Source organism: Fulvimarina fulva, assembly GCF_039652615.1.
Lineage (GTDB): Bacteria > Pseudomonadota > Alphaproteobacteria > Rhizobiales > Rhizobiaceae > Fulvimarina.
Map to the genome: position 1 here is coordinate 172,073 of NZ_JBDJAC010000004.1, position 56,437 is coordinate 228,509.

A 56,437-nucleotide genomic window follows, 5' to 3' on the forward strand; every position below is an offset into this window, starting at 1 on the left:
TTGAAGACCCTGATCCGCACCACCGCAATCGCATCGCTCGTCATTGGCGGAGCCGCATTCGCGCAGGACGCCAATTCCGGTTCTTCGTCGAGCGGGTCCAGCTCGATGTCCAGTGACACCGGTTCGAATGACATGCCGATGGTCGGCGGCGCTCCGATGGATCCGCAGAAGACCATCGTGGAGAACGCGTCTGAGGCATCGAATCTGACGACGCTCGTCGCAGCGGTCAAAGAGGCCGGCCTTGTAGACGCGCTGTCCGGCGAAGGCCCGCTTACGGTGTTCGCGCCGACGAACGAAGCCTTTGAGAAGCTTCCGGAGGGCACCGTCGAGGAACTCCTGAAGCCGGAGAACAAGCAGCGCCTCACGAAGATCCTCACCTATCACGTGGTGCCGGCCGAAGCGACGTCCGAGGCCGCAATGCAGATGATCCAGGACGATGGCGGAGAGCATCCGGCCAAGACCCTCGAAGGCACCGACATCACGCTTTCGATGGACGGTGATACGATCGTTGTGACCGACGCCGAGGGCAACAAGGCCAACGTCGTTCAGGCCGATGTCATGCAGTCGAATGGCGTCGTACACGTCATCGACACGGTTCTGATGCCGAGCGAATAACTCTCTTAAGGAACCGTTATTATTCGGTTCTCTGTCGCCCGCGCGGGTCAACCGCGCGGGCGAATCTGTGTCCGTGCAGGGATTTGGTGTCGACGCCGCGTCTCAGCGGCTTTCCTCGGAGCGTCGCTGCTGTCGCCTTTCGAAAAGGGCGGCGGGTGCGACTGCGTGAAACTTTTCGCTCGCTCCGCGCGAACCTATCTTAGACGCAACAAGGATTTTCGTCGCCGCCGGACCACCGCGGTGGCAACCTTTCAGGAGACGAACGATGCCCATGCCACGACGCAGCTTTCTTGCCTCTGCCACAGCCCTTGCCGGGGCGGCCGCAGTCGGCCTCTTCACGCGAAACGGGGCGAATGCCGCCGAGGAGACATTCCCCGTCCAGATGTCGGAGAAGCAATGGCGTGAACGCCTGACGCCCGGCCAGTTCGCTGTCTTGCGCGAAGAGGCGACCGAACCGCCGTTCTCCAGCCCTCTCAACGACAACAAGAAGCAGGGTATCTATGCCTGCGCGGGATGCGACAACCCGATCTATTCTTCCGAGACGAAGTTCGATTCGGGCACGGGCTGGCCGAGCTTCTGGGCACCGCTGAGCGAACAGGCCGTTGGTACGCAGACCGACTACAAGCTGATCTATCCGCGCACCGAGGTTCATTGCGCCCGCTGCGGCGGTCATCTGGGCCACATCTTCAACGATGGTCCCAAGCCGACCGGCAAGCGTCACTGCCTCAACGGCGTCGCGCTGAATTTCAAGCCGGGACCGACCAGCGTCGGCTGATGGGCCGAGAGGCCCGATAGAGCGAGACGTTTCGCCGCGTTCTTCTATGAACGCGGCGTTTTTGTTGGAAATCGCGACAGACGTGCCGATTGAAGGTGCGATGGAAGAACCCCATATTCGTGAAGACGGCGGCGGTGCCTCAATGGGCCGAAGCCATCAAGGTCGCTTCACGAAGGATCTGAACTCGAACATCATGAGCCGAACCACCCTATTTTCCAGCCCGTTGCTTCTCGGATTCGACGGCATCGAGCGGACCCTGGAGCGGTTCGCGAAAGGCGGCGACGGTTATCCGCCCTATAATATCGAACGTATCCAGTCCGAAGTGGCTTCAGGATATGTTCAGATGATCCGGATTACACTCGCGGTCGCCGGGTTCCGGCCCGAAGATCTCGAAGTGCTGACGGAGGAAAACCAGCTGATCATTCGCGGCCGTCAGGCCGAGGAAGGCGAGCGGGTCTACCTTCATCGAGGGATCGCCGCGCGACAGTTTCAGAAAGGCTTCTTGCTTGCCGATGGCATGGAAATCATCGGCGCCCAGTTGAAGAACGGCCTCTTGTCCATCGATCTGGCGAAGCCTGAACCGGAACGGATCGTCAGACGAATTGAAATCGCGGTCGAGGAATGATTTTCGATTTCGCGCGTTTGCCTTCCGAGGAGACGAACATGACTGATATGAACATCAACGACGTTACAGAATACGATCTCGCTTCGATCGGTGAGGGCAACATCGCCTATATGCGGCGCATGTCTTCCGACGAGATGATCAAGCGCTTTCCGGTCGGCAACCAGATCGAGCCGGGCCTTGAACTCTGGGCGCTGTTTGGCGCCGACGGTACGCCGCTCGCCGTTTCGGACGATGCGGGATCGATCCTGCAGAGCGCGAGCCAGAACGAGCTTGAGACCGTCAGCATTCACTGACGGTGCTGACGGCGGCATCCGTACCCGAACCAATGAAACAGAACGAAGCGCTTCCGCCTAGCTGGGGGCGCTTTTTTCTTGGGCGATCGAGCGGTGGAAGCATCGCTCAGCGCGCCGTCCAGGCATTCGGGATATGGACCGGCCATCGCCGCGGCACGACGGCGACGATATCGAAGCGCGAAGAAAGCCGTGCGTGGTCGGCCTGATGGCGAAGCCAGTGATCGGCCGCGTTCTCGATGCGGCGCTGAGCATGCGGGCCGACCGCCTCCATCGCCGCCTGGACACTGCTTCGCGCCTTGACCTCGACGAATGCGACGAGATCGCCCTTGCGAGCGATGAGATCGATTTCGCCGCCCTTGACCTTGTAGCGACGGGCGGAAATGCGAAAGCCCTTGAGCATGAGCGCGAGAGCGGCCCTGAATTCCGCAATGTGACCGCGGCGAAACCGCGATCGGCGCTCGGCTTTGCCCGGTCGCTGGCCGCTCCGCCCCGGTCCGCTCATCCCTTGTCCTTCAGAGACAGTGCGCGCTGGTAGAGCTCGCGCCGGGGAAGGCCGGTCAATCGGGCCGCTTCCTGGGAAGCCTTGGCGGGCTTCATTTCGGACAAAAGCCCTGAAAGAATCCCGTCGATGTCCGCTTCGTCTGGGCGCTCCTCCTCGACGGGCGGCCCAACACAGACGACGATTTCGCCCTTGACCGTCTCCATCGCGGCAAATTCGTCGGCAAGCGTCGAAAGTGGGCCGCGATAGATCGTTTCATGCATTTTCGTCAGCTCACGGCAGACGGCCGCCGGGCGATCGCCCAGGGCCGAATGCATCGCCGCGAGGCTGGTGGCGATTCGGTGCGGTGCCTCGTAGAAGACGAGCGTGCCGGGAATGCGGATGAGAGCTTCGAGCCTGTCGGCCCGCGCTTTTTCCTTGGACGGCAGAAATCCTGCGAAAAAGAAGGAATCCGACGGCAGGCCCGAGACCGCCAGAGCCGTGAGCATCGCTGAGGCGCCGGGGATTGCGAAGACCGGAACATCTGCCTCGATTGCGATCCGCACGAGTTCGTAACCTGGATCGGATACCAGCGGCGTTCCGGCATCGGAGACGAGGGCCAGCGATCCGCCGTTTCGCACGGTCTCGATCAGCGCGTCGCCGGCCTTCTCGCCGGAATGCTCATGATAGGCGGTCATCCGCCGCTCGATGCCGTAGCGCTTCAGCAGTTTGCCCGTGACACGTGTATCCTCGCAGGCCAGAAGATCGGCCCCCGCGAGGGTATCGAGTGCACGCAGGCTGGTGTCGTCGAGATGCCCGATCGGCGTTGCGACGAGGTAGAGGCCGGGCTCGGGCCGCCGCGCTTCGTGGGTGGCGTCCCTGATCCTGTAGGTCCGGCTGGTATTCGATTGGGTCATGGGCGCAAGGATTATACGGGCCGGGCAAAGACCGCCAGCGGTCAGTCTTCGCGAATTTCACGACCGTCTTGGAAGGCTTTCCCCGGCTGCTAGAACATGATGCCGAAAAGTTGCATGACTTTTCGGATCACATCATGCGACAAAACAAAAGCTTGGAGCGAAGTGCCGAGCCAGAGTTATCGCATTTCGCTCTATCGCAGCCAGCCTGCAGTCAGGGTCATTTCCGCACGGAAGACATAGGCGCCGGCTTCGTCGCGAACAAGAATCGCGATCGTGTGCGCACTGGCCTCTAGGACTCTCTCCGATGCGATGGTTGGCAGGGCCTCGATCGCAAATTTCTGAATGGCATCGCTGCTGTCGCACTCGATGCCTGTTTCATCGCGGTGTAGCGTCCTGTCGTCCTCTACATCGAAATAGAAGGTCGGCATCGTGCGTGTCGATTGCGAAGTGCGAGCTGTTGTAGCCATTACTCTTCAACAACTTAGCGAGAAAAGATTTCCGCAGGCGTCGCGCTTTATCTCCGTAGCCGGGTGTCGACCAAAGGCTATTCACAACGTCGTTCACGAATTTCTTGGTGCCGCGCCGCGCGGCTCAGGCGAGATCGGCGACCACCGCGTCGAGAACCATCATGCCGGCCGGCGTGCAGCGGAGGCGATCAGGGCCGAGCCGCTCGATCATGCCGTTGTCGATCAGGTCGCGTTCGGCGCGCGGATCGATGGCGCGACCGGACAGTTTTCGCCACCGGGCGAGGTCGACGCCCTCGGTGAGCCGAAGGCCCATGAGAAGAAGCTCATCCGCCTGCTCGGCGGTGTTGAGGGCTTCTTCCACGATCATGCCGTGGTCCCAGTCCTCGACCATCTGCAGCCAGGTTTCCGGCAGGGGCTCGTTGGCCGTGGCGTAGCGGTAGCCATCCCATGACAGGCGCCCATGGGCGCCGGGCCCGACGCCGGCATAGTGGCCGTAGCGCCAATAGGTGAGGTTGTGGCGGCTTTCAGCCCCCGGCACGGCATGGTTTGAGATCTCGTAGGCCGGCAGACCCCTGGCAGCGGTGAGCGTCTGGGTCGCCTCGTAGAGGTCCGCCGAAAGATCGCCGTCCGGGACGATCAGCTTGCCGGCCTTGTGGAGGGCGTGGAAGGCCGTGCCTTCCTCGATCGTCAGCTGGTAGAGCGAGAGATGATCGGCCGCGAGATCGATGGCGCGGGAGAGTTCTGCCTCCCACGCGGTAACCGTCTGGTCCGGCCGGGCATAGATGAGATCGAAGGAGAGGCGGGGGAAGATGTCGCGGGCAAGCCCGATGGCGCGAAGCGCCTCCTCGACGTTGTGCAGGCGGCCGAGGCGCTTCAGATCACGATCGTTGAGCGCCTGCACGCCGAGGGACACCCGGTTGACGCCGGCCGAGCGATAGCCCCGGAACCGGCTCGCCTCGACGCTCGACGGATTGGCTTCGAGGGTGATCTCGGCATCCGGCGCGATGGTCCAGATATTGGCGATCGCGTTGAGGATGATGCCGACCGTCGCCGGCTCCATGAGCGAGGGCGTTCCGCCACCGAGGAAAATGGAGGTGACGCGTTCGCCTTTGGACCGCCGGCCCATCTCCGCCAGCTCGCGCTCGAAGGCCGCCGCATAGCGCGCCTGATCGATCGGCTTCATCCGAACATGGCTGTTGAAGTCGCAATAGGGGCATTTGGCGGCGCAGAAAGGCCAATGGACATAGACGCCGAAGCCGGGGTCCGTGGGGACCGGCTTGAAAGGAAGGACATTCGTCCTCGGCGCTTCGAGAAGGCTCGTGCTCATCGGCCTGAAACTATCCGCTCAATCTGTCCCGAGGGCTTCCCGGGCGAATTTCTGAAAAGCGCGGGCGCGATGGGAGAGGGCATCGGGCTGGCCCGGCTTCCAGGCATGCTTTTCCGCCGACATCATCTCGCCGAAGGTCTTTTCGAGGCCGTCCGGCAGAAAGATCGGGTCGTAGCCGAAGCCGAGCTCTCCGCGCGGCGGCCAGACGATCTGGCCGTGAACCTCGCCGCGATAAAGATGGGTTTCGCCCGACGGCATGGCGAGGCAAAGAACGGCGACGAAGGTCGCACGGCGCTTTTCGGGCGTCGTCGCTCCGGCGGCCTGCATCTTTTCCTCGACATTGCGCATCGCCATGGCGAAATCGCGGTCCGGCCCCGCCCAGCGGGCCGAATAGATGCCCGGATCGCCATTCAGCGCGTCGATCGAGAGACCGGAATCGTCCGACAGGCAGGCAAGGCCGGTCGCCTTGTGCGAGGCGAGGGCCTTGATCTCGGCATTCGCCTCGTAGGTGGTGCCGGTTTCCTCGGGGTCTTCGAGATTCTTCTCCTTGGCGGAGGTGATCTCGAAGCCGAAGGGCTCCATCAGCTCGCGGATTTCCCAGATCTTGCCGCGGTTGTGGCTGGCAACGAGAAGGGGGCCGTCTTCGGGTTTGAGAAGGGGCATGGTCTTTACGCGTCTCCGAGCGCCGTGGTCTGAGCGTCCACCAGTTCGCCGATGCCTTTGCGGGCAAGCGCCATCAGCTGCATGAACTCGTCTTCGGAGAAGGGCGCGCCTTCGGCGGTGCCCTGGATCTCGACGATGCCGCCAGCGCCGGTCATCACGAAATTGGCGTCGGTTTCGGCGACCGAATCCTCCGCATAGTCGAGATCGAGAACCGGCTCGTTCTTGTAGATGCCGCAGGAAACGGCCGCGACATGGCCTTTCAGCACGTCCTTGCGTTGGCACATGCCGCGCGTTTCCATCCACTTCAGACATTCGGCGAGCGCCACGAAGCCGCCGGTGATGGAGGCGGTGCGGGTGCCGCCATCGGCCTGGATCACGTCGCAGTCCACCGTGATCTGACGTTCGCCAAGGGCGCCGAGATCGACGACGGCGCGCAAACTGCGGCCGATGAGACGCTGGATTTCCACCGTACGGCCGCCCTGCTTGCCGGCGGATGCCTCGCGGCGCATGCGGTCTCCCGTCGCGCGGGGCAGCATGCCGTATTCGGCGGTGACCCAGCCCTTGCCGGAGTTCTTCAGCCAGGGCGGAATGCGTTCCTCGAGGCTCGCGGTGCACAGGACATGGGTTTCGCCGAACTTGACGAGGCATGAGCCTTCCGCGTGGCGGTTGACGCCGGTTGTGAGCGAAACCTCGCGCATGGCGTCGGCGGGGCGTTTGGATGGGCGCATGATGGCTCCCGAATAGAAGTGGTTAATGGATCGTTGCCGGCTTCTAACGGGGATGGGCGGCTGAGGGAAGGCGTTGCCGTTCGCGATCAGAGCGGCCCGGCGAAGATGAAGTATGCGCCGAGCGCGATGAAGGCGAAGCCGACCAGATGATTGAGGGTCGGCAGCTCGTTCAGATAGAGCCAGGAGAAGATCACGAAGACCGTCAGCGTGATGACCTCCTGGATCGCCTTGAGGGATGCCGGCGAATAGACCGTGTAGCCGATGCGATTGGCGGGTACGGCGAGACAATATTCGAAAAAGGCGATCGACCAGCTGACGACGATGACGAGGAAGAGGTTCCGGTTCTCGAACTTGAGATGGCCATACCAGGCGAACGTCATGAAAACGTTGGAGGCCATGAGCATCACGATCGGCAGGACATAGGTGGTTGTCGGGTTCATGCGTCAAGTATTCCCACAAGTGACGATGGCCGGGATTTTATCGTGCCGCGTCAAGCCTTTCGGAGGCCGGACGATCTCCCCATATGGCGGAGTGAAAGGATCTCAGCCATGTCCATACCTTATTCCGTTCTCGATCTTTCGCCGATTCCCGACGGTTTCGAGGCGCGCGACGCGCTTGCCAACTCCGCCGACCTCGCAGCCCATGCCGAGACGCTGGGCTATACGCGCTTCTGGATGGCCGAGCACCACAATATGGTGGGCATCGCCAGCGCCGCGACGGCCGTCGCGCTGGGCCATGTGGGCGCGAACACGACGACGATCCGCATCGGCTCCGGCGGCATCATGCTGCCGAACCACTCGCCGCTGATGGTGGCGGAGGCCTTCGGCACGCTGGCAACGCTTTATCCCGGACGTGTCGATCTGGGCCTCGGGCGCGCGCCGGGCACCGACCAGAAGACGGCGATGGCGCTGCGCCGCGCGATGAACGGCGGGGACAGTTTCCCGCAGGACGTGATCGAGCTGATGGGTTATCTCGCGAAGGACGACGACGCGCCCGGCAAGGTTCGTGCGGTGCCGGGCGTCGGCACGGAAGTTCCGATCTTCATTCTGGGTTCGAGCCTTTATGGCGCGCAGCTGGCGGCCTATCTCGGCCTGCCTTATGCCTTTGCCTCCCATTTCGCGCCGGGCGCTCTAGCCGAGGCGGTGACGGCCTATCGGGGGAGCTATCGCCCGTCCGAGCGGCATCCCGACCCGCACTTCATCCTCGCCGCGAACGTCTTCGGCGCGGAAACGGACGAGGAGGGCGCGTTTCTTAAAAGCTCCATGCAGCAGGCCTTCGCCAATCTGCGCTCGGGCAATCCCGGCAAGCTTCCCCGTCCCATCGAGAATTTCGACGAGACCGTCCATCCGGCGATCAAGGCCGGGGTGGACGAGGCCTTGCGGATTTCCGCGGTCGGCTCGCCTGCAAGCGTCAGGGCCACGATCGAGGGCTGGATCGAGCGCTACCGGCCCGACGAAATCATCTTTGCGAGCCAGATCCACGACCATGCGAAGCGCAAGGAAAGCCATCGTATTGCCGCCGAGGCCATGCGGTCGATCGGCGCGGTCCGTCAGGCGGCTTGAGGAGACCTGCTCCGCTCTCTCGTCATGCTCGGGCGCCATACGGGGCTCCTGGGGGATGTGCTCCGCACCTCCTCCTTCGTCATCCCGGCTCGGAGGCCGGGATGACGAGAGTCCAGGAGGACTGGCTGGGATGACGGGTGTTCGAAGCAAGAGAAAGCGCTTGCGAGAGCTCTGAGACAGACACTCTCTTGCCTTGTCCCTCCGAAACGCATCCGGTAGAGCGACCGGGAACGTGCGGCGTGCACATATGCGCGCCTCGATGCACGAACTGAACACGACAAGACAGGACCCTCGCGAGAATGGCCAAGGACAAGAAGCCGAAGCGTGTCACTCCACGTCTGCCGCGCGGCTTTGTCGATCGCGAGGCGCAGGATCTGCGCGCGCAGGAGCAGATGCTCGCGACCATACGCCGGGTGTATGAATCCTATGGATTCGAGCCGGTGGAAACCCCGGTGTTCGAATTCACCGATGCGCTGGGCAAGTTCCTGCCCGATAGCGACCGGCCGAACGAGGGCGTCTTTTCGCTTCAGGACGACGACGAGCAGTGGATGAGCCTGCGCTACGATCTCACTGCGCCGCTCGCCCGCTTCGTCGCCGAGAACTACGAGAGTCTGCCGAAACCCTATCGCAGCTACCGCGCGGGCTACGTCTTCCGAAACGAGAAGCCGGGGCCGGGCCGCTTCCGCCAGTTCATGCAGTTCGACGCCGACATCGTCGGCGCGCCGAATGTCTCGGCCGATGCCGAGATGGCGATGATGATGGCGGACACGATGGAGGCGCTGGGCATTCCGCGCGGCCAGTATGTCATCCGGGTGAACAATCGGAAGGTGCTGGACGGGGTGCTGGAGGCGATCGGCCTCGGCGGTGTGGAGAATGCGGGCCGGCGCCTGACGGTGCTTCGGGCTTTGGATAAATACGACAAGTTCGGTCGTGAAGGAGTTTTGGCGCTTCTAATGAGCGGTCGTACCGATGAGAGCGGAGACCGTACCGACGGCGCACATCTGAACGAGGAGACTGCGCGACAACTGGTCCGCGTCCTCACGCTAAGAACCAATAAATGGGCGCAGGAACAGGGTACACTCTACGACCCGAATCCAAAGATTAATTTCCTGCCCGACAGCGGCGGAGAGCCATACATCACCGACATGCTTTCGGCGATGAGCAAGGTGTACGGAGATTTCAAAAATTTCGAAGAGGGGATTGCGGAATTACGAGTGATCGGAGAGATGGCTGCAGCGGCTGGTTACGGCGATGGTAGAATTCAGATCGACCCCTCCGTCGTCCGCGGCCTCGAATACTACACCGGCCCGGTCTTCGAAGCCGAGCTTCTCTTCGATGTCGTCAACGAGAAGGGCCAGAAGGTGCAGTTCGGCTCGGTCGGCGGCGGCGGGCGCTATGACGGGCTGGTCTCGCGCTTCATGAGCCAGCCGGTCCCGGCAACCGGGTTTTCCATCGGCGTCTCGCGCCTGATGACCGCGCTGAAAAACCTCGGCCGGCTGGAAACCACCGAGCGTACCGGTCCCGTGGTCGTGACCGTGATGGATCGCGACCGCATGGCCGATTATCAGGCGATGGCGACGAAGCTGCGCACTGCGCTCAACGCCGATCCCTCCAAGCCGCCGGTGCCGGTCGAGGTCTTCCAGGGCAATCCGAAGAAGTTCGGCAATCAGCTGCAATATGCCGACCGGCGCAATTCCCCCTGCGTCGTCATTCAGGGCGGCGACGAGAAGGCGGCCGGCAAGGTGCAGGTGAAGGATCTGGCGCTCGGCAAGGAGATGTCGGCGGACATCACCGACAATGCCGAATGGCGCGAGGCGCGGGCCGGACAGGAAATGGTGGACGAGAGCGAACTGGTCTCAGCCGTCACCGCGATCCTCGACCGGCAGGCAAAGAGCCCGTCTGCATGAGTGCGCAGCCTGCGAACGCCGAGTCGCTGGCCGCGCTCTTCGAGTTGCGCGGGGCGAGCGCCATCACGATGGACCTCCTCCAGCCGGCCGAGCCCTATCTCGACACGGCGGGCGAAGCGCTGCGCCGGCGCATCTATCTGACGCGCGGCGAGGCGAGCGTTAATCTGTGCCTGAGGCCGGATTTCACGATCCCCGTCTGCCTGCATCATATCGAGCGGCGCGAGCCGCTGCCCTGCCGCTATTCCTATCGTGGTCTCGTCTTTCGCCAGCCGCGCGAGGCGGAGGGCGAACGCGAACTGGAACAGGCGGGCATCGAGGATCTGGGCGAGCCGAACCTTGCGACGGCCGATGCGCGGGCGGTGGCCGATGCGCTTGCCTCCTGCGAGACGCTCGGCGTGGGCATCAGCGGTGTCGATGTGGTGCTCGGCGATCAGGGACTGTTCGAGGCCTTTCTTTCGGCGCTCGGCCTGCCGGACGGCTGGCAGCGCCGGCTGATCCGCACCTTCGGCGAGGACAAGCAGCTCGTGCAGGTGATGGAGGCTCTCGCCAATCCCGGCGCGGCCTCCCTCGACAATGTGCCGGAAGCGCTGCTGGAGCTTGCCCGCGAGCGGGAAGAGGGCGCGCTGATCCGCGCGATCCGCGATCGCATGGAGGAGGCGGGTCTGCCGCCCCATTCCGGCCGGACGCCCCAGGAAGTGGCCCAGCGGCTGATTGAAAAGGTGGCAACGGCCGAAGGTCGGCTGAGCCATGCCTCGATCGATCTCTTGAAACGGTTTCTTGCCATCGACTGCCCGTTGGACGAGGCGGGACAAGCTGTCCGCGCGCTCGCCGATGGGGCGGGGCTCGTGCTCGACCGGGCGATCGGCTTTTTCGAAACGCGCAATCTCGCGCTGCAGGCGGCGGGCGTCGATCTGTCGTCCATCACCTATCGCGCGGCCTTCGGGCGGCCGATCGATTATTACACCGGCATGGTCTTCGAGGTGATGCCGAAGGGCGGCGGCATGACGCTGGCTGGCGGCGGTCGCTATGACCGGCTTATGACCCTGCTTGGCGCCGAGGAGCGGATACCGGCCGTTGGCTTTTCGCTCTGGCTTGCCCGGCTGGAAGAGCATGGCCGCTTCATCAGCGAGAAAGTGGCCCCATGACGATCACGCTCGGCATTCCCTCCAAGGGCAGGCTCAAGGACAAGACGGTCGAGACGCTGGCCGGTGCCGGCATCACGGTGGAATCGGCCGCCAACGAGCGCTCCTATCGCACCAGCGTGACGGGCTTCGACGGGCTGGAAGTGCTGCTTCTGTCGGCCTCCGAGATTGCGCGGGAGCTGCGCGACGGAGCAATCGATTTCGGCGTGACCGGCGAGGATCTGATCCGCGAGACGATCCCCGAACCGGAGAGTGTGGTGGAGATCGTTGCTCGTCTCGGCTTCGGCCATGCCGATGTCGTGGTCGCGGTGCCCGAAAGCTGGATCGATGTGGAGACGATGGACGATCTCGGCGATGTGGCCGGCGCGTTCCGCGCGCGCCACGGCCGCCGTCTGAGGATCGCGACGAAATACTGGCGCCTGACCCAGAGCCACTTTACTCGGCTGCACGGCATCCAGAGCTACCGGATCGTCGAAAGCCTCGGTGCGACCGAGGGCGCGCCTGCTGCGGGGTCCGCCGACGTGATAGTCGACATCACTTCCACCGGCTCGACCCTGACGGCGAACCATCTGAAGGTTCTCGCCGACGAGCCGATTCTGAAATCGGAAGCCTGTCTCGTGAAGTCGAAGACCCGGCGCCGCTCCGAGAGTGACGAGGCCGAGGCCGCCGAATTTGCCGCACGGTTTGGCAGCGGAGCTTCGGGCACGTAAGCTTTCGACCTTATCTGGACCGATGCGCGTGGGCGCGCGTCGGATGTCAGGCGAAACGGAAACCGCAAGTCTATGCTCGACCGGGAGAGACTGAACGAGGCGCTGACTTTGCTGGGGCGGGATCTTGCCCGGCGCGGCCTGCTCGTCGAGCTCGCGGTCTATGGCGGCAGCGCCCTTATCCTGCAATTTGATTGGCGGCGCGTCACGCAGGATGTGGATGCGGTGGTTCGCGATGGCCATGACCAGGAGAAGCTGGCACCGTCGCTCGCTCATGTCGCGCGCGAAATGGGCCTTCAGGCCGATTGGCTGAACAATGCCGTCGGCATGTTCACGCCGCTGGAGGAGCCCGACGAGTTTTTCGAGTTTTCCGGAAATTATCCGCCGGACGATCAGCCGGGCCTCAGGGTCGTCGTCGCCAATCCGCGCTACATGCTGGCCATGAAGCTTCTGGCGCTGAAGAGCCTCGACAGGGGCGACCGCGATCTCGAAGATGCAAGGAGACTGGCGGCGCATCTCAACATTCGCGACGAGGACGAGCTTCGGACGATCTACGTTTCGATCCACGACGAGGAACCGCCCTTTGAGATTGTGTTGCGGTTCTCCCAAGTGCTCGGAGGCTGACGCGATGCGGCCACAAAGCCTGCGGGAGGTTGCGGAGCGCACGCGCGGTGATCCCGATTGGGACCATCATCTGAGGGAGTTTCTCGATCAGTTCTATGGAGCAGACGGAGAGATCAAGCGGCAATACGAGATGATCGCGGAGGATCCGGGTTTCGTGGAGAATACCCGCTGCGATGCCTTTCTGGGCGGCGTCGGCGAGCATCTGGCCCGGCGCTGGCGGTTGCCGGGGATTCCCCGTTGGGTGCGCCACGAGCGGCGTTATCTCGATATCCCGATGTTTTATCCCGACGATCCGACCGTGCGGCGGTTTCTAATCGCCGTCGCCCCCGCCGCCTTCCGGGTACGGCTGATTTTTACAGGGCCCGATCCCTTGCAGCGGGCGCGCTTTCCCTACCATCGCGGCGTGATCGAGTTTCCGGTCCGATAGTGGTCCGGTCCGCTGGCATTCGCGTTGAGCTTTCGTTGAACGAGACGTGAACGCAAACCGCGCGTTTCATCGAAAAACCCGAATTTCGCGGCCGTTCTTTAGCCTTCGCTCAACGCTTCGCTGCCATGCTTGCCGAAAGAACTCTCGTCTCCAACGGGTTCGAAGGGCAAGGCCATGCATCTTCTCGCGATCGTCTCCATCCTGCCGGACGGCAATGCGTCGACCGGCTACGAGATTGCCAATCAGGCGATTCTGGACGCCTATCGGCGTCAGGGCGTGAAGCTGACCCTGATGGGATATCGGCGACCGGGTGCGGCATTGCCGGAGGATGCGATCTGCCTCGGCGAGGTCGGTATCGAAAACGCGACCGCCTCCGGTTTCCAGAAAGCGGCATGGGTCGCGACCGCCGTCCGGCGCAAGCTGCCGATCACGGCCGCGAAGGTTGCACGATATTCGAGCGCCGAGCTCCTGACCCGGATCAAGAGCGCAGGGAAAATTGACGGCATCGTCTTCTCCTCGATCGCGATGGCGGCGGCCTATCCCTTTCTCTTTGCGGAATATCCGACGATCTTCGTCGCCCATAACGTCGAGAATCGTTCGGCCATCGAGAACGCCGCCAATGCCCAGAGCGCGATCGACCGGGTGCTCTACAAGCGCGAGGCCCAGCTTCTGGAGCGGGCCGAAATGCATGCCTGCGCACGGGCCCGCGTGATCCACACGCTGGCCGAGGAGGACAAGGTCGGCCTCGATCTGGCGCGCGACGAGCGCGCGATCAACCTGCCGCTGGTCGTCGGTCGCGCGCCGGTCGTCGATACGGGACGACGCACGCAGGATATCGGCATGATCGGCACCTGGAGCTGGGCGCCAAATCGTGTCGGTCTCGACTGGTTCCTGAACGATGTCGTGCCTCTTCTGCCGCTCGACTTCGAGATCGCCATCGCCGGTCGCTTCGATGGCGAGCCGCCGAAGACAGCGAGGAATGTCCGTTTTCCGGGCCGTGTCGACAGCGCGCAAGCCTTCGTCCACGGATCACGCGTTCTGGCGCTTGCCACAAAGGCGGGGACGGGGGTCCAGCTGAAGACGCTTGAGACCTTCGAGGAGGGGATGCCGGCGGTTGCGACGAGCCTGGCGCTGCGGGGCGTCTCTCATATTCCGGGCAATGTGCGGCGAGCCGATCGAGCCGCCGACTTCGCCCGTGCCCTGATCGATCTCGTCGAAAAGGAGCGGGCCGGAACAATCGGCCGCGTGGATGGCGGTGCGTTCGCGAAAGCCCAGAAATCGCAGCTCGACGCTGCGATCGCGTCGGGTCTTGAACGGCTCGGCGCCACGAACGGCACCTTCCGCCCGAAGATCGTGGCGGGGACCTCTCACGCAGCCAGTTTGAAGGCGAGCGCATGATGAGGGCCGGTTACGACGATATTGAAGGCGGCGGCCCGGTTTTCGGCGAGCCGACCACTGCTGCGACCGGCACGATGATGCTGGCCGGTGTGCAGATCGAAGACAGAAGCGGCGAGGATATCATCGCGCGTCTCGTTCAATGCCTTAGCGGCGAGGGCTTTCTGCGTATCGCCTTTCTGAACGCCCATTGCGTCAATCTCGCGCGGCGCAACGACGCCTATCGCCAGGCGCTTCAGGAATGCGTCGTGCTGCCTGACGGGATCGGTGTCGATCTCGGTGCGCGGCTGCTCTACGGGCGCAAGTTCACGGAAAATCTCAACGGCACGGATTTCGTGCCGCGCTTCTTCAGGCAGGCCAAGACCCCGCTGAAGGTTGGTCTGGTGGGCGGTGCTCCGGGCGTTGCCGAAAAGGCCGCCGAGACGCTGCGCCGGTTGACGCCGGTCCATCGGTTCGTCGCCGTCTCCGATGGCTTCTTCGGCGATGCCGGGCGCGGCCCGGTGCTTTCGCAGCTGCAAGAGGGGCGTTTCGATGTCGTGCTCGTGGCGATGGGCGTTCCCGCGCAGGAGCGTTTCATGGTGGAGCATCTGGGCGCCGCTCACGGCCGCATCCTGATTGGCGTCGGGGCGCTTTTCGATTTTCTGGCCGGAGAGGTCGTCAGGGCGCCGCGTGCTGTGCGCAAACTTCGGCTGGAATGGGCATGGCGGCTGGGTCTGGAGCCGTCGCGGCTCTGGCGGCGCTATGTGATCGGCAATCCGCTCTTCATCGCCGAGATTCTGCGTGATCGTCTGGCGCCGCGCGCGATCCGGTAGCGCTTGACAGGGACGCCGGGAACAATCCTTAACCCGTGCATGTCGTTTCAGCGGGAAAGCCAATATCCGTGTCCCAAGCCATCGTCACGTCGAGCTACCGCGGAGATTTCGAGCGTTGCCGCCTTCTCTGCGATTCCATCGATGCGCGGGTCAGTGGGCATACGCGGCATATCCTGGCGGTCGAAGCCCGCGACGTCCCGCTGTTCAGGGCGCTTGAGGGCCCGAAGCGCGAGGTCGTCGACGAGCGCGATCTCTTCCCCTGGTGGTTGCGAGCATTTCCCGATCCGACGCATTTCGGCAAGCGGCGGATCTGGCTGACGCCGAAGGGCCCGCCATTGCGCGGCTGGCACACCCAGCAGCTTCGCCGAATCATGCTTGCTGCCAAACTGGAAGAATCCGCAATGATCACCGTCGATTCCGACGTGGTGTTCTTGCGGGACTTCGATACCGGTCACTTCGAGGACGAGGCGGGCCGGATCGCGTTCTACCGCAAGCCCGGCGGCGTTCGTGCTGCCATGGAGAAATACCAGAAGGAGCATTACGACTGGTCGCGAAAGGCCGGCGAGTTTCTGGGTATCGCCGAACCCGAAACCACCGATACCGGCTATATCGCGACGCTGATCGCCTGGAATACCGACAGCGTTCGGGACATGAGTGCGCGGATCGAAAGCGTCACCGGGCAGTCTGCGATCAGCGCGCTTTCGCGCACGCGGGCGCTCTCGGAATGCACGATCTACGGCCGCTATGTGGACGAGGTCGAGAACCGGCCGGACCGGCATTTCACCACCAACGACCAGCTCTGTACCATGTACTGGGACGGCGAGGCGATGAGCGAAAAGGCGCTGGAACAATTCTTCCAGTCCCTTGAGCCGCAGCATGTCGCGGTCGGCATCCAGTCCTTCACGGGAACGGACAGCGCGCTGGTGCGCAAGGTTGCGGGCCTCGCCTGAGCTGCGCCCGGCGATACGAGGCTCAGGAGACGGCGTGAACGCCGCGGCCGCTTCGATCCCGCTGCATGACCGGCCAGCCGCGCCAGTCGAGGGCCGTGTAGCTGGCAAAGGCCGACATGAGCCAGAGAAGGGCGAAGACCCCGTTCAGCATCACGATCCAGGTTGCCTCATCCGCGAAAGACAGGAGGAGGACGGCGAGAAGGCCAGCCTTGAGAAGCGCGGCGGTTGCGAGGATCGCGACGCGGATGGTCGTCTTGCCGCGCGCATAGAGAAGATCGGCCTGATATTCGACGAGGTTGCGGAAGGCCGGCACCATCAGGGGCAGAAGCACGAGGGGCGCGGCGTCGGCGACGTTCTGGCCGAGAGCGGTCGGGAAGAGCCATAGAAAACCGCCAAGCGCCACGAGCCCGCCCGTCGATACGAAAGCGATGGCGGCTTCGATGCCGACCCGCCGCTTCCAGCTGTCGAGGAAGGAAGGCGCCTTCATGATCTTCTGGACGATCAGCGTGTTGAAGGAGCGCATGGGAATGGCCGTCAGATCCACGAGCCGCATGATGATGGCATAGATACCGGCAGCGGCCGGACCGCCGACGGCGAGCACCAGGAGCTTGTCGAGATCGGACTGGAGGTAGAAGACCATGTCGGCGCCCGAAACCGAGATGCTGTCGCGCCAGCGCGCCAGATAGAGCTCCGGTCGAAAGCGCAGGCGCTGACGTGGATAGGTGACGGCGATCGCGATGACGGCGGCCAGGGTGTTGGCGGTGAAGTAGCACACCGCCCAGGTGAAGAGGTCGCCGCCGGCCAGGAACCAGAAGCCGACCGCCGCCACCGCTTTGACCGCCGATCCGAAGATCGTGAAGATGGCGCCGCGTCCGAACCGGCCGATGCCGTTGTTGACGATGATGACGATCTCGAGCGAGCGCCAGCCGATGACTTCCGCCGCAAGAACGAGTGCAAAGGCGGCGATGCCCATCTCGCCGGCGAAGGCGACGAGATAGAAGATCGCCGCGATGATCGCGACCAGTGGCAGTGACAGAACGGAAGCGGCGATATAGCCGGCGGTATAGGTCCCGATGAGGTTCGGCTTGACGGTCGCAGCCCTGTAGAGCGGAGAATAAAAGCCGAGGCCGCAGACCCGTGAAAGCATGACGCCGGTGGCCGAGGCGGTTGCGAACAGGCCGAAATCGCCGATCGAAAGCGCATTGGCGATACAGACGAAATAGCCGAGCGACAGGACGAGGCGGCCCATCGATCCCGAGATCAGGGAGACGTAATCGCGAAAAACGCTTAGGTTCCCTTTAAGGGTTTGACGCAACACTGCGATCGGGCTCATGGGGCGTTTCGCTCCGGCGTTTTCGGGAGACTGATCGTTGTCAGCGGATGCAGGAAGTCTCAAGCGATCCGGCGCGACCAGCCACATGCGTTGCGCGCAGTCTAGCGCTCAGCCGTTAACGCGTCGTTCCGTTCTGAAGGCCGGGGCGGGCATGGCTGCGGCCGCCAGCCTGTGGCATCCCTCGAAAGCCGGCGCGCAAGCGATCCAGACACCGCTGGGTGGGGCGATCCAGACCGAATATCTCGACAGCGATCCGAACTACGTTCCTGCCTTCCTTGAACATTATGACCTCGTCATGCCGATGAACGAGCTGAAATTCGACCTGATCCATCCCGGACCCGATCAATGGAATTTCGAGCCGGCCGACCGGATCGTCGATCTGGCGCTCTCAAATGGCAAGTTGACCCGTGGAACCTGCCATGTCTGGTGGGGCGCGACGCCGGGCTGGGTCGAGCAAATCGACAGCCGCCGCGAGGCCGAGCGGGTGCTGATCGAGCATATCGAGAGGGTGAGCGATCGCTATCGCGGCAAGCTGACGGGCTGGGACGTCGTCAACGAGGTGATCGCCTACGATCCGCGCGAAGACGGGCCGCTGCGCGATACCTACTGGCTGAGAATGCTTGGGCCCCGGCATATTCCGCTTGCCTTTCAGGCAGTAGCGCGGACCGATCCGGCCGCGCGGCTCGTCATCAACGACTTCGATCTCGAATGGAAGGGCGAACTCTACGCTGCCCGCCGCGGGGTGATGCTGGATCTGGTGCGTCAGATGCAGGACGGCGGCATCGATGTCGGCGGCGTCGGCATTCAGGGGCACCTCTATGTGGGTCGCGAGATCGACAAGGAGGGGCTGGAGCGATTTCACCGGGATCTCGACCGGCTGGGCGTCTCGCTCCTCGTCACGGAACTCGACGTGATCGACTTCGAAAGCCCGGCTGAACCGGAGGTCATGGACCGGGCTGCCTATGCCATTGTGAGGGATTTTCTCGACGGTATCTTTGCCTGGAAGCGGCCGGAGATGATCGTCGTCTGGGGTATTACCGACAGCTACAGCTGGATTCCGGATGTGATGCCCCGCGACGATGGAGCGCCGCACCGGCCGCTGCCGCTGACGCGCGATTATCGGGAAAAGGAATGGATGAGGCTTCTCAAGCAGCGTGTCTCGACACAAAGCTAATCGGCGTCGAAACAATGTCCGGTCCGGATTTGCCGCGCCTGCTTTCCGCGCGGCACCGAACAAGGCGCATCACGGTCCGTTCGATGCGCATCGTTCTGGTTGTCCGACGCTGTCCGTGTCGAGAGACGACGCAATTCGACGCGAACGAGCGAAACGATCGCCGCGTGGAGGTTTCGCGCGTCATGGGCGATCTCACGATCCGCGACGCGATCGGCTTTTTCAGCCAGCTCTCTCGCCTGGGCTTCGATCAACTGAAGCATGCCGCACTCCTCCCGTAAGTACATCACGACACAGTAACGGTTCCGTGATGTGGGCGCAAGGTGCAACGGTGTCGCAGCCGATGGACGAACGCTTCAAGGTCCGAGCCTATCGCGTTTCGCACGGGCCGATGATAGGGCGCCACCATGCTGCGTAATGTGTCGGAACCTCGGTGGTCGCCGCAACCTTCATGGAGATCGAAGCCTTATGAGAGCCGTGCTGTTCGAACAGTTCGCGAAGCCGCCGAAGGTTGTCGAGGTCGATGATCCCGCCCCGACTGCAAACGGTTGCGTCATCAAGGTCGAAGCGACCGGGATTTGCAGAAGCGACTGGCATGGCTGGATGGGGCACGACACCGATGTCGTGCTTCCCCATGTGCCCGGTCACGAACTCGCGGGCCTCGTCTCGGCTGTCGGCAGGAATGTCCGGCGCTGGAAGGTCGGCGACCGCGTCACGGTGCCGTTCGTCGGCGGATGCGGATCCTGCCCGGAATGCCATGCCGGCCAACAGCAGGTCTGCCACAACCAGTTTCAGCCAGGCTTCACCCATTGGGGCTCCTTTGCCGAATATGTCGCCATCGAAAACGCCGATCTCAATCTCATCAGCCTTCCTGACGAGATGGATTTTGCGACATCCGCAAGCCTCGGTTGTCGCTTCGCGACATCATTTCGCGCGGTCGTCGATCAGGGGCGCGTATCGGCGGGACAATGGGTCGCTGTCCATGGATGCGGCGGCGTCGGGCTGTCGGCGATCATGATCGCCAGTGCAATCGGCGCGAATGTGGTCGCCATCGACATCTCCGAGGACAAACTGGCGCTTGCGCGTGACCTGGGGGCGGCGGTGACCATTAATGGCGCCGGCGAGCCCAATATCGTGGAAGCCGTGATGGACGCCACGGGCGGCGGCGCTCATGTCTCCCTCGACGCGCTTGGGCATTCCAGTACCTGCGTCAATTCGATCCAGAACCTGCGCCGACGGGGCAGGCATGTGCAGGTCGGCCTAATGCTCGGGGCTCATGCAAGGCCGGAAATCCCGATGGGCAAGATCATCGCGCAGGAACTGGAAATCTATGGCAGCCACGGGATGCAGGCTTATCGCTATGACGCCATGCTGGAGATGGTCCGTTCGGGAAAGCTGAGCCCGCAGCGACTGGTCGGTGAAACCATCACTCTTGATCGAGCACCTGCCGTCCTCATGGAAATGGATCGCTTTCAAACCGTCGGTGCGACGGTCATCACGGATTTCGCGGCCTGACGTCGACAGGCATAGAGCCGAATGCCTTGGAACGCGACGGCACCCGTACGAAGATCGGTTAACCCTTTCCGGCACCGCAGGAATTCCGGCATTTCATAAATTGTTTTCCAACGTCGCATGACGCCCCGGGCGGCGCAGCGATTCCGATAATTTTAATTCGCCCTTGTTACCATCGGGAAGCATCGCCAATGTTCGGATTTCACAATGCCAGACGCAATGACCCGACTTGCCGGAGACGATCCGCGATCGGCCAAATGCCGGGACACGCGCGACAAGGTTCGTCTCGACCAGATCGATCTCGCGATGCGTCTTGCGCCTTTCACGCTGGCGACCGGTGTGAGCGTGTCCGAGATCGTCTGCCTCTATTTCTGGCAGGATGCGCCGTTTTCCTACATCCTCGCGCTGCAGGCGACGATCGTCACTCTGGCTTATATAGGGTTCAACGCCTGCCTCGACTGGCAAAAAAAGCATGGCGATGCTTCGGCCGCAGCAATCGGATCGATGCAGCAACGCTTGATCCTCGTTTCCGGCATCGGAGGCCTTACCCTGGCTACCATTCCGGTAACGCTGTTCGTCGATGCTGATCCGAATGGAAGGCTGCTCATCGCTTCGACATGCGCGGGGCTGATCGCGACAGGGATCTGCATCGGCTTTGTCCCGGCGGCTGGCCTTCTCTTCTCCGGGTGCATCATTGCCGGATCGTTCATCACTCTCATGTCGGTGGGCGAGAGCTTTTATGCGGTGATCGCGATCCTTCTTGCGATCTATTCCTGCTTCATCTTCGCGACCATCGTCCAAATCAGCAGACTGGCCAGCCTGCGCGCAACGGCGCAGATCGATCTCGATCACCAAAGGGAGGTCAGCAGCCTTCTGTTGAAGGAGTTCGAACAGAACTCGAGCGACTGGCTCTGGGAAATCGATGCCAAAGGCCTGATCAGGTCGCCTTCGAAGCGCTTCGCGGAGGTTCTGAGAACCGATCGAGATGCACTCGCTTCGTCCTCCTTCGAAGCGATCATCGCGCCGGAAGCGGGTGATCTGTCCGCAAACGAGGCTGGCCAGATCATTGCGGCCATCAAGGCGCGCAGGGCATTCAATCAGGTGAGGATCCCCATGCGGATCGGTGCGCAGACCCGTTGGTGGTCTCTGACCGGCAAGCCAATTTTCAACAGAGAAGACCGCTTTCTCGGTTTTCGCGGGATGGGGTCCGACATCACGCTCCAGACCGAATATGTGACCGCGCTCGACAAGCTTGCAAACCACGACGCATTGACGAAACTTCCCAACCGGCATCGCTTCGAGGCGCTGGTTTCCAAAGCGCGGCTCGGCTCTCTCGAAGGGAGCAATCGGTCTGGATACGCGGTTTTTCTCCTTGATCTCGACCGTTTCAAGCAGATCAACGACACCTTCGGCCACGCGGTCGGCGACGAGCTCCTGAAGGAGATTGGCGCTCGTCTCGATAAGCTCTCAGGGCCCGACCTGATCGTATCACGGTTTGCGGGGGATGAGTTCGCCCTTCTCAGCATGACCACGGATCGCGCCAGAAACAGTGAGATCGCCAAGGATATCCTCGATCGGCTCCAGGAGCCGTTTGCATGCAACGGTCTCTATCTCGATGTCGGCGTCAGCATCGGGATCGCGACGGCTCAGAATGAAAACACATCGGATGAAATTCTGCGAAAGGCCGATGTCGCGCTTTACAAAGTCAAGGACGAGGGTGGCAGACATTTCCTTTTCTACGCGCCGTCGATGGATGCGCAGAGGGAAGAGCGGGCTGTCCTGATCGGCGAGCTGAAAGTCGCACTCGAACGGGACGAATTCTGGCTGACCTACCAACCCCTCGTCGCGGCGACGGGCACCCTTTGCGGCTTCGAAGCCCTGATGCGCTGGAAGCACCCGCAACATGGAAATATTCCGCCCTCGACCTTCATCCCGCTGGCGGAGGAAACGGGAACCATCCTCGCTCTCGGCGAATGGGGACTGCGCAAGGCATGCGCGTTCGCCGCGACCTGGCCCGATCCGAACCTGTTGATCGCGGTGAACATATCCACGGTCCAGATCCTGCATTCCGACCTTGTTTCCATCGTATCGAAAGCGTTGTCCGATTTCGATCTCGAGCCCAGCCGGCTGGAACTCGAAATCACCGAAACCGCCTTCCTCGAAACGACAAGCGATACGATGGACATTCTCGCAAAGCTCCGGGATCTGGGCGTGAAGCTCGCGCTCGACGATTTCGGCACTGGTTATTCGAGCCTGTCCTATCTGAAGAAGTTGCCGGTCGATAAGATTAAGATCGACCGGAGCTTCATCTGCGATCTGCCGGGCGTCGAAAGCGATGTGAGCATCGTCAGAACCATCGTCGAACTCGGTCGCACACTCGGCATGGTGACGATCGCGGAGGGCGTGGAGACTGCCGAGCAATATGAGTGCCTCAAACGGATCGGCTGCTCACAGATTCAGGGCTATTTCTTCGGCAAGCCCGCGAGCGAGACGGCAACGCTCGAGCTTATCGAAAACAGGCAGCAGCTACCCCCGAAACGCGCCGTCGCCTGATTGCCCGAGCGTTTTGTGCCTCAGCCTGCCTTCAGGACGGCTTCGCGTTCCTCCGCCGGCTCCTGATCCGGTCTGTTGGAAGGCCAGAACGGCAGGAAGCCGCGAACGATATCCGCCGGTATGTTGAGCGGCTTGTAGGTGTTTCGATCGACGAACATCAGATCCTGTTCGCCGCGACCGATCAGATCGCCGTTCGCGCCCCGGATTTCGTGGCCAAGGGTCACGAATTTGCGATTGTGCCTCGCGATCCTGATCGACACCGTTGCCGGCTCGAATTCGGCGATCTCGCGCCGGAAATCGTGATCGAAGGATTTCGTCAGAACGAAATAGGGCGTGGTTTCGAGGTCGAACTTCGGCATGCAGGCGTTGAAGAAGAGTTCTCGCGCCTTCCCGACCCATCGCACGTAATTGGCGAAATAGACGTTCCCGACCGAATTCGTGTCGTCGTAGGTCGGAGTGACCCGCATAACGAAGCTCTGACCGTCGAACACATGCTGGGGCCAGATGTCGTTGCTCGCCATGGGAAGGGGGCGCCCGGCGACGGAAGCGCGATCTGTGTCCTCGCGCGTCTCGCCTGACAGGCTTGCATCATTCGCGGGGTAGGGGGCGGTGGCTGACGTCCGCATGCCGGAACTCAGGCTCGCACCCTTTCCTGAGAGAAGGCCGTAAAGAAGCGGCGCAGCGCCGAGACATGCGATGAGGGTGGACGAGGCGACGAGGCTTGGCGCGTCCATGCGGAAGCCGACGAAAAAGACGAGCGCGGCCACCAGACCCCAAAGATAGCCCGAAAGAGTGTCGAAGGGCGCCGACCGCCGGACCGACCAGACGACGAGGCATAGGGTGGGCCCTACGAGAAGCGTCGCGTAGGGCATCATGTAGGTGGTCTGGGAGAACCCCATCGTCGTCATCACCCCGGCAGCGGCCATGGCCGTTGCGAGCACCCAGAGTGGAGAGGCCGCCGCAGCCGCCGGCACGAAGGCGAGCGCCGGGTGGAGGCTCTTTGCGAGGAGGGACGACAGATACCAGCGGGTCGCGCAATAGAAGCTGTCGATCGTCGAGACGGCCGCGATCGCAGCCCAGAGCGCGAAGGCGGCGGCGCCGAGGCCTAAGCTTTCGGCGCCGAACCGGGCCGCGACCGAGGTCTGCGTGACGAGGGTTCCGTCCGCCGCGACCATGAAGGAAGCGCCCGCGGCCCGCGACAGACCCGCATTGGCAACAAGCAGTGCAAGAAAGATCAGGCCGCCACCGGCATAGGCGAGACCGGCCGACAGGCCGCTCCGCTTTATCTCGATAACCCGCTGCCACTGCTGGAGGTCAGCCCAGGGGCCGAGCGCAAATCCGACGAGGGTCGGAAGCAGGAGGGCCCAGACGCTTTGCGCCGGAGCAACCGGCACGGCGAGCCCGTCCTGTCCGCCTGTCGGCATCAGGAGCCATGCAACAGCGATGGCGATCGCTGAAATTGCGAGATATCCGGCATGAAGAAAGCGCAGCTTTCCGAGGGTAGCGGAATGGGCGATCGCGCAGGCAAGGGCGGTCACGAGGAGGGACAATGCGAGTGAGACAGTCTGACTGGCCCCGGGAAAGATGAAGGGCCAGAGATAGGACCCGAGCGAGAACAGCGTGATGGCGATCGCCCCGAACTGGCAGAGCAGGAAAAGCCCGACGAAACGCGGACCAATCCGGGCAAAGAGGCTTTCCGGATCGCGGCCTCCGGCGTTCAGAACCATGCCGAAACTCGCCAGGCCGGCGGCGTTGGCCAGGGCGAACACCCAGAATCCAAGCCAGCCCTGCGTCCAGACCACGTGCATCGAGTAGAAGAATCCGAGCCCCCACATCCAGGATAACGATATCGTCGGCGCCCAGCTCAGCGAGCGGTAAAGTTGTGATCGCGTCATATGTCAGCCATTCCCCAAAGGCGTAAAAGACAATTTCAGGTGATTCATATCGTAACAGATTTTAGGAATGTCATAGACGAAATCTTAGGATTTGAACGCGGCGTATCGATCGAACGCACACTCTTCCCCGCGCCATGGTTAATATGTCCGCTCCATCCAGAGCGATCGGATCGGTCATGAGGTGAGGGCGAGATGGCCCGTTTGAGGCACTGGCTCGATCCGAGCAACTCCTCGATGCCGTGCCCAGGACGTTCAGTCCCCATCGGACGATGATCAACACACCTTTTCAAGCAAGCGGCGGCCGCATCCCGTGCACGTGCAGTGGTTTTAACGATTTATTGACCATGTCGGTTCAGGCTCAGGATCCTGGAAAGCCTTCCGTTCGGGATGGCCGAGCAAATTCGACGGTCGTGCTATAAACCATGTTCACAACTCATTCTGATCATCATGAGGACGCGGCGGTGAGCCGTGAACGGTCGGCCGGCAACGAGGCGGACGTGTTTCGTGGTCCATCCCTGATCGACCCGATCTATGTGATCGGTAAGATCTGGAGGGCGAAGTGGTTCGTTCTCTTCTGTGCATTGGCAGGTGCAGGCCTCGCGGCCGGCTATTCGATGCTGACGCCCAAGCTCTATACAGCAACGACGCAGGTGCTGGTCGATCCGCGCGACATCAAGGTCGTGCAGAACGAGGTGACGCCGAACGGCCTACCGAGCGATGCGACACTCGCCCTCATCGAGAGCCAGACGGCCGTCATCGATTCCAACGAAGTTCTCATCGATGTGGTCGAGAAAGCCGATCTCCTCAACGATTCCTATTTCAACGGCAAAGGGTTCTCGATCCTCGGAACGATCAAGGACTATCTCGGGCTGACGGAGAAAGTGATGCCGTCTCCCGAAGGCGCACCGCTTTCACGGATTGAACTGGTCACGCTCGACAATCTTCGCCGCAACATGTCGGTAAGCCGCGAGCCGAAGAGCTTCGTGCTTCATCTCAGCGTTGAGACGCCTTCGCCGCAGAAATCGGCGGAGCTCGCCAATCTGATCGCCGATACCTTCATCGACGAACTCGGCCGGGTGCAGTCGTCCACCGCAAGACGGGCGAGCGACTCGCTTTCGAGCCGGCTGGAAGAGCTGCGCGCGAGTGTCAGCCAGGCCGAACGTGCAGTTGAGGAATACAAAAGGGAAAACCGCCTCGTCGGCGTGGGCGGACGGCTGGTCGACGACGATTACATCCTGCGCATCAATGATCAGCTCGCCCGCTCGCGCGGCGACGTCACGGCCTTGCGCAACAAGGCCGAGCAGATGCGCAATGCGAGCGTCGACGATGTGGTCGAAGGCTCGTTCCCGGAAGAGCTGACCTCGACTGCGCTGAACCAGCTGAGGGATTCCTACCAGAAGCTCAGTCAGCAGGAGGCGATCCTGTCTGCCTCGCTGGGGCCGCGCCATCCGCGCCGAATTGCCAACGCCCAGGCGCTCGAGGCAGCACGTTCCGGAATCCGTTCCGAGGTGAACCGGATCGTCGCGGCCGCCGAGACCGAACTCGACCGGGCCGAGAGCACGGATCAGGATCTCACCGCACAGATCGACACTTTGAAGACCAAGCAGCTCGCGACAAGCGAATCCTTCGTCCGGCTGCGCGAACTGGAGCGTGAGGTCGAAGCCTCGCGTGCCGTGTACGAAGCCTTTCTTCTGAGGGCGCGCGAGATTTCCGAGCAGGAACGCCTCAATACGGCGAATGTGCGTATCATCTCCTCTGCGACGCCGCCGCTTCTTCCATCGAGCATGTCGCGTCGTGTGGTCGTCCTGGCCGGCTTCCTCATGGGCTTTATCCTCGGTTTCGGGATTGCGACGGTCTGGGCACTCTGGCGCCCCGTGAAGACGATATTCGCCGAGAACAAGGCCGGTTACGCCCGTGGATCGGATGGCTTCTCGAACGGGCATGGTGCAGCTCGGCCGGTTTATGCGCAGCAGCCCGCAGAGCCACTTCCGGGATTGCGTGAGAGCGACACGACATTGCCGGAACGCGCCGGTACGAACGACGCCGCCTGGGCCTTGAGGGGAAGCGACACCGTGCCTGCGATTGCCCGGCCCGAGCCATCCAGGCCTGAGCTGGAGAGCACCGTTTCGGCGCGCGCCATGGACGAGGCAGGCTCCACTCACCCCGAGTCCGAAACCGTGACGCCGATTATGGCTGGATCGCAGGTGGCCGAAAAATCGGCGGACGAGGTGGGCATCGCGTCCACCTCGGAGCAGCGCACCAGCCGGCGCAAATGGAACTTTCCGAAACGGGCAGCGATGGAGCCGGAAACCGAATCGCGGCCTGCAGCGGAGCAGGTGGAGCCAGCACGCCGAAAGACCCTGTCGGAAACTGTGACGGCCCTGCGCTCGGCACAGGGTCCTGAGGCGGCTCGCTACAGCGAGCGTGTCAGGGCAGCGGCTCGGTCTCCGGAAGAGGCCGAACATATGCAAAAGGAAATCGAGACGATCCGCGAGCGCCTGTTGAAGCTGCGATCGCCGGCAGGCGGAAAGGTTTCGGGTGCGACGATGCCAGGGCCTCGCACCAGCAATGTCGTCTGAAGATCCTGGGAAGGACACCCCCCGCTGGCGGGAAATGCGTCCGGATGACCTCGCCGGGGTTTTGGGGATTGCCGATCGCATCCATCCGGACCTTAGGGAACCGGTGGAAGTGTTCGCCGATCGGATGCACCTCTGGCCCACCGGGGCTCTCGTCTGCAAGGGGAACGAAACGCTCTGCGGTTATGCGATCGGCCATCCGGTGCGCCTGCCCGATCTGCCGCCGCTCGGCAGCGTCATGGGCAACTTACCGGAGGATGCCGACGCGTTCTATATTCATGACGTCGCTCTTCTTCCCGAAGCCAGAGGGCGTTCGCTGGCGGGCGAAGCGGTGAGCCTGCTTCTCGGCGGCGCGCCTGACTTATCTCGCGCCTGTCTGATTTCGGTCTATGGAACGGCGGTCTTCTGGCGCCGTCACGGTTTTCGCGAGGCACCGGACGTTTTGCCTTCAGGGAAACTGGCGAGCTACGGGGCCGACGCAGTCTTCATGGTTCGCGCACTTTAGACAATTCTGGAGTGCGTTGCCCGGACTTGCTCTGACACTGCGCCATCTGGCATGGAATCGGTCTCGCCCCATCGAGATCATCCAGCGGAAGGCAGCGACTATGGTCACCTCCGATCCCATCCCCAACGACGGTTCGATCACCGAGGGCTCCTGCCGGTGCGGCGAGGTTCGCTTCGCGGTCAGGGGCAAGCCGGTTGCAACCATGGCCTGCCATTGTACCGGCTGCCAGAAAATGACGGGCAGCGCGTTTTCCTTGAGTTCGCTCTATCCGAGCGAGGCGTTCGAGATAAAGACCGGCGATACCGTGATCGGCGGTCTCCATGGCGATATCCGCCACCACTTCTGCGATCACTGCAAGAGCTGGCTGTTCACCTATGTCGAGCAAATCCATGGTTTCGTGAATGTGCGGGCGACCATGCTGGAGGACGCGCCGACTTACGCACCCTTCATCGAAACCTACACCAGCGAGATGCTTCCCTGGGCAAAGACGCCTGCGCTGCACAGTTTCGAGAGATTCCCGCCGCCCGATCGCCTCCCGGCTCTGATGGCTGAATATGCCCAATTGGCAGGGTAGGCGGGCGGACATGCGCGCCGGGCGCACAGTATTTGAGCGCTTGATGCCCTGAATTTCCGAGATGCGGCCATGGACGGGCGGACGAGGTGTCCATATAAAATGTGACAAACGCCTGAGCGCCTTTGATCCGTCTTCGCGCGAAGGGCCTTCCACTTGTGAGCGAACACGGGGCAGCTGTTTTATGAAACGGACTTTTCTTCTGACACTCAGCGCAGTTTTTACCGCCGGCATGATCGGATCGGCAAATGCGCAGGCTGATGTCGTCAACGTCTATAACTGGTCGGACTATATCGACGAATCGATCCTTGAGGATTTCACCAAGGAAACCGGGGTTTCCGTCAATTACGACGTCTTCGATTCCAACGAGATTCTCGAGACCAAGCTGCTTGCCGGCGGTTCGGGCTATGACGTGGTGGTCCCGACCGGCACCTTCCTGCAGCGCCAGATCCAGGCCGGCGTTTTCCAGAAGCTCGACAAGGAGCAGCTGACGAACTGGGACAATCTTGACCAGGATGTGATGGAGCGTCTGGCGCGATACGATCCCGGCAATGAGTACGCCGTCAATTACATGTGGGGCACAACGGGCCTTGGGCTGAACACGAAGATGGTGAAGGAACGGCTCGGCGAAGACCAGCCGCTGAACACCTACGATCTGCTCTTCGATCCCGAACTCGTCTCCAAGCTCGCCGATTGCGGCGTCTACATGCTGAACACCTCCGAAGAGGTCGTGCCGGCCGCGCTGAACTATCTCGGGCTCGATCCCAACTCGACCAATCCCGAAGACCTTCAGAAAGCCGAGGATCTGCTTCTCAAGATCAAGCCATATATCCGCAAGTTCAACTCGTCGGAATACATCACGGCGCTTGCCAATGGCGACATCTGCATGGCCCATGGCTGGTCTGGCGACGTTCTTCAGGCGCGTGATCGCGCCAAGGACGCAGGGCAGGGCGTCGAGATCCAGTACGTGATCCCGAAGGAAGGCGCCGTGATCTGGGTCGACAACATGGCGATTCCGGCCGATGCGCCGCATCCTGAAGCCGCGCAGAAGTTCGTGAACTACATGATGCGTCCGGAAGTCATCGCCAAGGCGACCAACGTCGTGAACTATGCGAACGGCAATGCGGCGGCCGACGAATTCGTCGATCCGGAAATCCTCAACGATCCGGGCGTTTATCCGGACGAGGAAACCCGCAAGCGTCTGTTCGCGGTGGAAAGCAAGGGGCCGCGCGAACAGCGCCTCGAAACGCGTCTCTGGACGCGGGTCGTCACCGGCCAGTAACCGGACCTCTCGTCTTCCGCATCCGTCGTTCGCGGCGGATGCGGCCTTCGCCTGGAGGATCTGGCACGTGAAATCCCAGTCACTCGGATCGGTTCGCAAGAGCTTCTCGCCCTGGACCGATCCCGCCGCAAAACCCTTCATCCGGTTCGAGGGCGTCAGCAAGATTTTCGACGGCGTCGCGGCGATCGACAATCTGTCCGCTGACGTTTTCGAGAGAGAGTTCTTCGCGCTTCTCGGTGCATCGGGTTCGGGCAAGTCGACGCTGCTGCGGCTCCTCGCGGGATTCGAATCGCCGACGAAGGGACGAATCCTGCTCGACGGCGAGGACATGACCGGGATTCCGCCGCACAAGCGGCCGATCAACATGATGTTCCAGTCCTATGCGCTCTTTCCGCATATGAGCGTCGCGAACAATATCGCCTTCGGCCTGAAGCAGGACGGCGTCGCCAAGGCGGAGCGGGAAGACAGGGTTCGTGACGTCCTCAAGCTGGTGAAGCTGGAAAATTACGGTCGGCGCAAGCCGCATCAGCTGTCCGGTGGCCAGCAGCAGCGCGTCGCGCTGGCGCGCTCCCTGGTGAAGCGCCCGAAGGTGCTTCTTCTCGACGAACCGCTCGGTGCGCTCGACAAGAAGCTGCGCGAAGAGACCCAGTTCGAACTGACCGATCTGCAATACGAGCTCGGCATCACCTTCATCATGGTCACCCATGACCAGGAAGAGGCGATGACCATGGCCGACCGGATCGCCGTCATGGGCGATGGGCGCATTCTCCAGATCGGCACGCCGCCGGAAATCTACGAGGCGCCGTCCTCGCGCTTCGTCGCCGATTTCATCGGGACGGTGAACATCTTCGACGGGACCGTGAGCACGCGCAACGGCGATCGCCTGACGCTCGAAACCGATAGCGGACATGTGCTCGAGGTCGATGCGAACACCGAAACGTCGGGATCGATCGGACCGGGCGCGAAGGCCGCCTACGCGGTGCGCCCGGAAAAGCTGAAGCTTTCGGCGGAAGAGTTGAGCGGGCCGAATGTGATCTCCGGCGAGGTCTGGGAGATCGCCTATATCGGCGACATGACCTCCTTCCACCTGAAGCTCGACGACGGCAAGATCGTCCGGGTGTCGATCATCAATGCGAACCGGAAAAGCCCGATTCAGCTCACATGGCACGACCGCGCCTGGGTCTCGTTCGACCCGGACGCCGGCTTGCTTCTGGCGAACTGAGGGCAGGAGAGCTGGATGGCGAAACCACGCGAGGGTCTGTTCCGGTCGATCACCATCGGCCTTCCCTATTTCTGGCTCGCCTGCCTCTTCCTCATTCCGTTTCTCATCGTCCTGAAGCTGTCCTTCTCGCAGATCGCGACCGCGATGCCGCCCTACACGCCGACCTTCGGCGATCCGGCGACGTGGTGGGATTCGCTGAAGCAGCTGACGATCGACAACTATCTGTGGATCGCGAACGACTCCCTCTATTTCAATTCCTACATGATCAGCCTCAGGATCGCGCTGATATCGACCGCGTTGACGTTCCTGATCGGCTATCCTCTGGCCTATGGCATGGCCCAGGCGCCCCAGAGCTGGAAGCCGCTGCTCCTGATGCTGGTGATCCTGCCGTTCTGGACGAGCTTTCTGATCCGGGTCTACGCCTGGATCGGCATTTTGAAGCCCGAGGGCCTGCTCAACCAGTTCCTGATGTTCCTCGGCTTCATCGACCAGCCGCTCATCATCACCAATACCGAGATCGCGATCTATATCGGCATCGTCTATTCCTATCTGCCGTTCATGGTGATGCCGATCTTCGCCAATCTCGACCGGATGGATAAGAGCCTTCTGGAGGCCGCAGCCGATCTCGGATCGACGCCGCTGAAGAGCTTCTGGACGATCACCTTTCCGCTCTCGTTCCGCGGCGTTCTGGCGGGTTGTTTTCTCGTCTTCATCCCGGCGGTGGGCGAATTCGTGATTCCCGATCTTCTCGGCGGCTCGTCGACCCTGATGATCGGCAAGACCCTGTGGATGGAGTTCTTCAACAATCGCGACTGGCCGGTTTCGTCCGCCGTCGCGATCATTCTTCTCCTCATTCTCGTCGTGCCGATCGTGATCTTCCAGCGCATTCAGGATCGGGAGGCGGCGCGATGAAACAGGGCTGGACGACGTTCAACATCATCTCCATCATCGTCGGCTTCTCGTTCCTCTATCTGCCGATCGTCCTCCTGGTCATCTACTCCTTCAACGCCTCGCAGCTCGTGACGGTGTGGGCGGGATTTTCCACGCGCTGGTATGTGCAGCTCTTCAACAATCAGGGCCTGCTCGACGCGGCTTGGGTGACCCTGCGTGTCGGTGTTCTATCCGCTACCACGGCAACGCTGCTCGGGACGCTCGCTGCGGTGGCGCTCACACGTTACACGCGCTTTCGCGGTCGGGTGCTGTTCACCGGAATGGTCTATGCGCCGCTCGTCATGCCTGAGGTGATCACCGGTCTTTCCCTGCTTCTTCTGTTCGTTGCAATCGACTTCGATCGCGGCTTCTGGACGGTCACGCTGGCGCACATCACCTTTTCGATGTGCTTCGTCGCGGTGGTCGTGCAGTCCAAACTCCTGTCCTTCGATCGGTCTTTGGAAGAGGCAGCGATGGATCTCGGTGCAACGCCGGCGCGGACGTTCCTCTCGATCACGCTTCCGGTGATCTGGCCTGCGGTTGCGGCGGGCTGGCTTCTCGCCTTCACGCTCTCGCTGGACGATCTGGTGGTGGCGAGTTTTACGACCGGACCTTCGGCGACGACGTTGCCGATGAAGATCTACAGCGCGGTGCGGCTGGGTGTGACGCCGGAGATCAACGCCGTCTGCACGATCCTGATCGCGATCGTCACCGTCGGTGTGCTCACCGCCACTCTCGTCAACAAGCGCCACGAAGTTCGCCGCGCGCGCGAAAGCGAAGCGGCATACGGCTGACGAAGCTCAGTCCATTCCGGCTTGCGAGAGAGGCAAACAGAAGAAATGAGCCGGCACATTGGGAGTATGCCGGCTCATTTCTCCGTTGATTCAGGAATTGCCTCGGTAATGAAATCCGTGCCTGAAAAGGTCTGAAGTATCTTGCCGAAAAGCCGCTGACCTTTCGGATGAAATCACGCTGCAAATCGAGATCCTGACGCGAAAGAGCCATATCGATTGATGGCCATCCGCTCTCGGACCTTCCGTCCCTCCCGAGGGCGTCACGTCGACAACGCCGACATCATCACAAGCCCGAGACAGTCGCCGCTTGGGGCGTTTTAGGCGCTGTCCGGTCCGTGTGATCCCCGGGAGGGAGCCCGAAGGCGAGTCCGATCAAACCGTCTTTGAGGCCGTGCCGCATCACCCAAATGCGGTATGTGCGCTGTGAATCTTTCAGATTCTGCGAGTTTTTTTGATCGAAAGTTAAAACGCGCTCAACTCACGCCGCCCGCGCCGACGAAGATGAGGGCAATCATGACGGCGCGCGTCGGCGCTCTCATACGAAATCCGTTTGATCGCTTCGCGATGACGGATTTGAAGAACGCTCATATGCCGCGCGAGCTTGGATACCGTCCCCGGCCTGATCAGCCGGAAACGGTATCAATCAATCTTCCAGCGGGAAGCTCTCGGCGAGCGCGTCCGTCCGGCGATCGCGCAGGGAGGAGACATTGTCGATCTCGTTGTACCTCAGATAGCGCAGGAGATCGGTGAGGATCGCGCTTGGCAGGCCGGGGCCGCCATAGACGAGGGCCGTATAGATCTGGACGAGATCGGCGCCAGCCTCGATCTTTTCGATGAAGCTCCCGAGATCGGACACACCGCCGACCCCGATCAGGGCCATGTCCGGGCCGAGCGCCTTGCGGAAATGGGCGAGCACGCTCGTGGCGCGCGCGCGAAGGGGTCTGCCGGAGAGGCCTCCGGTCTCGCCCGCGGCCTTGTCGTTCTCGACGCCGGCACGTGAGAGCGTGGTGTTCGAGACGATAAGACCGTCCACCTTCCGCTTCTTCGCGGTTTTCGCGATACCGGCGATCTGCGTCTTGGTGAGATCCGGCGCGACCTTGAGAAAGACCGGCACCTTGGGGCTTGCCGAGACCGCCGCTTCGCCGTTGCGGGCGGCGATGACGTGTTCCAGCAGGCGGTCCAGCTCCTCGGTCGCCTGAAGGTCGCGCAGGCCCGGCGTGTTCGGCGAGGAAATGTTGATCGTGAGATAGGAGGCGAGGGGCGCAAAGCTCGCAACGCCTTCCACATAGTCGGCAACGCGGTCTTCCGCATTCTTGTTCGCGCCGATATTGGCGCCGACGATACCTGCTTTGCGCTGGCGTTCGGCGAGTCGCTCCACCGCGTCGGCGTGGCCGCAATTGTTGAAGCCGAATCGGTTGATGACGGCCCCGTGCTGCTTCAGCCGGAACAGACGGGGTTTGGGGTTTCCGTCCTGCGGCTGGGGTGTCACCGTGCCCACCTCGACGAAACCGAAACCGAGGCTGAGCAGCCTGTCCGGCACCTCGGCGTTCTTGTCGTAGCCGGCAGCGAGACCGAGCGGATTGGGGAAGGAGAGGCCGGCGACCTTGACCCGCAGACGATCGTCCACGGGAACGCGCCCGCCCTTTGCGAGGCCGAGTCTGAGGGCCTTGATCGAAAGATCGTGCGCCTTTTCCGGGTCCATGCGGAAGATCGCCGGCCGGGCAAGGCGATAGAGCGCCGTCATGCGGTCGCTCCGGCAAGATCTTCGGGAAAGACATGACGGCCGTCGTCGTCGAGCGGCAGCGGCTTTTCCCAGATCACGGCGTCCATCGAAAGCGGCGCATAGAGATGCGGAAACAGTGCGCCCCCACGCGAGGGCTCCCAATTCAGCGCATCGCCGAGCTGTTCGGGTGCGACAGCGAGAAGATGAAGATCGTTCTTGCCTGCAAAGTGCTTCGCCGCCGTCTCGCGAACCTGTGAAGCGGTCGAGAAATGGACGTAGCCATCGGCGATATCCACCGGCGCTCCATCGAAACGCCCGGCGGCTTGGAGGCTGGCCCACTCGTCGTGGGTCAGAATTTTGTAGATTGGATCGGACATGACAGAGCCTTGGGCCGCTTCCCTTGCCGAATCAACCATGGATCGGCCGCGAAACTCGCTATCAACAGGACATCGTGGGCGGCGGCCGCTCGGCTCACTGCATTCCGGCCGGTTCGTCGACCCGTCCCCCGTCGGCGCCCTTGCCGGCCTTGTGCTCGGCGGTGCGATGCCGGGCCGTCTGCCAGATGACGTGCAGAAGACCGGCAAGACGGCTCTCGGGGCCGAGTCCTGCTTCCAGATGGGACAGGGCCGAGCGCATGTGCCGATCGATCTGCTCTTCCGTGGAAGACCGGCCGATCATCGAGACGATGGTGGACTTGCCGGCGTCCTGGCCGATGTCCTTGCCGATCGAGACCGCGGTTTGGCTGTCGTCGAGAAGATCGTCGAGAAGCTGGAAGGCCAATCCCAGCTGACGGGCGAAGGCTTCGAGCTCGCGCCGGGTTTCCTCAGGTGCGCCGCTGCCGATCATCCCGATCTCGATCGCCGCCAGAAACAGCGCGCCGGTCTTCAGCGCATTGGTGCGCGCGACATCCTCCGTCGATCCGCTGCCCCCTTTCAGGTCGGCGAACTGACCGGCCACGAGACCGCTCGTTCCAACCGCCTTGCCGAGCGCTGCGACCGAACGCGTGCGCTGTTCCGGGGTGAGCGTCGGCGCTGCCGCAAGCAGTTCGAAGGCCCGCGACACCATGGCAATGACCGCAAGAAGGGCGGTCTCCTCGCCATAGGCGACATGGGTCGGTGCACGTCCGCGCCGGAGTGTCGCATCGTCCATGCAGGGCAGATCGTCCAGCACCAGCGAGGCGGTGTGGATCAGCTCGATCGCACAGCCGCCCTCGATCGCGGCCTCGACATTTCCGTCGAGATCCATGGCCGTGAGGACTGCGAGCATCGGACGCAGCCGCTTGCCGGGCGCAAGCACGCTGGACGCCATGGCGTCCCTCAGCTTCTCCTGACCATCGAGGCACTCTGGCAGGATGTCACCGAGGCGCTGTTCGATTCGCTTCAAGAGACGGGCGGCTTCCTCTTGCCGCGTCTCACTCATACGGCGATGTCCATGATACGCAGAGACAACTTGATCTTGATCCCTTGAGCTTCCGGCGTGTTTCAATCAGATGCTAACACGGATACAGCGAAATTCGACCGGGAAATGATTGCGGCTTGAGTAACTGGCAAAACAGCAGGGCAGGCAAGATTGGCCGCTGACGAGAACCGATCGAAAACCAGCGACATCGGGTCGCGCAAGATCGATCACCTGGATATCGTGCTCGCACAGGATGGCGAGGCGCCAAGCGCGGCGACAGGCCTCGACCAGATCGTCTTCGAGCATGTCGCTTTGCCGGAACTCTCGCTCGGCGAGATCGATCTCAGCGTGCCGTTTCTCGGCAAGAGGCTCTCGGCACCGCTCCTGATCTCCTCCATGACCGGCGGGCCCGAGCGCGCGGCCGGGATCAATGCCCATCTCGCGGAAGCGGCCGAGGCGCTTGGGATCGCGTTGGCGGTCGGGTCACAGCGGGTTGCGCTGGAGGGACGCGGCGGCGGCGGGCTCGATCGCGCCTTGCGCGACAGGGCGCCCTCCGTGCCGATCCTGTCCAATATCGGTGGCGCACAGTTCGTGCTCGGCTATGGCGAGGACGAAGCGATGCGCGCGGTGGAGATGATCGGCGCCGACGCGCTGATCATTCATCTCAATCCCCTGCAGGAGGCGGTACAGACCGGAGGCGACACGGATTGGCGCGGTGTCCTTTCGGCGATCGAGCGCCTGTGCTCGAAGCTCTCTGTGCCGGTGGTCGTCAAGGAGGTCGGCGCGGGACTGTCCGGCGCGGTCGCACGGCGGCTGGTCGAGGCCGGCGTCTGCGTGATCGACGTCGCGGGGGCCGGCGGAACGAGCTGGGCGAAGGTTGAGGCGGCCAGAGCGGCCGATCCCCGGCAAAGGGCCGTCGCCGAACTCTTCGCGGATTGGGGAATTGGAACGGCTCGGGCCGTCGCCGACGTGCGGGCGACCTGCGCCAAAACGCCGATCATCGCTTCGGGGGGCATCCGCAACGGGATCGATGTCGCGAAGGCGATTCGCTGTGGCGCCAATCTCGCCGGGCAGGCCGCCGCGACACTCAAAGCTGCCGAAACCTCGGTTGACGCGGTGATCGCGCATTTCGAGGATGTGATCCGGACGCTGCGGATCGTCTGTTTCTGCACCGGATCAGGAACCGTGGAAGCCCTGAAAAAGGCATCTCTTCTCGATCCGCCGGGTTTTCTCGGCGCCCGCTAGGTCGAACCAGCTGACGCGATCGTCTGTTCGATCGGCATTTGGTCAGCCAAGTAGCGATATCCGGTGCTTGCCCTTGCACCCGCCTCGTAGTGTAAGGAGGCCTCGATCTGTTCGTGCTGACCGGGAGAGACCGCCATGCCATCGTCACTCGACGCTTACTTGAGATCCGCTCTGAGCGCGGATGAAGGCCAGCGCCGAATCGCCGAGGCGATCCGCCATCTCTGCACGGCCTCGGTGAAGGTTCGCAACACGATCATCGAAGGCGGCAATCTGGGCGATCAGCGCGGCGGCAGCAATGCCGACGGGGACATGCAGAAAGAGCTGGACGTCCTCGCGGACAAGGCGTTTCTCCAGGCGGCCAGGGATTCGGGCTTCGTGTTCTTCGGGTCGGAAGAGCAGGAAGGACCGGTCACCCTCGATGAAGAGGGTGACTTCGCCATCGCCATCGATCCGCTGGACGGTTCGTCCAACATCTCGACCAATGTTTCGATCGGCACGATCTTCTCCATTCTGCCGGTCACCGACGCCCACCGCGCCGATCTGAAGACCGTGTTCATGCAAAAGGGCGCCAATCAGCTTGCCGCCGGCTTCTTCACCTACGGGCCGCAGCTCCAGCTGGTGCTGACAGTGGGCAATGGCACGCACGTCTTCCTGTTCTCCCCGAAATTCGGCGGCTTCGTGGAGCAGGCGGCCTCGGTGACGGTCGCGGACAGGTCGAAAGAGTTCTCGATCAACATGTCGAATTATCGGCACTGGGACTCGCATATCCGCAACTACATCGACGACCTGCTGGCAGGCGAGGAAGGGCCGCGCGAGCGCGAGTTCGGAATGCGCTATGTCGGTTCGCTGGTGGCGGACGCCTATCGCATCCTGCAGCGGGGCGGTGTGTTCCTCTATCCGGGCGATGAGCGGAAAGGCTATCAGAAGGGCCGCCTGCGCCTGATGTACGAGGCAAATCCCGTGGCGATGCTGGTGGAGCAGGCCGGGGGCGCCGCGACCGACGGAACGACCCGCATCCTCGACATCGAGCCGGAAGGACTGCATGTGCGCACGCCGCTGGTCTTCGGTTCGAAGCGCGAGGTGGAGCGGATCGGGCGTTATATCGCCGATCCCGAGGCTCTGGCCGAACGCTCGCCGCTGTTCGGAAAACGCACTCTCTTCAGGCCGTAAGGCGCTGCTGCCGAGCCAGACCCATCCATGTCCGCCAAACATCCCATCATCGCGATTACAGGCTCGTCCGGGGCAGGAACGACCTCGGTCAAGGATATCTTCGACCAGATCTTTCGCCGTGAGAGCGTCGATGCTGCCTTCATCGAGGGGGACGCGTTTCATCGCTACGATCGCGATGCGATGCGGGTGAAGATGGCCACCGAGACGGCAGCCGGAAACACGACCTTCTCGCATTTCTCGCCGGAGGCCAATCTGCTCGAAGACCTGCGCGATGTCTTTGACGAATATGGTCGCAAGGGCACGGGCCGCACTCGGCATTACATCCATGACGACCGGGAGATGGAGAAATACGGCCTGCCGGAGGGCAAGTTCACCGAGTGGGAGCCGCTTCACGAAAATTCGGACCTCCTCTTTTACGAGGGGCTCCATGGCTGTGTGAAGACGGATACGATCGATCTCGCGCGTTATCCCGATCTGAAGATCGGCGTTGTGCCGGTGATCAATCTCGAATGGATCCAGAAAATCCACCGGGACAAGGCGACGCGGGGCTATTCGACGGAAGCCGTGATGGACACGATCCTGCGCCGCATGCCGGACTACGTGAAATATATTTGCCCGCAATTTGGCGAAACGCACATCAACTTCCAGCGGGTTCCGATCGTCGATACGTCGAACCCGTTCATTGCACGCTGGATTCCGACGCCCGACGAATCCATGATCGTCATTCGCTTCGCCAACCCGCGCGGCATCGACTTTCCCTATCTTTTGTCGATGATACCCCACAGCTTCATGTCGCGGGCCAATTCCATCTGCGCGCCGGGTGCAAAGCTCGATATCGCGATGCAATTGATCCTGACCCCATTGATTCTGAAGCTGATGGAGCGCAAACGACGCGCATCCTGATGACTTTTTACGCTTGCCGAGAAAGCTGACCGACATGCTGGATAAACCATCGCCGAAGACCACCGATCGCAATCCGCGGGACATGGCGAACGCCATCCGAGCGCTCGCCATGGACGCCGTGCAGAAGGCCAACTCCGGGCATCCGGGCATGCCGATGGGCATGGCGGACGTTGCGACCGTTCTGTTCCAGAAATTCATGCGGGTCGATCCGTCCAAGCCGAAATGGCCGAACCGCGACCGCTTCATCCTGTCGGCGGGTCACGGGTCGATGTTGCTTTATGCGATCCATCACCTGCTCGGCTACGAGGACATGCCGATCGAGGAGATCAAGGATTTCCGCCAGCTCGGCAGCCGTACCGCCGGCCATCCCGAATACGGCCATGCGGCGGGGATCGAGACGACGACCGGACCGCTGGGGCAGGGGATTGCCACCTCCGTCGGAATGGCCATCGGCGAGCGCCTGATGAATGCGCGCTTCGGCGACGGTCTCGTCGACCACTACACCTATGTGATCGCCGGCGATGGCTGCCTCATGGAAGGCATCAGCCATGAGGCGATCGATCTGGCCGGCACCTTGAAGCTGAACAAGCTGATCGTGCTCTGGGACGACAACGGGATCTCGATCGACGGCAAGGTGGAAATCTCCTCGAAGACGGATCAGGTCGCGCGCTTCGAGGCAGCGGGCTGGAAGACGTTCTCCGTCGACGGGCACGATAGCGAGGCCGTGGAAAAGGCGATCGAAGAGGCGCGCAAGAGCGACAAACCGGCCTTCATCGCCTGCAAGACGGTGATCGGCTACGGTTCGCCCAACAAGGCCGGCACCCACAAGGTGCATGGCGAAGCGCTGGGCGACGACGAGATCGCACTGGCCCGCAAGGAACTGGTCTGGGAATCCGAACCTTTCGAACTGCCGGACGCGGTCGTCAAAGGCTGGCGCGAGGTCTCGGCCAAGGGACGCGAGGCGCGCGAGGCATGGGAACGCAAGCTCGCCGATCATCCCGAGCGCGAGCGTTTCGAGGCCTTCTCCTCCGGAACACTGCCGGCGGGATTTGCCGGCGAGATGCAAAACTTCCGCAACGCCCTCGTTCAGGACAAGCCAAAGGTTGCGACGCGCAAGGCCTCGGAAATGACCCTCGAGGTCATCAACCGCGTGGTCGAGACCACGATCGGCGGCTCTGCCGATCTGACGGGCTCGAACAACACGAAGACCAAGGATCTGAAGCCGGTGACGGCGGAGGATTTCTCGGGCCGCTATATCCACTACGGCGTGCGCGAGCACGGCATGTCCGCCGCGATGAACGGGCTTGCGCTCTATGGCGGGCTGATCCCCTATGGTGGCACCTTCCTTGTTTTCTCCGACTATGCGCGCGGCGCGATGCGGCTTTCCGCGCTGATGGGAAACCGGGTCGTCTATGTACTGACCCATGATTCCATCGGCCTCGGCGAGGACGGTCCGACCCATCAGCCGGTCGAGCATCTCACCATGCTGCGGGCAACGCCGAACACTCTGGTCTTCCGTCCATGCGACGTGATCGAGACGGTCGAGGCCTGGGAGGCTGCGTTGCTCTCAAACGATCGTCCATCGGTGCTCGCGCTGACCCGCCAGGGCCTGCCGACCGTACGCGAGGACGTTTCGGAAAATCTCAGCCTGAAGGGCGGTTACGTTCTGAAGGAGTCGGCCGGTGAGCGGGACGTCACCCTCATGGCTTCGGGCTCGGAGGTGGAGATTGCGCTGAAGGCCGCCGAAGCCCTGAAAGGCGAGGGCCTGAATGCCGCCGTCGTCTCAATGCCCTGCATGGAACTCTTTGCCGAACAGGACGATGCCTATCGCGCTTCGGTGCTGGGCTCGGTTCCGCGCATTGCCATCGAGGCCGGCGTCGGAATGAGCTGGGACCGGTGGCTCGGCGATCGCGGCCGTTTCATCGGCATGACCGGCTTCGGCGCGTCCGGACCGGCGCCCAAGCTCTTCGAACATTTCGGCATCACGGCTGACAAGGTGGTGGAAGCCGCCAAGGCACTCACCGCCTGAGGCGCGAGACCGTAACGAAGACCGGGGCGGACGCATCACGCGTTCGTCCCTTTTTCATGGTGCCCGACAGAAGGCGAGACATGAGTGAAGTCCTGATCGCACCCTCCATCCTGTCCGCCGATTTCTCGCGGCTCGGAGAGGAAATCCGCGCCGTCGACGAGGCGGGCGCGGATTGGATCCACCTCGATGTGATGGACGGGCATTTCGTGCCGAACATCACCTTCGGCCCGCCGATCATCAAGGCGGTTCGAGGAGCCTCGAAGAAGGTGTTCGACTGTCACCTGATGATCGAGCCCTGCGATCCGTATCTGCAGGCGTTTGCCGAGGCCGGCTGCGACTTCATCACGGTTCACGCCGAGGCGACGACGCATCTGGCGCGCTCGCTCGCCGCCATTCGCGATCTCGGGGTGAAGGCGGGCGTCTCGCTCAATCCATCGACGCCTGAAAACGTCATTGAATATGTGATCGATCAGATCGATCTGGTTCTGCTGATGACCGTAAACCCGGGCTTTGGCGGGCAGAAGTTCATTCACCCAGTGGTGGAGAAGGTGCGCCGCGTGAAGACAATGATCGGCGATCGCGATATCCGCATCGAGATCGATGGCGGCGTGACGCCCGAAACGGCCCCGCTGGTGGTCGAGGCCGGGGCCGATGTGTTGGTCGCCGGCTCGGCCGTGTTCAAGGGCGGCACGCCTGAGCATTACGCCGCGAACATGAAGGCGATCCGAGAGGCGTGTCGCTGAAATTCAGGCGGCGCGGCCTTATACCGGCGGACCTTTGAAACCATCGGTTTCATGGCTCGTCGGCAGCCCGAGCGGCGTTTGAGCCGTTTGCCGGGCGTGGATTGACCCAAAGGGTCAATTCATTCGTCCGGCGGTATTATACCGAGGGGCCTTTGAAACCAACGGTTCAAAAGGCCGCCGGGAGCCCGAGCGGCGCCTGAGCCAATCGTCGGACGAGAATTGACCTTCGGGTCAATTCATTTGTCCGGCGGCCTTGTATCGCCTCAGCGCTTTCACCCAGCGAAAGCCGCCAAGCTCACAGCTTCATCGTCCGCAATCTCAGCGCGTTGCCGATGACGGAGACCGAGGAGAGGCTCATCGCCGCTGCCGCGATCATGGGTGAGAGGAGCAGGCCGAAGACCGGGTAAAGAATGCCCGCCGCGATCGGCACGCCGATGGCGTTGTAGCCGAAGGCGAAGAACAGGTTCTGCTTGATGTTGCGGATCGTCGCTTCGGCAAGGTGCCGGGCCCGGACGATGCCTCCGAGATCGCCCTTCACCAGCGTCATGCCGGCGCTTTCCACCGCGACATCGGCCCCGGTGCCCATGGCGATGCCCACATCGGCCGCCGCCAGCGCGGGCGCGTCGTTGATGCCGTCGCCGGCCACCGCGACCTTACCGCCCTTGGAACGCAGGTCTTCGACGAGTGCCTGCTTGTCTTCCGGCGAGAGCCCGGCGCGCACCTCGTCGATGCCGAGTTCCTTCGCAACGGCTTTTGCCGTGCGCTCGTTGTCGCCGGTTGCCATGACGATGCGGATGCCGCTGTCATGCAGCGAGCGAATCGCCTCGGCGCTGGAGGATTTCACAGGGTCCGCCACGGCGACGACGCCGGCTAGCTTTCCCCCGATTGCGACGAACATCGCGGTCTTGCCTTCCGATTGCAGGGCTTCGGCCTTTTCGGAAAGGGCGGCGATTTCGACGCCTTCCTGATCCATCATGGCCTTGTTGCCGAGCGCGATCTTTTCGCCCTCGATCAGGCCTTTCACGCCCTTGCCGGTGACGGAATCAAAATCGCTCGCGTCGGTGAGCTTTGCGTCCCGCTCTTTCGCACCGGCGACGATTGCCTCTGCGAGCGGATGCTCCGAACCGCGTTCGAGGGATGCTGCGGCGCTGAGGAACCTTGTCTCGTCGACCCCCTCGGCCGTGATCACGTCGGTCAGCTTCGGCCTGCCTTCGGTGAGCGTGCCGGTCTTGTCGATAACGAGTGTATCGATTTTCTCGAAGCGCTCCAGGGCCTCGGCATCCTTGATAAGGACGCCGGCCGATGCGCCGCGTCCGGTCGCCGTCATGATCGACATGGGCGTTGCGAGACCAAGCGCGCACGGGCAGGCGATGATAAGAACCGAGACGGCCGCGACCAGAGCATGGGCCAGCGCCGGCTGCGGGCCGACAAGCGTCCAGACGACGAAGGCGAGAACCGCGACACCGACCACGGTCGGCACGAAATAGCCCGCCACCTTGTCTGCAAGGCCCTGGATCGGCGCGCGCGAGCGCTGGGCGGTCGCGACCATCCCGACGATGCGCGAAAGGGTCGTGTCGTCACCGACCGCAAGGGCCTCCATCACGAAGGAGCCGGATTTGTTGAGCGTGCCGCCGGTGACTGTGTCACCCTTTTCCTTGGTGACCGGCATCGGTTCGCCGGTGATCATCGATTCGTCGATCGACGAGCCGCCGTCGAGGACGGTGCCATCCACCGGAATGCTCTCGCCAGGACGCACGCGCAGGCGGTCGCCTTCCTTGAGGACGGCGAGCTCGACGTCTTCCTCGGACCCATCGGATTTGATGCGGCGCGCGGTCTTCGGTGCAAGGTCCATGAGGGCGCGAATGGCCGAGCCGGTGCGCTCGCGCGCCTTGAGCTCGAGGACCTGGCCGACGAAGACCAGCGCCACGATGACGGCGGAGGCCTCGAAATAGACCGGCACGACGCCGTTCTCGCGGAAGGAGGGCGGGAAGAGGCCGGGCAGGATGGTCGCGATGACGGAATAACCGTAGGCCGCGCCGACGCCGATTGCGATCAGCGTCCACATATTGGGCGACCGATTTACGACAGAAGCCCAGCCGCGCTTGAAGAATGGGAGCGCGGCCCAGAGGACGACCGGCGTCGCAAGCGCGAATTCGATCCAGACGGCGAGGCTCTCGCCGAACCAGCCGCGCACGGGCAGGCCGATCATCGGCCCCATGGTGAGTAAGAGAAGCGGTACCGCGCAGAGGGCGGAGACCCAAAGGCGGCGCGTGAAGTCGACGAGCTCCGGGTTCGGCCCTTCGTCCGGGTCGGGAATTCCCATCGGCTCCAGCGCCATGCCGCATTTCGGGCAATCGTCGGGATGATCGCGGATCACCTCCGGGTGCATCGGACAGGTGTATTGCGTGCCCTTGGGCGCTGGCTTCGGCTTGTCCTCGGGGCTGAGATGCGCCTCCGGATCGCTCTCGAATTTCGACTGGCAGTGGCTCGAACAGAAATAGAAGCGCTGGCCCTCGTGCTTCGCCATGTTCTCTGCGCTCGCCCGGTCGACGCTCATGCCGCAGACCGGATCCCTGGCGCTGAGATAATCCTCTGGCGCGGCCTCGAACTTCTTTCGGCATCCATCGCTGCAGAAATGAAAGGTTTTTCCCTCGTGCTCTGCCGAAGGCTTTCCGACGTCAGGATCGACCGTCATGCCGCAGACAGGATCTCGGATCACCGCCGACTGGCTGCAATGATCCGAACCGCCATGCCCATGCCCGTGCCCTGGCGATGATTCTGCCTGATGATCCATTCTTCGACCCACTCGTGGTTTTCTTCTCGATAGAAACGTGGGGCTTCCACCGGCTGGAAGGTCAAGCTTCGGCTTGAAGACATTTATTTTTTCGCCGGGTGGTCCAAAGCACGGGGGCGCTTATTGCGGACGGTACCGGAGCGATTAGATACGGCTTTCGCGGATCCGCCCAGGGCGTTTGCCGCAGGCATCGCTCCCCATGGCGATCCGGTCTGCCATCTTCTTCGTCAGGGAGTATCGAATTGGAAAGTCTATCGGGCGGTTCGGGCGGCGGAGATGCCATTCCCCTGTGGATCTGGCTCTCGACCATAGCCGGAATTGCCGGACTCTTCATTTTCGACTTCATGACCCATGTGCGGAAGGCGCACGAGCCGAGCTTCAAGGAAGCGGCGATCTGGTCGACGGTTTATGTGAGCCTGGCCCTGATTTTCGGCGGTGCGCTGTGGCTCGTCTGGGACCACAAGCACGGTTTGGAATTCTTTGCCGGCTTCATCACGGAAAAGAGCCTGTCGGTGGACAATCTCTTCGTATTCGTGATCATCATGAAGAGCTTCCAGGTGCCGCGCGAAGACCAGCAGAAGGCGCTTCTGATCGGCATCGTGCTCGCGCTCATCATGCGCGGCATCTTCATCGCGCTCGGCGCTGCGGCCATCAACCAGTTTTCCTGGATCTTCTATCTCTTCGGCCTGTTCCTGCTCGCGACGGCGGTCAAGCTCGCCTTTGACAGTTTCGCCCATCAGAAGACGACGGACGAGGAATACGAGCCGAACTTTATCGTCAAATGGTTCGACCGGACCTTCCCTTCGACGTCCGAATTCCACGGCAACGCGCTGTTCATCGTCGAAAACGGCAAGCGCCTGATGACGCCGATGATGGTCGTCATCGTCGCCCTCGGCATGACGGATCTGCTGTTCGCCCTCGATTCGATCCCGGCGATCTACGGTCTGACCAATTCGCCCTATATCGTCTTCACGACGAACGCCTTCGCGCTGCTCGGCCTTCTCCAGCTCTACTTCCTGCTTGGCGGACTGCTGGACAGGCTGGTCTATCTCGGCTTCGGCCTTGCGCTCATACTCGGCTTCATCGGCGTGAAGCTCGTGTTCCACGCGATGGAAAAGAACACGCTGTCCTTCCTCAACGATGGCCAGCCAATCGAATGGGTGCCCCACATCACGACGGGACTGTCGCTGATCGTCATCCTCGGTATTCTGGTGGTGACGACGGTCGCGAGCTTGATGCGGACCGGTTTCTCTGGTTTTGCCGACAAGAAGAGCGACAAGTCCGCGCACTGACAGGCGCCGAGATCCGGAGAGCGAAGTTGAGCCCCGCGAGCGACGACGAGACCAGACCGAATCGCGATAATGTGCATGAACTGCCGACGGTGACGCGAACACCCGAGGAATGGGCGGAAAAGCGCAGCGCGCTCGAGAAGAAGCTCGCCGCCCATTCGGCAGCGCGCGCGAAGGAGGTGGAGCGGCAAAGCACCGCCGGCTCCAGCATGAAAGGCATTGCGGAAGGCCTGAAGCTCGCCAGCGAATTCGCCGCCGGCATCATCGTCGGCGGGGCCATCGGCTATGGCATCGACATGTTTGCCGGAACGAGCCCATTTGGTCTGATCGTCTTTCTGATGCTGGGTTTCGCCGCCGGGATTCGCAATGTGTTGCGGTCGGCCAGCCCGAAGCCGGCAGACCCTGTGCAGCGCAGCGAAAATTCCGATCGCGCGCGGGAAAACCTGAATGATTCCTAGATAACGGGCCGCTTCCTCCCAGATGGGGTGTTGCGAAGACGAATTTCAGCGGCTATTGCGATGGCCGGCTCGCAAGGACGCGAAAAGACGTTTCGACAAGGACTCCAGAGTTTGGCAACCAACCCGACCGATCCGATTCATCAGTTCGAAATCTATCCGCTCGTGCCGATCGATATCGGCGGTCTGGATTTCTCGTTCACGAATTCGGCGCTCTTCATGGTGCTGACCGCAGCACTGACGGCTGGCTTCCTGTATTATTCGACGCGCGGACGCGGGCTTGTTCCGGGCCGCCTGCAGTCGATGACGGAGCTCACCTACGAATTTACCGCGAACATGCTGCGCGACGCCGCCGGAACGGCCGGCATGCGCTTCTTTCCCTTCGTGTTCTCGATCTTCACCTTCGTGCTGGTCGCGAACCTCATCGGGATGTTCCCCTACTTTTTCACCGTCACCAGTCATATCATCGTGACGTTCGCACTCGCGATGCTCGTGATGGCGGTGGTCGTCGGCTACGGCATCACGAAGCACGGCCTGTCCTGGTTCAAGCTTTTCGTGCCCTCGGGCGTGCCGGGTTACATTCTGCCCTTCGTCGTCTTGATCGAGGTCATCTCGTTCCTGTCCCGGCCGGTTTCCCTGTCGGTTCGTCTCTTCGCCAACATGCTGGCGGGGCATATCACGCTCAAGGTCTTTGCCGGATTCGTCGTCACGTTGTCCTCGCTCGGCGCGGTCGGCGTGATCGGTTCGATCCTGCCACTGATCATGACAGTTGCCATCACGGCTCTCGAGTTCCTCGTCGCGGCTCTGCAGGCCTATGTCTTCGCGATCCTGACCTGCATGTACCTGAACGACGCGGTTCACCCGCATCACTGATCCTTCCCCTTGCCGGGCGGAAGGCGCGGCAAATCCACTACGATCCATAAAGGAGAATTTCCATGGAAGCTGAAGCTGCACGTTACATCGGTGCTGGTCTTGCCTGTTTCGGTATGGGCATGACCGCTCTCGGTCTCGGCAACATGTTCGCCAACTACCTCGAAGGCGCGCTGCGCAACCCATCGGCAGCCGATGGACAGTTCGGTCGCCTGATCTTCGGCTTCGCCGTGACGGAAGCGCTGGGCATTTTCTCGCTCCTCATCGCGCTGCTTCTGCTCTTCGTCTAAGCCGTAACATTCGAAATGGATCGTTGGTCTGGCCGGACGCATCCCGCGTTCGGCCGGAACGATGTACAGGAGGCAAGGCGTGTTGTTCGATATCGCCGCTCAAGCACAAGAAACCGGTGAAACATCCGGAGGTTCGGCCGATGTCTCGCCCTTCGGAGGTGAGGAGGTCGTGTTGCACGGTGAAGTAACCACGTCGGGCGAAGAGGCGGGGGGTCACTTCCCGCCCATGAACACGGAATTCTATCCGTCTCAGCTTCTTTGGCTCGCGATTACGTTCGGCATCTTCTACTGGGTGCTCAAGAACGTTCTCGTGCCGCGCATCGGCGGCGTCCTTGAAAATCGGCGCGATCGGATCGCGATCGATCTGGAAGCGGCCGAACGGGCGCGCCAGGATGCCAATGAGGCCCAGGCTGCCTATGAGCAGGAGCTGGCGGAGGCCCGCGAGCGGGCGCACAATATTGGGCAGACTGCCCGTAACGAAGCCCGCGAAGAGGCCGACGAACAGCGCCGCAAGCTCGAAGCCGAGCTGGACCAGCGTCTGGAAGAGGCCCGCGAGCGTATCGCGACCGCCAAGGCAAGCGCGATGGATGACATGAATTCGCTGGCGACTGACGTTGCCGAGACGATCCTGAGGGATGTGGTCAAGCTCGACGTTTCGCGCGACGAGGTCTCGTCCGCCGTCGCCGAAACCCGCTCGTAAGGAGGCAGCCTTGGATAATTCATTCTGGGCCTTCATCGGCCTCATCATCTTCTTCGCCATCGTTGTCTATTTCAGGGGCTTCCGGCGTCTTAACAGCTCCCTCGACGAGCGCTCCAAGCGCATCCAGTCGGAGCTCGAAGAGGCGCGTGAGCTGAAGGAAGAGGCCAAGCAGCAGCTGGCGGAATATCAGCGCCGCCGCCGGGAAGCCGAGCAGGAGGCGCAGGAGATCATCGAAAGCGCCAAGCGCGACGCACGGCAGATGCTGGCGGAGACGGCGAAGAAGAACAAGGAATTCGTCGAACGCCGGACGGCGATGGCGGAAGACCAGATCGCCCAGGCTGAATCCGATGCGCGAAAGGACGTCCGCACGACGGCCGTGGATATCGCCGTCGCAGCCGCAGCCAAGGTGATCTCGCAGCGGGACGGCGCGGGCCAGTCGGTGTCCGATTCCATCGCAGCGGTGCGCCAGCGCCTGAACTGAGCGGCGTCTGCCTCTCCTCTCATTCAAATGGGCTCGGGCGTTTCGTCCGGGCCCATTTTCTTTTGTCTGTGTCGGTCGGACTGTGCTGATGCCCGCAGTGATAGGCTATCGTCGGCCGTAATGGTTCCTGCATCGGATCTCGCGGTTTGAAAAAGCAGACACTTCGCTTGACCAGGATCGCTCATGCTCGTCCTCGACAACATCATCTCGGACCGTGGCTCGAAGTATGCGGCCTCGGGGGCTCCCTGTTCGAGCGAGGCCGAAGCGAAGGCGTTCGTCGAAGCGTTGAAGCGCAAGAAGAAGTTCGCGAAGGCGACCCATCACTCCTGGGCTTTCGTTACGGAGGATGGACCCGCCAAGAACGATGACGGGGAATCGGGTGCTGGCATGGTGATCGTCCGTATGCTGGAGCGGGCCGAACTTATGAACCATGTGGTGGTCGTCACCCGGTGGTATGGGGGCAAGCATCTTGGCGGCGACCGATTCCGTCATGTGCAGGACGCGGTGCGCATCTATCTCGACCGTCTTGCCAGCGAGAGCGGCTGAGGGTCGTGGATTTCTGAGCGGGCGAAACTGCCTGCTGGGGTGTCGACGACGACCGGTGTTGAATTCAAAGCAACCGTCAGCGCCGCAAGCACCGCATGCGCAATCCGGCCTGTTTCGATGGAGCCATCTCCTCGACCTGTCGATGAACTGATCTTCGAGGGGTAGGGTGCATTCAGCATACGCAAAGCAAACTATTTTGCGTTCAACCGCGCTGGTGATCGTATCCGGCTACCGAAGGGGGCTGAAACTCATGCGGTGGATCGGCGTCGGCCCGTGCTTGGCGATGGCCGCCAGATGGACTGCACTACCGTATCCGACATTGATGGCAAAGCCGTAGCCCGGATAGAGCACATCAGCGTTTTGCATCATGCGGTCTCGCTGGACCTTTGCGATGATCGAGGCCGCCGCGATCGAGACGCTGATTGCGTCACCCTTGACGATGGCAGTGCCGCGTCCCGACCATGAGGGTGGAACGTCGCGACCGTCGAAGAGGGCATGGGACGGACGGATCGCAAGCTGATCGAGCGCCCGGGTCATCGCTCTCAGGGTTGCCTGTCGGATGTTGACCCTATCGATTTCCCGCGCCGAGACCGAAGCGATCGCGACAGAGGCAGATAGCAGGATCTCGTCGAACAGCCGGTCGCGTGTCCTTGCCGTGAGTTTCTTGCTATCGTTGATGCCATCAGGGACTCTTGCCGGATCCTCGAAGACCACGGCCGCAGCGACGACAGGTCCCGCCAGCGGACCGCGTCCAACCTCATCGACACCCGCGACCCACTGGGCACCGGTCCGGATCAATTCGACTTCGCGGGAAATGTCCGGCCTTGACCGTTCGGAGCGGCTCTTCCTCGCGCGTGCGGCTTCAGGCGGCTGGACGGGTTTCGTTCGGACGCCGTCAGGTCGGGAAATGGGCGGAGAATCGGAAGGAGAGCGGGCCATGATGCGGCAATGACTCGCTCAAAATCCGATTCTCCTCAAGGTCGCGCGAGCATCCTGGCAAAACGGCGCACAACCTTGTTTCACGATAGCGGCATATCGTGATCCTGTTTTGTTCTTTAGATTAGCGACAGCTGTACACCGGCGCCGCGCGGAGCGGTGAAGAGGTCGGTCCGCAGAGACTGGCGGTTCTGGTTGAGGCCGAGTCGCTTGGCGGTGAGATCGAAGCGGCGCTTGATCTGGTGGGCGTAAGGACCCGTGCCGCGCATGCGCTTGCCCCATTCGGCGTCATAGTCCTTGCCGTCGCGCATGGATCGCAGCAGCGAGAGCACATGGCGGTAGCGGTCCGGATAGTGCCTCAGCAGCCAGTCCTTGAAGATCTGTGAGACTTCCAGAGGCAGACGCAGGAGAACGTAGCCGGCTTCCTTGGCTCCCGCAGTCGCCGCAGCTTCCAGAAGGCGCTCGATTTCCGAATCGGTGAGACCTGGAATGATCGGCGCGGTCATCACCATGGTGGGAATGCCCGCTTCGTTCAGCGTGCGGATCGCATCGAGCCGCTTCTGCGGCGTCGAGGCGCGGGGCTCCATGGTGCGGGCAAGCTTCCGGTCCATCGTGGTGAGGGACAGAGCGACGCGGGCGAGACCCTTGTCAGCCATGCGGGAGAGAATATCGATATCGCGCAGAACGAGCGCCGACTTGGTGACAATCCCCACCGGATGGTTCGCCGCTTCGAGCACCTCCAGGATCTCGCGCATGATGCCGTAGCGCTTCTCGATCGGCTGGTATGGATCGGTGTTCGTTCCGATCGCGATCGAGCGAACCTCGTAACCGGGCCGAGACAGTTCGCGTTCCAGAAGCTGCGCGGCGTTTGGCTTGACGAAGAGCTTTGACTCGAAGTCGACGCCTGCGGACAGGCCCATATAGGAATGGCTCGGACGGGCGAAGCAGTAGACGCAGCCGTGTTCGCAGCCGCGATAGGGATTGACCGAGCGATCGAAGGAAATGTCGGGCGAGGTGTTGCGCGTGATGATCGTACGCGGTTTTTCCACCTGCACGTCCGTCTTGAAGGCCGGCAGGTTTTCCAGCGTATCCCAGCCGTCGTCGAACGTGTCGCGGGCAAAGGGCTCGAAGCGTCCGCTCGGATTGATGCCGGCACCCCGGCCACGGCGCCGGGCCGGACCGATCCGCCCGCCACCCTCGTCGATGATTCGATTGGCTATGTCGACACCGAGCGTCGGGTCGAATGCCGCGCGATCCGCGGCTGCGATATCAAACATGACAAGTCCTCGAACAATACGTGAACACGTAAAAAATACGTTTACAGCATGAATGAGAACAAGACAAGAACATTCGAGCGGGCTTGCCTATGACGGGCTCGCGACCCTACAACTCGCGGCATGTTGACCATCTACATGGACTGCGGTTCCAACGACCGACATCTCGCGCTGACGCTCACCGAGCTGGTTTCCGGCTCGATCGAGGGCGTGGTCAAGAACGTGGTTCTGATTGATCGCGGCATGTCGGAGGGGACACGTTCCGTCGCCGATCAATGCGGTTGCCGCGTTATCATGCCAGGCGAACTCCGCGCGACGATCGAGCAGGATCGGGCCGACTGGCAGCTCTGGCTGGAAAAGGGCAGTCGCCCGGCGGCTGGATGGACGAATGAGATCATCGAGCATATCGGGACCGGAAATGGTCCGCCTGGTGGCCCGCAGGCGGCGCGCTTTCGCACGGCGAAGCGCGATAGACCAAGGCTCTTGTCTCGATTGACCCAGCGCCGAAGCGCACTCGCCGACGGTCTGCTGCTGAAGAAGGCGCAAGCCATCGGTCTCGTCCGGCAGCACGGCGAGGCGCCCTTGTCGGTCCTGGCGAAAGGGCTGGCGTCCAAGCGTCTCGACGCCGAGCTTCGGCCCGCGACGGCGCTTTAGACCGAGCGACCACCGCGGCGCAGGTGTTCGTCGAGACGCGGCATGATCTCCACGAAATTGCAAGGCTTGTGCCGGTAATCGAGCTGTCGCTCCAGAATATGGTCCCAGGCGTCGTCACAGGCCCCCGGAGAGCCCGGCAGGACGAAGACGAAGGTCTTGCCGATCAGCCCGGCCGTCGCGCGGGACTGGACGGTAGAGACGCCGATCTTGTCGAACGAGATGCGATGAAAAACGATCGAGAAGCCATCCATCCGCTTGTCGAACAGCGGCTCCAGCGCATCGGGCGTGACATCGCGCCCGGTAAAGCCCGTGCCGCCCGTCGTGATGACGATGTCGACGCCTTCGTCCGCGACCCATGCCTTGACGGCTTCGGCGATGGCGGCCTTGTCATCGCGGACGATCTTGCGGTCGGCAAGCTTGTGGCCCGCATCATCGATTCGGGAAGCGAGATGGTCTCCGGATTTGTCCTCGGCCTCCGTGCGCGTGTCGGACACGGTGAGAAGTGCGATCGACAACGCGATAAAGGGGCGTTCGGAATCCAATCGTTCAATGGTCGATGGCATGGCTCGGTTCTCTCCGCGGTTCTGCGCAAGCGCCTTATGATATCCGAACTTTTGACGACGAGGCGTGTTCCGCCATGTATGCGATCGGTTGATCGTTGTCAGGCGCTGGCAACCCACCAGTCCGGTCGCGTTCGTGCGAGAGCTGCCGCGCCGCGCTGCGCCGACTCCTCATCTTTATAGAGAGCGAAGACCGTCGATCCGGACCCCGACATTCGTACGATGTCGGCGCCGGTGGCCGTGAGCTTGGCGACGGCATCACCGACTGCCGGCTCTATGGCAGTGGCCGTTTCCTGTAGGTCGTTGCGGGTCCCGTCCAGCCAGGCGATGAGGTCGCCTGTCTTCCAGAAGCCACCCTGCGGCAAGGGCGGTAGAGGCGCATTTTCACGGTTTCTGAGGGCCTTGAACACCGTTGGGGTCGAGATGGGCCGTTGCGGGTTGACGAGAACCATCGACGGCATGGCACCAAGATCGATTTCGTCCAGCTCTTCGCCGATGCCGCGCGCGATAACGGGCTTAGCGATCATGCACATTGGAACGTCCGCCCCGAGCTCTGTGCAACGCCGCGCCTGCGCTGCAGCCAGATCTGGCGATAGCGAGCCGAGCTTGCGCAAGAGTGCTGCGGCATCGGACGACCCCCCGCCGATCCCCGCGCCATGGGGCAAAGCCTTTGTGAGCCGGATGAGAAGGGGCGGAACGTCAAGGCCAAGACGCAGTGCTTCCTCGCGAGTGAGGTCGAGCGCCTTGTGAACGATATTGCGATGATCTGTCGGAACGCCGACCGCGAAGGGTCCGTCGACGACAAGCCGGTCTTTATGTGCCGGCTCGATCGACAGACGATCCGCGATGCGAGCGGCAAAGACCGCGACGCTTTCGAGCAGATGATAGCCGTCTTCACGACGGCCAACGATATGGAGGGCGAGATTGATCTTGGCAGGCGCCAGGACTTCGCCTTCGAAGGGAGTATCGCTCAAGGTTCGATCAGTTGGTCTTGGTCTGCTCGCCTTCAGCCGAAGTCGGCTTTATGTCGGATGGCTCGGAGCCCTTGTCCCCGGAAATTTCCAAAGCGGTCGTATCCGATTGAGATGTGTCCGTCTTCGCGCCGGTCTGCTTCGGCTGATCCTCGCCTGCGGTTCCGCCCTCGTCGTCGACGGCGTTCAGCCCGCCTTCGAGCTTGGCCTTGATTCGCTCGATCACGTCCGGCTCCGGCTTGGGATCGCCGTTGAGCGCACGCTCCCACTGGAAACGGGCTTCGCGTTTGCGGTCCACATGCCAATAGGCATCGCCAAGGTGATCGTTGATCGTCGGATCGGTCGGGGTCAGAAGGATTGCCCGCTCGAGTTCTTCAACCGCGTCGTCGTAACGGCCAAGACGGTAATAAGCCCAGCCTAGGGAATCGATGATGTAACCGTCGTTCGGGCGCAGCTCCACGGCCCTGCGGATCATGTCGAGCCCTTCTTCCAGGTGCTCGTTCTTGTCGACCCACGAATAGCCGAGATAGTTCAGGACCTGCGGCTGGTCGGGCGACAGTTCGAGCGCTTTCTTGAAGTCGGCTTCGGCCTTGTCCCACATGTCGCGGCGCTCGTAGGAAATCCCGCGCTGATAAAAGAGGTTCCAGTCCCGATCGTCGATCGGCTCGGCAAGCTCGATGGCGGAATTGAGCGCGGTGGTGACCTCTTCATATTGCTTGTCGGCTGCAAGAACATCTGCGAGCGCGTTAAAGGCCTGGATATCGTCCGGATAGGTCTCGGTCGCGCGGCGCAGATGGTCGATCGCTTCACTCTTGCGGTCGGCATACCAGTAGTCGAGGCCGATCTGCAGGTCGGCGGTGCGGCGATAGGCCGAGCTTTCCGGAATTTCGCGGTAATAGGCGATCGCGCGGTCGTATTGCTCGGAGGTTTCGGAAATGCCGGCGAGAGCCGTGAGAATGCCCGGATTGCGCGGTGCGAGAACGCGGGCGAGCTGGAAATAGAGAAGCGCGACATCCCGGCCATCGCCACGATTGATCGTCTGGCCGAGAATGCGCAGCGCCTCGGCGCCGCCTTCCTGGACGCTCGCGACCGAAGGCTCGATCGTCTCATCGCGTTCGATCCGCTCCTTCAAACCGCGAAGGGGATCGTAACTCGGGGCAAGTTCCAGCCCTTTATCGAGCGCTGCGAGCGCTTCCTTCTTTTTCCCGGCACGGGCCTCGACACGGGCAAGGCTTTCGGCGGCCGAGAGATAGGCATCCGGCGATGAGCGGGCGAGGGCGGGCTCATCGACAAGCTCCCCATATGTTCGTCGCGCCACCTTGTCGCGACCGGCGACCTCCGCCATCAGACCCTTCTGGTAGAGATTGAACGTCTCGAACCACGGCGCATTGTCGAGATCATCGATGCGCAGAAGTGCCTCGTTGACACGGCCCGCGCCGATTTCGGCCCAGGCGATCAGTTCTCCGAGGAGAAGCTGGTCGAGATCGGACGGATCGACGATATCGAATTCCTCGATCGCACGGTCGAACTGACCCTTGCGCAGCGCGTCGATACCGAGGGCGATCCGGGCAATCTTGCCGCTTGTGGGACTGTCGCGAAGATCGATCGCGAGATCGATCGCATCGTCGAAGCGGCCGCCGGCGAGATAGGCGAGCATCGCATCTTGGCGCAAAAGCTCCGACTGGCGATCGAGGCGCAGGGCCTGATCGAAGAAGATCGTCGCTTCCTCCAGCTCCCCGGCCTGCTGGGCCTGCTTTGCCGCGAGATAGGCGCCGGAAAGCGACTGGGCGACGAGCGGCGGAACCCCCGGCAGCTCCTTATCGGATTGCTCCTGGGCCGCCGACGGCAACACGAAGAGACCGAGCGTGACGGCTGCGGTGGCAGACAGATAGGAAAGGCGTCTCAAGAACACGGGGGGTAGTCCCTTTTCTTCCGGCCCCTGATGTCTTTGCATCCAATGGGATGCCTGAACGGGCCGCTTCAGGCGGCGACAGGACGACAGGCAGGGCGAAAATGCAAGTTCATATCGTTCGGGCGCATATGCACCGCGACCGTGACCGTATTGGGACGAACGTCGTCATCATCGGTAAACGGTCGAGCGTGGCATCGCGCAGGGTCAGCGGATGCGGGAGATGCAGAATTCCACGACATCGAGCAGGGCATCACGGGCAGGGGACGGTGGCAGACCTTCAGCCGCGTCATAGGCCCGCGATCCGAAATCCCTTGCCCGGTCGATGGTCGCCTTCAGGGTCCCGTGGCGGTCGATGAGCTCGACGGCCCTGGCGAGGGCAACATCGTCGTTCTGACCCTCCTCCATGGCGGATCGCCAGAACGCCTTTTCCTCGTCGTCACCGGCCTGATAGGCGAGGATGACGGGGAGGGTGATCTTGCCTTCGCGGAAATCGTCGCCGGTGTTCTTGCCGAGATCGGCCGCGACACCCCCATAATCGAGAACGTCGTCGATCAGCTGGAAGGAGATCCCGAGGCTGCGGCCATACCGTCGCATGGCTTCGCGCTCCTGCTCGCTCCGACCGGCGATCACCGGCCCCACCTCGGCGGCTGCGGCGAAAAGCGCGGCCGTCTTGGCATCGACGACTGCGAGATAGTCTTCTTCGCTCGTCGTCATGCGTTTTGCCGCGGCAAGTTGC

The 56,437-nt window shown here is 62.2% G+C and carries 56 protein-coding genes (2 of these 56 cut by a window edge); 36 read left to right on the forward strand and 20 right to left on the reverse strand.

Going from position 1 to position 56,437, the window contains the following annotated elements; genetic code table 11:
• The 4 genes from ABDX79_RS07845 to ABDX79_RS07860 all read left to right on the forward strand — a co-directional run.
• Window positions 1-615, forward strand: the 3' portion of a protein-coding gene (locus ABDX79_RS07845; protein ID WP_346219721.1) for a fasciclin domain-containing protein. The gene continues 3 nt to the left of window position 1, outside the view; 615 of the gene's 618 nt are visible here — the last part of the coding sequence; its start codon lies off the left edge, out of view; its stop codon occupies window positions 613-615.
• Between the two features lie 271 nt (window positions 616-886).
• Entirely contained in the window at window positions 887-1,390 is a 504-nt protein-coding gene (gene msrB, locus ABDX79_RS07850; protein WP_346219860.1) for a peptide-methionine (R)-S-oxide reductase MsrB, read from the forward strand.
• 193 nt (window positions 1,391-1,583) lie between these two features.
• A complete protein-coding gene (locus tag ABDX79_RS07855) occupies window positions 1,584-2,015 on the forward strand; it encodes an Hsp20 family protein (RefSeq protein WP_346219722.1) in 432 nt (143 codons plus the stop codon).
• A 38-nt stretch (window positions 2,016-2,053) separates the two neighbouring features.
• The gene (locus ABDX79_RS07860) at window positions 2,054-2,308 is read left to right on the forward strand and encodes a BQ00720 family protein (RefSeq protein WP_346219723.1); all 255 of its coding nucleotides are present in this window, start codon (window positions 2,054-2,056) and stop codon (window positions 2,306-2,308) included.
• Window positions 2,309-2,414: 106 nt separating this feature from the next.
• Here ABDX79_RS07860 and ABDX79_RS07865 read toward each other — a convergent pair whose 3' ends face one another.
• The 7 genes from ABDX79_RS07865 to ABDX79_RS07895 form a co-directional block, all read right to left on the reverse strand.
• A complete protein-coding gene (locus tag ABDX79_RS07865) occupies window positions 2,415-2,810 on the reverse strand; it encodes a YraN family protein (protein WP_346219724.1) in 396 nt (131 codons plus the stop codon).
• The gene (gene rsmI, locus ABDX79_RS07870) at window positions 2,807-3,703 is read right to left on the reverse strand and encodes a 16S rRNA (cytidine(1402)-2'-O)-methyltransferase (RefSeq protein ID WP_346219725.1); all 897 of its coding nucleotides are present in this window, start codon (window positions 3,701-3,703) and stop codon (window positions 2,807-2,809) included. Before rsmI ends, ABDX79_RS07865 begins: the two co-directional genes overlap by 4 nt.
• A 191-nt stretch (window positions 3,704-3,894) precedes the next feature.
• A complete protein-coding gene (locus tag ABDX79_RS07875) occupies window positions 3,895-4,170 on the reverse strand; it encodes a DUF6894 family protein (RefSeq protein WP_346219726.1) in 276 nt (91 codons plus the stop codon).
• Window positions 4,171-4,294: 124 nt separating this feature from the next.
• Window positions 4,295-5,497 (reverse strand): radical SAM family heme chaperone HemW, encoded by a 1,203-nt coding sequence (gene hemW / locus ABDX79_RS07880; RefSeq protein ID WP_346219727.1) that lies wholly within the window; start codon window positions 5,495-5,497, stop codon window positions 4,295-4,297.
• An 18-nt stretch (window positions 5,498-5,515) separates the two neighbouring features.
• Window positions 5,516-6,160, reverse strand: coding sequence for an RdgB/HAM1 family non-canonical purine NTP pyrophosphatase (rdgB, locus tag ABDX79_RS07885; RefSeq protein WP_346219728.1), 645 nt, complete (start codon window positions 6,158-6,160; stop codon window positions 5,516-5,518).
• Window positions 6,161-6,165: 5 nt separating this feature from the next.
• Complete coding sequence (rph, locus tag ABDX79_RS07890; RefSeq protein WP_346219729.1) at window positions 6,166-6,888, reverse strand: ribonuclease PH; 723 nt, start codon at window positions 6,886-6,888, stop codon at window positions 6,166-6,168.
• Between the two features lie 86 nt (window positions 6,889-6,974).
• Window positions 6,975-7,328, reverse strand: a complete 354-nt coding sequence (locus ABDX79_RS07895; RefSeq protein WP_346219730.1) for a DMT family protein — start codon at window positions 7,326-7,328, stop codon at window positions 6,975-6,977.
• A gap of 108 nt (window positions 7,329-7,436) precedes the next feature.
• On the opposite strand from ABDX79_RS07895, the gene ABDX79_RS07900 reads away from it, so the two are divergent.
• The 9 genes from ABDX79_RS07900 to ABDX79_RS07940 all read left to right on the forward strand — a co-directional run bounded on the left by ABDX79_RS07900 (window position 7,437) and on the right by ABDX79_RS07940 (window position 16,414).
• A complete protein-coding gene (locus tag ABDX79_RS07900; RefSeq protein WP_346219731.1) occupies window positions 7,437-8,450 on the forward strand; it encodes an LLM class flavin-dependent oxidoreductase in 1,014 nt (337 codons plus the stop codon).
• 299 nt (window positions 8,451-8,749) lie between these two features.
• Window positions 8,750-10,357, forward strand: a complete 1,608-nt coding sequence (gene hisS, locus ABDX79_RS07905) for a histidine--tRNA ligase (protein WP_346219732.1) — start codon at window positions 8,750-8,752, stop codon at window positions 10,355-10,357.
• Window positions 10,354-11,502, forward strand: coding sequence for an ATP phosphoribosyltransferase regulatory subunit (locus ABDX79_RS07910; protein ID WP_346219733.1), 1,149 nt, complete (start codon window positions 10,354-10,356; stop codon window positions 11,500-11,502). Before hisS ends, ABDX79_RS07910 begins: the two co-directional genes overlap by 4 nt.
• The gene (hisG, locus tag ABDX79_RS07915; RefSeq protein WP_346219734.1) at window positions 11,499-12,209 is read left to right on the forward strand and encodes an ATP phosphoribosyltransferase; all 711 of its coding nucleotides are present in this window, start codon (window positions 11,499-11,501) and stop codon (window positions 12,207-12,209) included. The genes ABDX79_RS07910 and hisG overlap by 4 nt, the downstream gene beginning before the upstream one ends.
• 72 nt (window positions 12,210-12,281) lie before the next feature.
• Complete coding sequence (locus ABDX79_RS07920) at window positions 12,282-12,830, forward strand: hypothetical protein (protein WP_346219735.1); 549 nt, start codon at window positions 12,282-12,284, stop codon at window positions 12,828-12,830.
• A gap of 4 nt (window positions 12,831-12,834) precedes the next feature.
• Window positions 12,835-13,257: a hypothetical protein gene (locus ABDX79_RS07925; RefSeq protein WP_346219736.1), complete on the forward strand. Its 423-nt coding sequence runs from the start codon at window positions 12,835-12,837 to the stop codon at window positions 13,255-13,257.
• A gap of 174 nt (window positions 13,258-13,431) precedes the next feature.
• The gene (locus ABDX79_RS07930) at window positions 13,432-14,655 is read left to right on the forward strand and encodes a glycosyltransferase family 4 protein (protein ID WP_346219737.1); all 1,224 of its coding nucleotides are present in this window, start codon (window positions 13,432-13,434) and stop codon (window positions 14,653-14,655) included.
• On the forward strand, window positions 14,652-15,464 hold the full coding sequence (locus ABDX79_RS07935; RefSeq protein WP_346219738.1) for a WecB/TagA/CpsF family glycosyltransferase: 813 nt from the start codon (window positions 14,652-14,654) through the stop codon (window positions 15,462-15,464). The genes ABDX79_RS07930 and ABDX79_RS07935 overlap by 4 nt, the downstream gene beginning before the upstream one ends.
• A 68-nt stretch (window positions 15,465-15,532) precedes the next feature.
• A complete protein-coding gene (locus ABDX79_RS07940; RefSeq protein ID WP_346219739.1) occupies window positions 15,533-16,414 on the forward strand; it encodes a DUF6492 family protein in 882 nt (293 codons plus the stop codon).
• A 22-nt stretch (window positions 16,415-16,436) separates the two neighbouring features.
• Here the strand turns inward: ABDX79_RS07940 and ABDX79_RS07945 are convergent, their stop codons facing one another.
• Window positions 16,437-17,747 carry a lipopolysaccharide biosynthesis protein gene (locus tag ABDX79_RS07945; protein ID WP_346219740.1) on the reverse strand — a complete coding sequence of 437 codons (1,311 nt, stop codon included), beginning with the start codon at window positions 17,745-17,747 and terminating at the stop codon, window positions 16,437-16,439.
• Window positions 17,748-17,898: 151 nt separating this feature from the next.
• Between ABDX79_RS07945 and ABDX79_RS07950 the strand changes: the two genes are divergently transcribed.
• Complete coding sequence (locus tag ABDX79_RS07950) at window positions 17,899-18,921, forward strand: endo-1,4-beta-xylanase (protein ID WP_346219741.1); 1,023 nt, start codon at window positions 17,899-17,901, stop codon at window positions 18,919-18,921.
• Here the strand turns inward: ABDX79_RS07950 and ABDX79_RS07955 are convergent.
• Window positions 18,918-19,181 (reverse strand): hypothetical protein, encoded by a 264-nt coding sequence (locus ABDX79_RS07955; RefSeq protein ID WP_346219742.1) that lies wholly within the window; start codon window positions 19,179-19,181, stop codon window positions 18,918-18,920. The two genes, ABDX79_RS07950 and ABDX79_RS07955, sit on opposite strands and share 4 nt — an antisense overlap.
• A gap of 205 nt (window positions 19,182-19,386) precedes the next feature.
• On the opposite strand from ABDX79_RS07955, the gene ABDX79_RS07960 reads away from it, so the two are divergent.
• Together ABDX79_RS07960 and ABDX79_RS07965 are read left to right on the forward strand one after the other, a co-directional pair.
• The gene (locus tag ABDX79_RS07960) at window positions 19,387-20,433 is read left to right on the forward strand and encodes a zinc-dependent alcohol dehydrogenase family protein (protein ID WP_346219743.1); all 1,047 of its coding nucleotides are present in this window, start codon (window positions 19,387-19,389) and stop codon (window positions 20,431-20,433) included.
• 216 nt (window positions 20,434-20,649) lie between these two features.
• Complete coding sequence (locus tag ABDX79_RS07965) at window positions 20,650-22,983, forward strand: putative bifunctional diguanylate cyclase/phosphodiesterase (RefSeq protein WP_346219744.1); 2,334 nt, start codon at window positions 20,650-20,652, stop codon at window positions 22,981-22,983.
• Between the two features lie 20 nt (window positions 22,984-23,003).
• Here ABDX79_RS07965 and ABDX79_RS07970 read toward each other — a convergent pair whose 3' ends face one another.
• Entirely contained in the window at window positions 23,004-24,878 is a 1,875-nt protein-coding gene (locus ABDX79_RS07970) for an acyl-CoA thioesterase (RefSeq protein ID WP_346219745.1), read from the reverse strand.
• Between the two features lie 461 nt (window positions 24,879-25,339).
• Here ABDX79_RS07970 and ABDX79_RS07975 point away from each other — a divergent pair, with 461 nt between their 5' ends.
• From ABDX79_RS07975 to ABDX79_RS08005, 7 genes are all read left to right on the forward strand, one after another.
• The gene (locus ABDX79_RS07975) at window positions 25,340-27,457 is read left to right on the forward strand and encodes a GumC family protein (protein ID WP_346219746.1); all 2,118 of its coding nucleotides are present in this window, start codon (window positions 25,340-25,342) and stop codon (window positions 27,455-27,457) included.
• A gap of 34 nt (window positions 27,458-27,491) precedes the next feature.
• Window positions 27,492-27,959, forward strand: coding sequence for a GNAT family N-acetyltransferase (locus tag ABDX79_RS07980; RefSeq protein WP_346219747.1), 468 nt, complete (start codon window positions 27,492-27,494; stop codon window positions 27,957-27,959).
• A 100-nt stretch (window positions 27,960-28,059) separates the two neighbouring features.
• Window positions 28,060-28,533, forward strand: coding sequence for a GFA family protein (locus tag ABDX79_RS07985; RefSeq protein WP_346219748.1), 474 nt, complete (start codon window positions 28,060-28,062; stop codon window positions 28,531-28,533).
• Between the two features lie 181 nt (window positions 28,534-28,714).
• Complete coding sequence (locus ABDX79_RS07990; RefSeq protein ID WP_346219749.1) at window positions 28,715-29,812, forward strand: polyamine ABC transporter substrate-binding protein; 1,098 nt, start codon at window positions 28,715-28,717, stop codon at window positions 29,810-29,812.
• Between the two features lie 67 nt (window positions 29,813-29,879).
• The gene (locus ABDX79_RS07995) at window positions 29,880-31,034 is read left to right on the forward strand and encodes an ABC transporter ATP-binding protein (RefSeq protein WP_346219750.1); all 1,155 of its coding nucleotides are present in this window, start codon (window positions 29,880-29,882) and stop codon (window positions 31,032-31,034) included.
• 15 nt (window positions 31,035-31,049) lie between these two features.
• Window positions 31,050-31,946 (forward strand): ABC transporter permease subunit, encoded by an 897-nt coding sequence (locus ABDX79_RS08000; protein ID WP_346219751.1) that lies wholly within the window; start codon window positions 31,050-31,052, stop codon window positions 31,944-31,946.
• On the forward strand, window positions 31,943-32,758 hold the full coding sequence (locus tag ABDX79_RS08005) for an ABC transporter permease (RefSeq protein WP_346219752.1): 816 nt from the start codon (window positions 31,943-31,945) through the stop codon (window positions 32,756-32,758). The genes ABDX79_RS08000 and ABDX79_RS08005 overlap by 4 nt, the downstream gene beginning before the upstream one ends.
• Before the next feature lie 643 nt (window positions 32,759-33,401).
• Here the strand turns inward: ABDX79_RS08005 and ABDX79_RS08010 are convergent.
• From ABDX79_RS08010 to ABDX79_RS08020, 3 genes are all read right to left on the reverse strand, one after another.
• The gene (locus ABDX79_RS08010) at window positions 33,402-34,502 is read right to left on the reverse strand and encodes a quinone-dependent dihydroorotate dehydrogenase (RefSeq protein WP_346219753.1); all 1,101 of its coding nucleotides are present in this window, start codon (window positions 34,500-34,502) and stop codon (window positions 33,402-33,404) included.
• The gene (locus tag ABDX79_RS08015; protein ID WP_346219754.1) at window positions 34,499-34,858 is read right to left on the reverse strand and encodes a DUF952 domain-containing protein; all 360 of its coding nucleotides are present in this window, start codon (window positions 34,856-34,858) and stop codon (window positions 34,499-34,501) included. Before ABDX79_RS08015 ends, ABDX79_RS08010 begins: the two co-directional genes overlap by 4 nt.
• 94 nt (window positions 34,859-34,952) lie before the next feature.
• Window positions 34,953-35,900 (reverse strand): polyprenyl synthetase family protein, encoded by a 948-nt coding sequence (locus ABDX79_RS08020; RefSeq protein ID WP_346219755.1) that lies wholly within the window; start codon window positions 35,898-35,900, stop codon window positions 34,953-34,955.
• Between the two features lie 150 nt (window positions 35,901-36,050).
• On the opposite strand from ABDX79_RS08020, the gene fni reads away from it, so the two are divergent.
• The 5 genes from fni (at window position 36,051) to rpe (ending at window position 41,969) form a co-directional block, all read left to right on the forward strand.
• Entirely contained in the window at window positions 36,051-37,124 is a 1,074-nt protein-coding gene (gene fni, locus ABDX79_RS08025; protein ID WP_346219756.1) for a type 2 isopentenyl-diphosphate Delta-isomerase, read from the forward strand.
• Between the two features lie 135 nt (window positions 37,125-37,259).
• On the forward strand, window positions 37,260-38,294 hold the full coding sequence (locus ABDX79_RS08030) for a class 1 fructose-bisphosphatase (RefSeq protein ID WP_346219757.1): 1,035 nt from the start codon (window positions 37,260-37,262) through the stop codon (window positions 38,292-38,294).
• A 27-nt stretch (window positions 38,295-38,321) separates the two neighbouring features.
• Complete coding sequence (locus tag ABDX79_RS08035) at window positions 38,322-39,197, forward strand: phosphoribulokinase (RefSeq protein WP_346219758.1); 876 nt, start codon at window positions 38,322-38,324, stop codon at window positions 39,195-39,197.
• Between the two features lie 34 nt (window positions 39,198-39,231).
• The gene (gene tkt, locus ABDX79_RS08040) at window positions 39,232-41,226 is read left to right on the forward strand and encodes a transketolase (protein ID WP_346219759.1); all 1,995 of its coding nucleotides are present in this window, start codon (window positions 39,232-39,234) and stop codon (window positions 41,224-41,226) included.
• Window positions 41,227-41,306: 80 nt separating this feature from the next.
• Complete coding sequence (gene rpe, locus ABDX79_RS08045; RefSeq protein ID WP_346219760.1) at window positions 41,307-41,969, forward strand: ribulose-phosphate 3-epimerase; 663 nt, start codon at window positions 41,307-41,309, stop codon at window positions 41,967-41,969.
• Window positions 41,970-42,264: 295 nt separating this feature from the next.
• Here the strand turns inward: rpe and ABDX79_RS08050 are convergent, their stop codons facing one another.
• The gene (locus tag ABDX79_RS08050; protein ID WP_463671133.1) at window positions 42,265-44,763 is read right to left on the reverse strand and encodes a heavy metal translocating P-type ATPase; all 2,499 of its coding nucleotides are present in this window, start codon (window positions 44,761-44,763) and stop codon (window positions 42,265-42,267) included.
• Between the two features lie 242 nt (window positions 44,764-45,005).
• Between ABDX79_RS08050 and ABDX79_RS08055 the strand changes: the two genes are divergently transcribed.
• The 7 genes from ABDX79_RS08055 (at window position 45,006) to ABDX79_RS08085 (ending at window position 49,394) form a co-directional block, all read left to right on the forward strand.
• Entirely contained in the window at window positions 45,006-46,055 is a 1,050-nt protein-coding gene (locus ABDX79_RS08055; protein ID WP_346219761.1) for a TerC/Alx family metal homeostasis membrane protein, read from the forward strand.
• Window positions 46,056-46,081: 26 nt separating this feature from the next.
• Complete coding sequence (locus tag ABDX79_RS08060; RefSeq protein WP_463671134.1) at window positions 46,082-46,510, forward strand: AtpZ/AtpI family protein; 429 nt, start codon at window positions 46,082-46,084, stop codon at window positions 46,508-46,510.
• Between the two features lie 111 nt (window positions 46,511-46,621).
• On the forward strand, window positions 46,622-47,380 hold the full coding sequence (locus ABDX79_RS08065) for a F0F1 ATP synthase subunit A (RefSeq protein WP_346219762.1): 759 nt from the start codon (window positions 46,622-46,624) through the stop codon (window positions 47,378-47,380).
• A 62-nt stretch (window positions 47,381-47,442) separates the two neighbouring features.
• On the forward strand, window positions 47,443-47,667 hold the full coding sequence (locus tag ABDX79_RS08070) for a F0F1 ATP synthase subunit C (RefSeq protein ID WP_346219763.1): 225 nt from the start codon (window positions 47,443-47,445) through the stop codon (window positions 47,665-47,667).
• A gap of 61 nt (window positions 47,668-47,728) precedes the next feature.
• Window positions 47,729-48,367: a F0F1 ATP synthase subunit B gene (locus ABDX79_RS08075; RefSeq protein ID WP_346219764.1), complete on the forward strand. Its 639-nt coding sequence runs from the start codon at window positions 47,729-47,731 to the stop codon at window positions 48,365-48,367.
• Between the two features lie 10 nt (window positions 48,368-48,377).
• On the forward strand, window positions 48,378-48,848 hold the full coding sequence (locus ABDX79_RS08080) for a F0F1 ATP synthase subunit B family protein (protein WP_346219765.1): 471 nt from the start codon (window positions 48,378-48,380) through the stop codon (window positions 48,846-48,848).
• A 183-nt stretch (window positions 48,849-49,031) separates the two neighbouring features.
• A complete protein-coding gene (locus tag ABDX79_RS08085) occupies window positions 49,032-49,394 on the forward strand; it encodes a YigZ family protein (protein ID WP_346219766.1) in 363 nt (120 codons plus the stop codon).
• A gap of 228 nt (window positions 49,395-49,622) precedes the next feature.
• On the opposite strand, the gene ABDX79_RS08090 is transcribed toward ABDX79_RS08085, so the two are convergent.
• Window positions 49,623-50,333, reverse strand: coding sequence for a ribonuclease HII (locus tag ABDX79_RS08090; protein ID WP_346219767.1), 711 nt, complete (start codon window positions 50,331-50,333; stop codon window positions 49,623-49,625).
• A 116-nt stretch (window positions 50,334-50,449) separates the two neighbouring features.
• Window positions 50,450-51,607 (reverse strand): PA0069 family radical SAM protein, encoded by a 1,158-nt coding sequence (locus tag ABDX79_RS08095; protein WP_346219768.1) that lies wholly within the window; start codon window positions 51,605-51,607, stop codon window positions 50,450-50,452.
• A gap of 120 nt (window positions 51,608-51,727) precedes the next feature.
• On the opposite strand from ABDX79_RS08095, the gene ABDX79_RS08100 reads away from it, so the two are divergent.
• Window positions 51,728-52,258 carry a glycosyl transferase family 2 gene (locus ABDX79_RS08100; protein WP_346219769.1) on the forward strand — a complete coding sequence of 177 codons (531 nt, stop codon included), beginning with the start codon at window positions 51,728-51,730 and terminating at the stop codon, window positions 52,256-52,258.
• Here ABDX79_RS08100 and moaB read toward each other — a convergent pair.
• The 4 genes from moaB to ABDX79_RS08120 all read right to left on the reverse strand — a co-directional run.
• Window positions 52,255-52,821 (reverse strand): molybdenum cofactor biosynthesis protein B, encoded by a 567-nt coding sequence (moaB, locus tag ABDX79_RS08105; RefSeq protein ID WP_346219770.1) that lies wholly within the window; start codon window positions 52,819-52,821, stop codon window positions 52,255-52,257. The two genes, ABDX79_RS08100 and moaB, sit on opposite strands and share 4 nt — an antisense overlap.
• Window positions 52,822-52,919: 98 nt before the next feature.
• Window positions 52,920-53,792, reverse strand: coding sequence for a 4-(cytidine 5'-diphospho)-2-C-methyl-D-erythritol kinase (locus ABDX79_RS08110; RefSeq protein WP_346219771.1), 873 nt, complete (start codon window positions 53,790-53,792; stop codon window positions 52,920-52,922).
• A 7-nt stretch (window positions 53,793-53,799) separates the two neighbouring features.
• Window positions 53,800-55,701, reverse strand: a complete 1,902-nt coding sequence (locus tag ABDX79_RS08115) for a tetratricopeptide repeat protein (RefSeq protein ID WP_346219772.1) — start codon at window positions 55,699-55,701, stop codon at window positions 53,800-53,802.
• A 204-nt stretch (window positions 55,702-55,905) separates the two neighbouring features.
• Window positions 55,906-56,437: the 3' portion of a polyprenyl synthetase family protein gene (locus ABDX79_RS08120; protein ID WP_346219863.1), read on the reverse strand. Its footprint extends 407 nt past the window's final position; the window shows 532 of its 939 coding nt (coding positions 408-939); its start codon lies off the right edge, out of view — the gene reads right to left on this strand; its stop codon occupies window positions 55,906-55,908.

Bases quoted from the DNA above. Each gene is read 5' to 3' on its own strand.
- rsmI (WP_346219725.1), bottom strand. From the start codon at position 3,703: ATGACCCAATCGAATACCAGCCGGACCTACAGGATCAGGGACGCCACC.
- ABDX79_RS08005 (WP_346219752.1), top strand. From the start codon at position 31,943: ATGAAACAGGGCTGGACGACGTTCAACATCATCTCCATCATCGTCGGC.
- ABDX79_RS08095 (WP_346219768.1), bottom strand. From the start codon at position 51,607: ATGTTTGATATCGCAGCCGCGGATCGCGCGGCATTCGACCCGACGCTC.
- ABDX79_RS07945 (WP_346219740.1), bottom strand. From the start codon at position 17,747: ATGAGCCCGATCGCAGTGTTGCGTCAAACCCTTAAAGGGAACCTAAGC.
- ABDX79_RS08030 (WP_346219757.1), top strand. From the start codon at position 37,260: ATGCCATCGTCACTCGACGCTTACTTGAGATCCGCTCTGAGCGCGGAT.
- tkt (WP_346219759.1), top strand. From the start codon at position 39,232: ATGCTGGATAAACCATCGCCGAAGACCACCGATCGCAATCCGCGGGAC.
- ABDX79_RS08100 (WP_346219769.1), top strand. From the start codon at position 51,728: ATGTTGACCATCTACATGGACTGCGGTTCCAACGACCGACATCTCGCG.
- ABDX79_RS07925 (WP_346219736.1), top strand. From the start codon at position 12,835: ATGCGGCCACAAAGCCTGCGGGAGGTTGCGGAGCGCACGCGCGGTGAT.
- ABDX79_RS07980 (WP_346219747.1), top strand. From the start codon at position 27,492: ATGCGTCCGGATGACCTCGCCGGGGTTTTGGGGATTGCCGATCGCATC.
- ABDX79_RS07930 (WP_346219737.1), top strand. From the start codon at position 13,432: ATGCATCTTCTCGCGATCGTCTCCATCCTGCCGGACGGCAATGCGTCG.
- ABDX79_RS08010 (WP_346219753.1), bottom strand. From the start codon at position 34,502: ATGACGGCGCTCTATCGCCTTGCCCGGCCGGCGATCTTCCGCATGGAC.
- ABDX79_RS07900 (WP_346219731.1), top strand. From the start codon at position 7,437: ATGTCCATACCTTATTCCGTTCTCGATCTTTCGCCGATTCCCGACGGT.
- rpe (WP_346219760.1), top strand. From the start codon at position 41,307: ATGAGTGAAGTCCTGATCGCACCCTCCATCCTGTCCGCCGATTTCTCG.
- ABDX79_RS07970 (WP_346219745.1), bottom strand. From the start codon at position 24,878: ATGACGCGATCACAACTTTACCGCTCGCTGAGCTGGGCGCCGACGATA.
- ABDX79_RS07910 (WP_346219733.1), top strand. From the start codon at position 10,354: ATGAGTGCGCAGCCTGCGAACGCCGAGTCGCTGGCCGCGCTCTTCGAG.
- msrB (WP_346219860.1), top strand. From the start codon at position 887: ATGCCACGACGCAGCTTTCTTGCCTCTGCCACAGCCCTTGCCGGGGCG.
- moaB (WP_346219770.1), bottom strand. From the start codon at position 52,821: ATGCCATCGACCATTGAACGATTGGATTCCGAACGCCCCTTTATCGCG.
- ABDX79_RS08050 (WP_463671133.1), bottom strand. From the start codon at position 44,763: ATGGATCATCAGGCAGAATCATCGCCAGGGCACGGGCATGGGCATGGC.
- hisG (WP_346219734.1), top strand. From the start codon at position 11,499: ATGACGATCACGCTCGGCATTCCCTCCAAGGGCAGGCTCAAGGACAAG.
- ABDX79_RS07875 (WP_346219726.1), bottom strand. From the start codon at position 4,170: ATGGCTACAACAGCTCGCACTTCGCAATCGACACGCACGATGCCGACC.
- ABDX79_RS07960 (WP_346219743.1), top strand. From the start codon at position 19,387: ATGAGAGCCGTGCTGTTCGAACAGTTCGCGAAGCCGCCGAAGGTTGTC.
- ABDX79_RS07855 (WP_346219722.1), top strand. From the start codon at position 1,584: ATGAGCCGAACCACCCTATTTTCCAGCCCGTTGCTTCTCGGATTCGAC.
- ABDX79_RS07965 (WP_346219744.1), top strand. From the start codon at position 20,650: ATGACCCGACTTGCCGGAGACGATCCGCGATCGGCCAAATGCCGGGAC.
- ABDX79_RS08085 (WP_346219766.1), top strand. From the start codon at position 49,032: ATGCTCGTCCTCGACAACATCATCTCGGACCGTGGCTCGAAGTATGCG.
- ABDX79_RS08075 (WP_346219764.1), top strand. From the start codon at position 47,729: ATGTACAGGAGGCAAGGCGTGTTGTTCGATATCGCCGCTCAAGCACAA.
- ABDX79_RS07985 (WP_346219748.1), top strand. From the start codon at position 28,060: ATGGTCACCTCCGATCCCATCCCCAACGACGGTTCGATCACCGAGGGC.
- ABDX79_RS07860 (WP_346219723.1), top strand. From the start codon at position 2,054: ATGACTGATATGAACATCAACGACGTTACAGAATACGATCTCGCTTCG.
- ABDX79_RS08070 (WP_346219763.1), top strand. From the start codon at position 47,443: ATGGAAGCTGAAGCTGCACGTTACATCGGTGCTGGTCTTGCCTGTTTC.
- rdgB (WP_346219728.1), bottom strand. From the start codon at position 6,160: ATGCCCCTTCTCAAACCCGAAGACGGCCCCCTTCTCGTTGCCAGCCAC.
- ABDX79_RS07895 (WP_346219730.1), bottom strand. From the start codon at position 7,328: ATGAACCCGACAACCACCTATGTCCTGCCGATCGTGATGCTCATGGCC.
- hisS (WP_346219732.1), top strand. From the start codon at position 8,750: ATGGCCAAGGACAAGAAGCCGAAGCGTGTCACTCCACGTCTGCCGCGC.
- ABDX79_RS07920 (WP_346219735.1), top strand. From the start codon at position 12,282: ATGCTCGACCGGGAGAGACTGAACGAGGCGCTGACTTTGCTGGGGCGG.
- ABDX79_RS08020 (WP_346219755.1), bottom strand. From the start codon at position 35,900: ATGAGTGAGACGCGGCAAGAGGAAGCCGCCCGTCTCTTGAAGCGAATC.
- ABDX79_RS08035 (WP_346219758.1), top strand. From the start codon at position 38,322: ATGTCCGCCAAACATCCCATCATCGCGATTACAGGCTCGTCCGGGGCA.
- ABDX79_RS07990 (WP_346219749.1), top strand. From the start codon at position 28,715: ATGAAACGGACTTTTCTTCTGACACTCAGCGCAGTTTTTACCGCCGGC.
- rph (WP_346219729.1), bottom strand. From the start codon at position 6,888: ATGCGCCCATCCAAACGCCCCGCCGACGCCATGCGCGAGGTTTCGCTC.
- hemW (WP_346219727.1), bottom strand. From the start codon at position 5,497: ATGAGCACGAGCCTTCTCGAAGCGCCGAGGACGAATGTCCTTCCTTTC.
- ABDX79_RS08000 (WP_346219751.1), top strand. From the start codon at position 31,050: ATGGCGAAACCACGCGAGGGTCTGTTCCGGTCGATCACCATCGGCCTT.
- ABDX79_RS07865 (WP_346219724.1), bottom strand. From the start codon at position 2,810: ATGAGCGGACCGGGGCGGAGCGGCCAGCGACCGGGCAAAGCCGAGCGC.
- ABDX79_RS07935 (WP_346219738.1), top strand. From the start codon at position 14,652: ATGATGAGGGCCGGTTACGACGATATTGAAGGCGGCGGCCCGGTTTTC.
- ABDX79_RS07950 (WP_346219741.1), top strand. From the start codon at position 17,899: ATGGCTGCGGCCGCCAGCCTGTGGCATCCCTCGAAAGCCGGCGCGCAA.
- ABDX79_RS08015 (WP_346219754.1), bottom strand. From the start codon at position 34,858: ATGTCCGATCCAATCTACAAAATTCTGACCCACGACGAGTGGGCCAGC.
- ABDX79_RS08090 (WP_346219767.1), bottom strand. From the start codon at position 50,333: ATGGCCCGCTCTCCTTCCGATTCTCCGCCCATTTCCCGACCTGACGGC.
- ABDX79_RS07955 (WP_346219742.1), bottom strand. From the start codon at position 19,181: ATGCTTCAGTTGATCGAAGCCCAGGCGAGAGAGCTGGCTGAAAAAGCC.